The organism is Roseospira marina (assembly GCF_014197855.1).
GTDB lineage: Bacteria > Pseudomonadota > Alphaproteobacteria > Rhodospirillales > Rhodospirillaceae > Rhodospira > Rhodospira marina.
Genome location: NZ_JACIGJ010000003.1, coordinates 341441 through 397248, shown reverse-complemented (window position 1 = coordinate 397248; position 55808 = coordinate 341441). Strand labels below are relative to the sequence as shown.

The following is a 55808-nucleotide window of genomic DNA, read 5'->3' as shown; positions in this document are numbered from 1 at the left end:
CCGGGCGAACACCGCGTGGTCTGGATCGGCTCGTCCACCGACAGGATGATGTCGGAGATGCGGATATCCGCGCCCGCCCGCGACAGCATGTAGCCACCGCCGGGACCGCGCACGCTGCGCACAAGGCCGCCTTTGCGCAGGCGACCGAAGAGCTGTTCCAGGTACGACAGGGATATTTCCTGGCGTTCGGCGATATCGGCCAGCGCAACCGGCTTGTCCTGCGCATGCACCGCGAGGTCCGCCATCGCCATCACCGCGTATCGGCCTTTTGTGCTGAGCCTCAACCCTCTCCCTCCTTCTTGTTCGATGGTCCGGCGATCGGCGGTCCATCGGTGCTGTCGTCTGGTGTCTCGAACCCGTCCGGGGCGCCCCGGGTCTCCGGTGCGGTGCCCGACCGGGCGCTCGTGCCATGGTTCCTCCCGTGCGGCGTGTCGTCAGAACACGCGCCCGGGCGAGGTCTCTATCCGCGTCCCGCGATCCGGCGCGGGCCGTCCTGCATGCCGCCACCCGGCGGCATCTCCCGATCCGGCATTGCTACCAGACCGGGCGCGTCGGCGCGTTCGTATCCCTGAGTCGCCGTGTCGGGTTCCGCGTCGGCGCCGGTGCTCTTAAGCCGGCGCTCCAGATCGGCGACCTGCGCCGCCAGACGCCCGATCTGGTCGGTCAGGCCGGTCAGGGTCCGGGCCATCGGATCGGTGATGCCGTCCGTCGGCGTGCCGTAGGCCTGGAATTCGCAATGGTGGGCCGGGTCCACCTTATCGCGGCGCACCACGCGGGCGGGGATGCCCACCACGGTGGCGCCGGAGGGCACGTCGGACAGCACCACGGCGTTGGCACCCACGCGGGCCTCCGCGCCGATGGTGATCGGCCCCAGGACCTGCCCGCCGGAGCCCACGATCACGCCGTCGCGCAGGGTCGGGTGCCGCTTGCCCTGGTGCAGGGAGGTGCCGCCCAGGGTCACGCCATGATAGAGGGTGACGTCATCGCCCACCTCCGCCGTCTCGCCGATCACGACACCCGTGGCATGGTCGATGAACAACCGCCGGCCCAGCGTGGCTCCGGGGTGGATTTCCACGCCGGTCATGAGCTTGCCGATGTGCGAGATCAGGCGCGGCCAGAAGCGCAGGCCCCGCCGCCACAACGGGTTGGACAGGCGGTGGAACATCACGGCGTGCAGCCCCGGGTAACACAACAGCACCTCCATCCGGGACCGCGCGGCCGGATCCTTCTGGAGGATGGTGTTGATGTCTTCCCTGAGTCGGGCGAATGCCATGGCGCTTGAATTCCTTGCGGTGTCGTGTGCTAAAGTGCGGCCCGGAGTCGACAGGCCGTTCACGCCCGCGCCCGGGCCGAAAACGGCGATCCGCCCCCCGGGGTGGGGTGCCCCAAAACCGTGTCGCGCTGGTTTGGTCCGTCCTTTGTGCTGTCCCGCCGCGTTCGTGTCCGACACTGCGGACCGGTTCCCTGGCAGGCTAATGAACGATCCCATCGACGGCTCCACCGTTGGCCCCAGGTCGGCCCCACGTTCGCCAGAGTTCGGCCCCACGTTGGCGTTGTCAGGCGCGGGGCTGGGGGAGCCGGGGTCTTGCACCAACGCCTCGGGAACCCGGAGACGGGGCGTGGGTGCCCTGGAGGGGCCCGCGTCCGCCGAGGGGTCCGGCTTAGGCTCCGTCCTTGGGACCATGTCCCGCAGCGGATACGGCCGGATGGCCCCTCCGGAAAACCGATCCGGAAACCACCGTAGCGCGGCGACCACATACCGTACCCCGGCCGCCGGGTCGAGCCAGACGATGAAACATCATGAGAAGTTTATGGTATCCGAGGAAATCGGTCAAGAAAGCGGCAGCCTGGACGGCGCCTTTGACAGGGGCCCGCGCCGGCGTCCAAGGCGTCCGGTGACGGGCCGCGCGGTGATCGCGCGTTTGCGTTACGCGGGGCGCGACACGCCGGTCCTCGTGCGCCTCTTGCCACCCTCCTTTCGGTCGGCCCCCTCTCGTCCGGGCCTCTCTCCTCCGGTCCGTTTCGAACGCCGCCCCCGCTCCACCCGCTAGACGGAACCTGATCCACCCCATGCCCGACGTCATCTTTACTGGCCCCGAGGGCCGCCTGGAAGGCCGCTATCACCACAGCAAGGTCGCCCAGGCGCCGATCGCCCTGATCCTGCATCCGCATCCGCAGCAGGGCGGCACCATGAACAACAAGGTCGTCTACACGCTGCACCACGTGTTCTCGAAGCGCGGCTTTTCGGTGATGCGCTTCAACTTCCGTGGGGTTGGCCGGTCCCAGGGCGTGTTCGACAACGGTCAGGGCGAGTTGTCCGACGCCGCCGCCGCGCTCGACTGGCTCCAGGCCGTCAATCCGGACGCGGCGCACTGCTGGGTCGCCGGCTTTTCGTTCGGCGCCTGGATCGGCATGCAGCTTCTGATGCGCCGGCCGGAGATCAGCGGCTTCGTCTCGGTGGCGCCGCCCGCGAACCGGCAGGACTTCACGTTCCTGGCGCCGTGCCCATCGTCCGGCCTGATCGTGCATGGCAACCAGGATGAAATCGTCCCCGAAGCGGCGGTGGCCAAACTGGCGGCCAAGCTGTCGGCGCAGAAGACGATCACGGTGGATCACGCCGTCATCGACGGGGCGACCCACTTCTTCACCGAGCACATGGACGAACTCGGCCAGACGGTGGACCGCTACCTCGGCGCCAATCCGGACCGCGTTCGGGGCGGCTGAGGCTGTCCGGCTGAGGGCGGATCCGGCGGGTCAGAACAGCGCCAGCTGATCGCCCGGGCGGGGCGGTGGTGCGAACTGGCGGGTGTCCAAGGCGTAGCCGCGCCGCGTCAGGCCCAGGCGGGTCGCGGCGACTGTGAAGCGTTGCCCGAGAAGCGCGGCCTCCGGTCCGGAGCCCCGCATGCGGTCGTGGAACCGCGCCGAAGACGCCGCGCCGTCGCGCATCGCGGCGATTCGGCTCATCACGCGCCGGGCACGGTCGGGGACGTGCGCCTCCAGCCATTCACGGACCAGCCCCTCGACCTCCCGGGGCAGGCGCACCAGGATGTAGTCGGCCTGGACGGCGCCAGCGTCGGCGGCGGCGTCCAGGATGCGTTCGAGTTCATGGTCATTGAGACCCGGAATCATCGGCGCGGCCATGACGGAGACCGGCACGCCGGCGGCCCGCAGGGTCCGGATCGCCCGCAGCCGCGCCTCCGGCGGGCTCGCGCGCGGCTCCAGCCGGCGGGCCACGTCGCGGTCGAGCGTGGTGATCGACAGGCCCACGGCCGCCAGCCGCCGCGCCGCCAGGTCGGCCAGGATATCCGTATCGCGTTCCACCATGGCGGATTTGGTCGTGATCGTGACCGGGTGGTGGAAGGCCGACAGAACCTCCAGCACCTGCCGCATGAGGCCGAACCGGCGCTCCACCGGCTGATAGGGATCGGTGTTGGTGCCGATGGCGATGGGCGCGGGCCGGTACCCGGGCTTGCGCAGCGTGGCGTCGAGCAGGGCGGCGGCGTCCGGCTTCATGAACAGGCGGGTTTCGAAGTCCAGCCCGGGCGATAGCCCTAAATACGCATGCGTCGGCCGCGCGTAGCAATAGACGCACCCGTGTTCGCAGCCACGATAGAGGTTGATGGAGCGATCGAAGGGGATGTCCGGCGAGTCGTTGCGCGCCAAAATAGAGCGGCTCGTGTCCACCTCCACTCGCGTGGCGGGCGAGGGCGGCGGTCCCCAGCCGTCGCGGTCCGCGTCGTCGGAGGCGATAGGCTCCAGCGTGCCCCAGCCGTCGTCCTCGGCCTCATGGCGCACCGGTTCGAAGCGGCCGTCCGGGTTGGACAGCGCGCCACGGTGGGACCGGGGTGGGGGCGCGTGTGACGATCGGGTCATGCCTTCATGATGCCAGAAAATGGGAACAGATCAAGAACATAAAGGCACGCGGCATCATCGCCGCACGCCGGTGGAAACTCGACATACGGAGTCGTATATTCGACCTACATCACTCCATTGGTCCTTGCTTGAATGGTTCACACATGCCCCTGTCGAAGCCCGCGCCCCGCACACACATCCACACCCGCCGCATCGAATGCCATGGCTTTCAGCGGGAGGACGGCCTGTGGGATATCGAGGGGCGGATCGTCGATACCAAGGCCTACACCTTCACCAATCATGACCGTGGCCACATCGCCGCCGGCGAGGCCCTGCACGACATGGTGCTGCGGGTGACGGTGGATGACGATCTCGTCATCCAGGCGGTCGAGGCCGTGACCGACAGCGCGCCGTTCCACATCTGCGCCGAGGTGACGCCGAACTTCCAGCGCCTTGTCGGGCTGACCATCGGCGCCGGGTTCACCGGGCAGGTGCGCCAGCGCTTGGGCCGGGGCGAGGGGTGCACGCACCTGGTGGATCTGCTGAAGCCCCTGGCCGCGACGGCCTACCAGACGCTTCACTTCCGGCGGGAGGAAAAGCGCAGGGCCGCCAACACGGGGGAGCGGCCGCGCATCCTCGACACCTGCTATGCCTTGCGCTCCGACGGCCCGATCGTGGCGCGCGAATGGCCGGAGTTCCATACCAAGCCCGAGTGATCGTCCCCGTTCACGGTTGTCAGTGCGCGCGCGCCGCTGCGATGGTGGGGGGCACGGGACACGATGGGAGCGCGGGGGACGATGACGGCAGAGAGCGGGCGGGCGACCGGCCGGAGGGAGACGATCCGGGGCGCGGTGGCGGCGGGCCATCCGGAGACGGCGGCGGCGGCGGCCGAAGTGCTGGCGGACGGGGGCAATGCCTTTGATGCCGTGGTGGCGGGTCTGGCGGCCTCGGTCGTGGTGGAGCCGGCGCTCAGCTCCCTCGGCGGCGGCGGGTTCCTGGTGGCGCATCCGGTGAACGGGCGGCCGCTGGTGCTGGACTTCTTCGCCCAGACCCCCGCGCGGGCCGCGCCGTACGATCAGAGACCGCTCGATTTCCGGCCCGTGCTGGCCGACTTCGGCACCACCACGCAGGAGTTCCATGTCGGCCGCGCCGCCGCTGCCGTGCCCGGCATGATCCCCGGGATGTGCGCGATCCAGCGCGATCTGGGCCGGCTGCCGTTGGCCCGTCTGTTGGAGCCCGGCATCCGGTTGGCGCGGGACGGCGTGCCTTTGGCGGCGCTTCAGGCGCACATTCACACCGTCATCGCGCCCATCCTGCTGCACACGGCGGAGGCCCGGGCGGTGTTCGGCGATCCGGCGGACCCGGCGCGAACGCAGCCGGCCGGGCATCGGCTGCGCCTGCCGGCCCTGGCGGACACGCTCGACCTGCTGGGGCGGGAGGGGGAGCGCATCGCCCGTGACGGGCCCGTGGCCGAGGCCATCGCGGCCCTCTGCGCCGACGGTGGGCTGCTGACTGGCGCCGATTGCCAGCGGTATCGGGTCCTGCGGCACGCGCCGTTGGACCGAGGGTTCCGGGGGGCGCGCGTGCTGACCAACCCGCCGCCGTCGTCGGGCGGGGCGCTGATCGCCTTTGGGTTGGCGCTCGTGGAGGATGAACCGGCCGGAGAGAGCGGGCCGCCGCCCGATCCCGCGACCCTGGCCCGCATCATGCGCGCGACGGGGCTGGCGCGTGACGAGTCGGGCCTGACCTGGGGCGCCGACGATGCCCGGGTGGAGGCCCTGCTGGCGGAGCCGATGCTGGCGCGCGGACGGGCGGCGCTGGCCGGACGGGCGCATAAGGCTGGTGGCACCACCCATCTGTCCGTGCTGGACGCGGAGGGCAACGCCGCCGCCTGCACCGTGTCCAACGGGGAAGGCTGCGGCCACATGGTGCCCGGCTGTGGCTTCATGCTGAACAACATGCTGGGCGAGGAGGACCTGAACCCCGCCGGCTTCTTCCGTTGGGCGCCCGATACGCGGGTGTCGTCGATGATGGCACCGACGCTGGCGGAGCGGCCGGACGGCACCGTTATGGCGCTCGGCTCGGGCGGGTCGAACCGCATCCGGACGGCGCTGCTTCAGGTGCTGTGCCGCGTGCTGGCCGCCGATGAGCCCCTGGTGGACGCGATCGCCGCGCCGCGCCTGCATGTGGAGCGTGACCACCTGGACCTGGAGCCCGGATTCGCGGCCGCCGACGTGCGCGCCTGCGCCGAGGCGTTCCCCGATCACCGGGTCTGGCCGGAGCCGTCCATGTTCTACGGCGGCGTTCATGCCGTCGCGCGTCAGGCCGACGGCACGTTCGAGGCCGCCGGGGACCCGCGCCGGGGTGGTGCCGCGCGCCTCGCGGAGCCGTCCTGACCTTAAACCACCGGCTGTTCGCGCGGTGGGGGCGACCGCAGCAGGTCGGCGATGATGTCGAGGCCGGTCGCCACCCGCTCCGGCGCGCGTTCGTGGGTCAGGCACAGGCGGACGGCGGCCGGCACGGCGGTGGGATCGACGGCGAACACGCTGGCCGACACCACCGCGACGCCGCGCGCCTGCGCCTCCAGGCGGAACACGTCCGGGTGCCAGCCGGGCGGCAGCGTCAGCCAGACATGAAACCCATGCGGATCCGACCGGCACAGATCGGCCGGCAGGCGGGCCCGCGCCAGCGCCTGCCGGGCTGCCGTGTCCGCGCGGCGGGTGGCGTTGAGACGGTCCGCCGTGCCGTCCTGGACCCAGCGGCGGGCGATCTCGGCCATCAGCGGCGGCACCATCCAGCCGGACAGCGTGGCGGCCGCGCGCACCGCGGTGATGCGATCCGCCGGGCCGTGGACGTAACCGATCCGCAGTCCGGGCCCGAGGCTCTTGGAGGTGCTGGCGAGCACCAGCGTGCGCTCCGGCGCATGGGTCGCGAGCGGCCGGGGGCGCTCCGGCGGCAGGGCGCCGAACACGTCGTCCTCGATCAGGGTCAGATCATGGCGGCGGGCGATGGCCGCGATGGCAGCGCGCCGTTCGTCGCTCCACGTTGCGGTGGTCGGTGTGTGCAGCGTCGGCATGCAGAACAGCGCGCGGGCCGAGACCCGGCGGCAGGCGGCGTCCAGGGCGTCCGGATCCAAGCATCCATCCGGCACGGCGGCCACGGGCACGAGCCGCAGGCCCAGATGCTCCGCCATGGCGCGGATCGGGGCGTAGGTCAGCGCGTCGGTCAGCAGAACGCCACCGGGCCGCGTCGTCGCCATCAGCGCCGACAGAAGGCCGTGCTGGGCACCGCAGGTCAGAACGATGCGTTCGGGTGCCGCGTCCAGGCCCAGGCGTGCCATCCACTGCGCCCCGGCCTCGGCCGCGCCGGTTGGCTCGGTTGCGCCGGTCTGGTCGTCCAGAAGCCCGGCGAGGGCGTTCGTGCCCGCCAACGCGGTCAGGGTGCGCGCCAGATCCGCGTCGGCGTGGCCAGGGGTGGGCAGGCCCCGGGCGAGATCGATCGGACCGGCGGTGGGGCGCGCCAGATCGGCCGGGGGCGGTGGCGCCGGGGCCGGCACCGGCCCGCGCACATAGGTGCCACGCCCGACCTCCCCCCGCGCAAAGCCGCGCGTGATCGCCTCGGCATAGGCCCGGCTGACCGTCTGCAGGGAGACCCCGAGATCGAACGCGAGATCCCGTTGCGGCGGCAGGCGGGTCCCGGGTGGCAGCTCGCCGGCCATGACCGCGTCGGCCAGGGCCTCGGCGATGCGCTGGAACAGGGGGCCGCGCCGGTCGGACAGGGTGGGGCGCCAAAGTGTCATGAGAACAATGTTATGATTGATATGGGTGCGTGGTCAAGGGAAGGGTGCGTTATTGCCATGATTGCTATGGAGATGTGCCATGAATCGCGCTGGAGCCGGCATTGGGATCGCGCTGGCGTTCGTCTGTCTGTTCATCCTGGGCGTCATGCCGGTCATCGTCGACAGCCGGCCGACCGGGGTCGATGCCCTGAGCTTCGCGCTGTTCCTGTCGCTCTGGCAGCTTTTGGCGGCCTGTCCGTTTCCGATGGCGGAGCGTCTCGGTGGCCGCCCGGGCCTGTTCGGGCCGACGGTCCCGCGCGCCGTACGGCGGCGCACGCTCGCGATTCTGCTGCTCACCGGCGGGATCTTCGGGATCTCCACATACCTCTACGTGCTGGCGGTGGAGACGGCGGGGCCGGTGGGGACGGCCATCGCCATCCAGGCCTATCCCCTGTTCGCGATTGTGTGGGAGTCGGTGGCGCTGAAGCGGCGCAAGACCGGCCTGGAGCTGCTGTTCACGGCCCTGTTGCTGGCGGCGTTGTACGTGTTGGTGACGGATGGCACGGGCCGCATCGGCGGTTTGTCGCCCTGGTTCCTCGTGGCGCTGAGCGTGCCGTTCCTGTGGAGCATCGCCCATGTCATTCTGCGCGAGGTGATGACCCGCACGCCGATCACCCCGGCCCAGGTGACCCTGGCCCGCGTGCTGGTGTCCGTGGTCGTGTTGGGCGTCGTGGCGCTGGTCGGCGTCGGGCCGGCGACCCTCGCGGCCGGGCTGGCGCGGCCGGACGTCCAGGCCGTCGCGGCCCTGATGGGCGCGGTCTATTACCTGGAGCTGATCGTCTGGTTCCACGCCGTGCGCATCATCGACGTCTCCCTCGCCAGTTCGATCGCCGTGCCCTGGCCGGCGGTCACCATGGCGCTGACGGTCGTGGTGCTGGGGGAGCCGGTGGCGCCCTATCAGATCGCGATCCTGGGGGTGGTCGTGCTCAGCCTCTACGGTCTGCTCTACGCTGGCGCGCGGGCACGCCGCGCGCCGGTCGGGGCCGGGTAACGCCCCGGCCCGGTGTCAGGAGCCCCCGCCGCCGAACGTGTTGTCGCGCGGGAAGCCGCGCGGCGGCAGCTTGCCCACGGCCGCGCGGTTGCCCAGCCAGGGCGTCAGATCGCTTTCGGTTCGGGTGCGCTCCCCGCTCGGCCAGCTCAGGCCGTCCGCCTTGCGGATCACGATCACGTCGGACAGCGCGGCGTCCTTCAGCCGCATCAGGGTCACGCCCCGCCCCTTGGTCAGGGTGGCGACCTGATCGAGCGGGAAGATCAGCAGTTTGCGGTGAGTGCCGACGCAGGCGACGTGGTCGCCCTCCACCCCGTTGGGATCGAGCGGCCGGCTGATCATCGCCACCGCGCCCTTGGCGGGGGTGAGCACCTGCTTGCCGTTCTTGGTCTGGCCGACGCATTCGGCCTCCTCCACGACGAAGCCGCGCCCGTCGGAGGCCGCCAGCAGCCGCTTCGCCCCCGGACGGTGCACATGCAGGTCCACCAGGGCGGCGTCGTTGGGGACGTCGACCATCAGCCGCACCGGCTCACCGAAGCCCCGGCCGCGCGGGATGCGGTCGCCGGCGATGGTGTAGTAGCGCCCGTTGGAGGCGAACAGCAGCAGCTTGTCCGTCGTTTGGGCGCGGATCACCGTTTGCAGGCTGTCGCCATCCTTGAAGCGGGGATCCCCGATCTCCTCCGGGTGGCCCTTCAGCGCGCGGATCCAGCCCATGCGCGACAGGATCACGGTGATCGGTTCGCGCTCCACCATGGCCTCGATCGGGACCTCGGTCACCACCGGGGCCTCGCCGAGCGTGGTGCGGCGCTTGCCCAGGTCGGTGTGCTGGCCGAAGTCCTGCTTGATCTGCGCCACCTGCTCGCCGATGCGGGTCCAGCGGCGGCCGGAATCCGCCAGCAGGTCCTGCAAGTCGGCCTGCTCCGCCGAGAGCCCGTCGTGCTCCTTGCGGATCTCCATCTCCTCCAGCTTGCGCAAGGAGCGCAGCCGCATGTTCAGGATGGCCTCGGCCTGCACGTCGGTCAGGTCGAAGGTGTCGATCAGTACGGCCTTGGGGTGGTCCTCTTCGCGGATGATCCGGATCACCTCGTCGAGGTTGAGGTAGGCGATCAGATAGCCGCCCAGCACCTCCAGCCGGTGGGCGATCTTGTCCAGGCGGTGGCGGGTGCGGCGCACCAGCACCGCGTGGCGGTGGTCCAGGAACGCCAGCAGCACCTCGCGCAGGTCCATGACGCGGGGCACGCCGTCGGCGTCCAGCACGTTCATGTTGAGGCTGGCGCGGGTCTCCAGCTCGGTCTGGCGGAAAAGCTGCTCCATCAGCGTTTTGGGATCGACGGAGCGGCTGCGCGGCTCCAGCACGATGCGCACGTCTTCCGCCGATTCGTCGCGCACGTCGGCCAGCAGGGGCAGCTTGCGGTTGGTCAGCAGGTCGGCGATGCGCTCGATCAGCTTCGCCTTCTGCACCTGATAGGGGATCTCGGTCACGACGATCTGGAACAGGCCGTGGCTGAGCTTCTCCTCGGTCCACCGCGCCCGCAGCCGGAAGGCGCCCCGGCCGGTGGCGTAGGACTCGCGGATCGACGCGGCGGATTCCACGAGCACACCGCCGGTGGGGAAGTCCGGCCCCGGCAGCTTGGCGACAAGATCGGAGATCGGCGTCTCGCGGTTGTCGATCAACACGGCGAGGGCGTCGCAGATTTCGCCCACATTGTGCGGCGGAATGCTGGTCGCCATGCCGACCGCAATGCCCTGGGCGCCGTTGGCGAGCAGGTTGGGGAAGGCCGCCGGCATGACCCGGGGTTCATCTTCCTCGCCGTCATAGGTGGGGCCGAAGTCGACGGCGTCCTCGTCCAGGCCCTCCATCATGGCCTGGGCCACGGCGGTCAGGCGCGCCTCGGTGTAACGCATCGCGGCCGCGTTATCGCCGTCGATGTTGCCGAAGTTGCCCTGGCCCTCGACCAGCGGCCAACGGACCGCGAAGGACTGGGCGAGGCGCACCATGGCGTCGTACACCGCCGTGTCGCCGTGCGGGTGGTACTTACCGATGACGTCGCCGACGACGCGGGCGCATTTCTTGAAGCCGCCGGTCGGGTCGAGCTTCAACTGCCGCATGGCGAACAGCAGGCGGCGGTGCACGGGTTTGAGGCCGTCGCGCACGTCGGGCAGCGAGCGCGCGACGATGGTCGACAGCGCATAGGCCAGATACCGCTCGCCGAGGGCGTCGGCGAGCGGGGTGTCGCGAATCTCCTCACCGCCCGAGGGCGGCGGCGGGGGTGTCTTGGTCGTGGTGGTCATGGCCGGGACAATGCGCCGGGACGGGCGCGGGGATCAAGAGGATGTGCACGGGGCGGGGCCGGGCACCGCCCCGTGTGGCGCGTGCGCTACCCGGCCACCAACCCCACCACGGCACCGGTCATCAGGGTGGCCAGGGTACCGGACAGGATGGTGCGGCCGCCCAGGCTCACGATATCGGCGCGGCGCTCCGGCGCCATGGCGGTCAGGCCCCCCAGCATGATCCCCAATGAGCCGAAGTTGGCGAAGCCGCACAGCGCGTAGGCCATGATCAACTCGCTCTTGGGCGAGAGCGCATCGGCCGGCAGATTGGCCATGTCGAGGTAGGCCAGCATCTCGTTCAGGATGGTCTTGGTGCCCATTAGGGCCCCGGCCGCCGTGGCCTCGCTCCAGGGAATGCCGATCAGCCAGACCACCGGGGCCATGATCCAGCCGAGGATATGTTGCAGCGTCAGGGGTTCGCCGCCCACGTCCGGCAGCAGCCCGAGCGCCTGATTCACCAGACTGACCAGCGCCACCATCACCAGAAGCATGGCCGTGACGTTGATGACCAGGGTGATGCCGTCGCGCGTGCCGAGAAGCACCGCCTCCATGGTCGAATGCGCCTCGGGCGGGGGCAGCTTGAACTTGGCCTCCGTCGGGGCTTCCTCCGGATCACCCGGCACCAGCATGAGCGCGATCGCCAGCGCGGCGGGCGCGCTGATGATGGAGGCGATCAGGATATGCGCCAGCGGCGCGTCGAGCAGCCCCCCCAGGATGCTGGCGTAGATCACCATCATGGTGCCGGCGATGGTGGCCATGCCGACGGTCATCATCATGAACAGCTCGCCCCGGCCCATTTTTTCGATATACGGCCGGATGAACAGCGGCGATTCGACCATGCCCACGAAGATGTTGGCGGCGGCGGACAGCCCGACCGCGCCGCCCACGCCCATGGTCCGGCGCAGCCCCCAGGCGATCCCCTGCACGATCACGGGTAGGATGCGCCAGTAGAACAGCACCGAGGTGAGGGCGCTGACCACCAGGATCAACGGCAGGGCCCGGAACGCCAGCACATAGGCGGCACCGGGATAGGGCTCCTCGAACGGGAGCGGCGCGCCGCCGACGAAGCCGAACACGAAGGCCGTCCCGGCCTCGGTGGCCTCCTGGAGGGCCAGGACGGCCCCATTGAGCCAGAGGAACACGGTCGCGGCCCCGGGGGTCTTCAGCAGGATCAGGGCCAGAATCGGCTGCAACGCCAGCCCGATCAGCACCGGGCGCCACGGAATGGCGCGCCGCTGCTCACTCAGCAGCCAGCACAGCGCCACCGTCGCGACGACCCCCAGAAGACCCTGCACCGCCGCCATGATCCCATCCCCCTTGTTCCGGCGTGGATTTTGCGGGCGCGGAGTATAGGCCGCACCCGGTCCGGAACAAGCAATCCGATATCAGGCCGGCCCGGCGGCTGGACGGTCGCGGACCGTCAGCATCAGCAGCAGGCCCGGCACCAGGAACACCAGGATCGAGGCCATGCCCAGGCGCTGGCTGTCGGTCACGGCCACCACCCAGCCCAGCACCAGCGGCCCCAGAAAGGCCGTGATGCGCCCGGATAGGGCGAACAGGCCGAACATCTCCGCCCGGGTCTCCGGCGGGGCGAGGCGGGCCATCAGCGTGCGGCTGGGCGCCTGCACGGGGCCGAAGAACACGCTCATGGACAGGCCGAGGATCCAGAACCACGTCACGTCCTCGACCAGCAGGATCCCGATGCCGAACCCGGTCAGGCCGATCAGGCCGAGGATCACCGTGGTTCGCGAGCCGATCCCATCATCGACCCAGGCGAACGCGGCGGCCCCCAGGCCGGCGGCGACGTTCATGGCGATGCCGAACAGCACGATCTGGTCGAACCCCATGCCGAACGTGCCGGCGGCGTAGATGCCGCCGAAGGCGAACAGCGTGTTCAGCCCGTCGGTGTAGAGCATGCGCGCGATCAGGAACCGCAGCAGGTTCGGGTCGCTGTTCGGTAGAGCCTTCAGGGTGATCCAGAGCGTCGCCAAGCCCTGCCGCGCGGCGGCCAGGGCCGGTAGGCGAACAGCCGGACCGGATTCATCCGGCGCGCGGTCGGGCACCCAGACGAACAGCGGCCAGGCAAAGGCGGCGTACCACACCGCCACCAACAGGCAGGTCGCGCGGATCGGCTCCAGCGCGCCCGGACCGGGATCGAGCCCGAAGGGCGGCGGATCGGCCTGCACGAACAGGAACAGTGCGATCACCAAGCCGGCCAGACCGCCCGCGTAGCCCAGCCCCCAACCCCAGCCGGAGATCCGGCCGAGCCAGCGTTCCGGCGCGACCGCGGGCAGAAGCGCATTGTAGAACACGATCCCGACCTCGAAGCCGGTGTTCGCGATGACCACCAGCGCGAGGCCCAGCAGCGCGAACGCCGGGTCGGGTGCGACGAAATACAGCAGGCCGGATGCCACGATGGTGAGGATGGAGAACCCAGCCAGCCAGGGCTTGCGTTGCCGGCCCCGGTCGGCGATGGCGCCGAGGGTCGGGCTCAGCACCGCGATCAACAGGCCCGACAGGGCGGTGGCCCAGGCCCACAGGGTTGTGCCCTGCTCCGGGGTCTCCGCGACGGCCTTGGTGAAGTAGGCCGAAAAGACGAACGTCGCGATGACGGTGGGAAAGGCCGAGTTGGCCCAGTCATACAGGCACCACGCGACGGCGGGCGCGACCCGAGGCGGCGGCTCTCTGTCCGGCGGTGGGCCGGCGATCACTCGATATCCTCGCCGGGATAGACCCCCCATAGGGCGGAGCGAGCCAGCCAGCCCTGGAAGCTTCCGGCCTCGATCCGGCAGTGTTGGCCATCGGGCGGGCATTGCAGCAGGGTGACCACCACGCCCGGCTCGACCTCGGCAACCGCGTCGGCGTCCGGCGTCGGCCGCCGCATGAGCAGCTGGCGCCCCTCGCCAGTCACCATCGCCGTGCGCGTGCCGGAGGTCAGCATGACCGTGTGAATCCAGCCCTCCACGCCCGACGGGTCGCGGACATTCCGCCAGTCCTCGCTCTCGCGCACGATCTCCAGCGGCAGGCCCTTGCGTTCGTACACCCAGGCAACGGGGAAGCGGATGCCCGGGCCGATCCGCATGTTGACCCGGTCGCTCTTCAGCGCCACGAAGCGGGGAAGGGGAAGGCCGCTGGGGCCGAGGACCGGACCGGACGGGGCGGTCTCCTCCTCGCTCACGTCGTCTTCGACCGTCTCACTGTCCGCCGGACCCTCCTCGACCGCCTCGTCCGCGTCATCGGCGTCGAGGGTCGGGGGCGGGGCGGGAGGGGCGGCGGTGGCCTGTCCCAGGGCGGGCGCCGTCTCGGCCAGGCCCATAACGCCCACCAGCAGCACCACGACCGGCAGCAGCGTCCGTGCCGTGATCGGCACCCCTCCCGCCAGGGCGCCACGCTGTTTCGGGGAAGGCGGGCCGGTCATTGTTGGGCTTGAGACTCCTCGGGGCCGGAAAAATCAGGGCTTCGCCAAATGGATAGTGCGACCCGACGGGAGCCCGGTCAAGCCCAGGCGGTCCTCGGGGGCAGGGGCGGCACGGTGGACCGGACGGTCCGGCTCCCACCGTCAGGAGGGGCCGCGGGCTTCCGCTTCGCAGAACATTTCGACCTGCCACGCCATCTCGGCGGTGCTCAGCGCATAGTCGCCGGTTGCGGGGTCCGGGGCCAGAACGTCCTCGGGGGGAATGCCGGCCAGCCAGTGTTGCAGGCGGGCGCCGATGTCCGCCGACAGTCCGGCCTTCCATGCCATGGCCGCCAAGCCCTTCGGGCTTGCCACCTTGACTGCCGCCGCGACCGCGGCCGGGCTGACGCCGGCCATCCCGGCGAGCACGGCGATACACTCGGTACGTTTGCCCGCGGTCATGGCCATGAGCAGCCGGGCCTCAAGGGGGATGCCCTGGGCGCTCTCCTCCGCCACACGGGCGTGCCGGAGCCGCAGCGTCTCGTACCAGCCGGGGCTGAAGTTCAGGACGTCTCCGTCTCCGTCGCCGCCGGCGCGGGCGAGACGCTCGCGGACGTTGTTGGCAACCGCCATGCCCTCCCCGGGGGACAGGTCCCGGCGCAGCATGAGCGCCTGCACGAGGGTGTCCGACACGAACATGGCCAGCCGCTGGGCGGCGCCAAGGGGCAGCCGAGGGCGCCGGACCAGCGGCTCGTGCCAATCCGGGAGGGTTCCGGCGCGGTCAATCAGTCGATCCAGCGTCTCCTCGCGAATCTGGGCGCCCTGATTGGCCAGCATGTCGGCGATGGCGGTGATGTCGTCGCTGGCGGCCAGGGCGTCCGTGACGGACTCGCGCAGGCCGGCCGGACGGCGGGCGATGGCCGACAGTGCGCCACTGCCCGGCTGGCGCCGGATGATGTCCAGCAGGTCGTCGTCGGTGAGGACCGGGCTGAAGGTCAGCACCGGCGCGGCCACCGCAAGTTCGGCGTCGCGCGCCAGCCGGTTGATGACGTCCGGCAGCACGCTCGGACAGTCCTTCAAATGTTCGGATAATAGGGCGCGAACGCGGGGGATTTCGTCGCGGGCCAGCCGGGCCAGGACCGTGTGCGCGTCCCGGCGGACTTGGTCTCGTTCGTCGGCGGTCAAGCCGGGGGCGAGGCGGGCGATGCGCTCCACAAGGGTCAGGCGCACCTCCGTGTCGCCGTCCTCCGTCAGGACAATGGAGGCCTTCAGCGGCGTGTTGGCGTTACCGGCGATGATGCGCCGGACGTCGGTGTCCGGGTCCCGGGCCAGGAAGTACAGAACCTCGGGGGGCAGATCCGGTCGGCCTGCCAGGATCCGCCGCACGCTCACGTCGTCCTGTGCCGCCAGCGCCCGGGCTTCCTCGTATGATAGCGCGCCGCCGGCCTCCCCCAGGAGCAGGTGCCGAAGCAGGTCGCTCATCCTTCCGAGCTTCCCGCGATGCCGTGGTGGGTCGGTTCGGATGCGCTCCCTCCGGTCGGGGGGGCGTCGGGCGGGCCGCCCGGCGGGGTGTCGGGCGGGGTGTCGGGCGGGGGTGCGGCCAGGAAATGGCGGCTCTTGCCGGTCTGTTTGGCCCGATACATGGCCGCATCGGCGCGGTCACACAGGGATTCGACCGTTTCCGGCCGCGCGCCGGAGGTGACCGCGATTCCGATCGACATCGACAGAGGGGCTGCCGTGTCCGCGCTGAGGGTCCGCAGGAGCGCGCTGCCCGACAACAGGTTGTCGGCCTTGAGGCGGGAGCCTTCGGCATCCGCGTCTTCCAGCCAGACGGCGAACTCGTCCCCGCCCAGCCGGGCGATCAGGTCGGTTGGGCGCGTGCGTGTCGACAGGATTTCGGCCATCAGGATCAGCACCTGATCGCCGCGCGCGTGGCCGTAGCGGTCGTTGACCGGCTTGAAATTGTCCAGATCGATGTAGAGCAGCGCGGCCGGACGCTCGGAGTGGGCCAGACGTCGCAACCGTCGCTCCACGTCCAGCATGAAGCCGCGCCGGTTGAGCAGGCCCGTCAGGGGGTCGGTCCGGGATTGGTCGCGGACGGTTTCGTAGCGGGCAATCTGCTCGTTCGCGATGCCGACCTGCCCCGCAACATCCAGGATGAGCAAGCGGTCGTCGGCCGTCCAGGCGCCCCGCTCGGCGGGCCGCCACAGGACGACCGCGCCGTTCGGAGCCTGGCGGTGACTGGTGCCGATCGCGAGGATGGCGTGCGTCTCGGTCCGGGTTTCCCAGAACTGGAAGCGCATGGTCTCGTCCCCGCCATGCATGGCTCGGGCGAGGGCCGCGGGCGGCGGGGGGCCGAGGTCGGGGCCGTATCGCCCTCCCAGAACCAACTCCGGCGTGCCCGCGGGATCCTGCGGCGGCAGAATGGCCGTGCTTTCGGTGGAGCGCCGCAGGATCTGGCAGGTGGTCGCCCCCACGCCGTGGGCCAGGGCCCCGGCCGCCACGGTCAGCATGGTCTCCACGTCGACCTGATCGCGGAACGTGCGGACCACATGACTGCGGACGCGGTCGCGTTCCTGTGCGCGCCGCAGGGCGACGTCCTTGACGTGCTGCTCCGTTATATCGCGGCAGATGCCGCGTGTGCCGAGCCATGTGTTGTCGGCGGCGAGAATAGGTGTCGCGGAGGCCAACAGGCGGACCCGGCGGCCCCGGTTGTCGCGCGCCCACAGCTCGACGTCGCGCCGCCGCTGGCGGGTCGCGAACAGGGTCCCGGCGTCCGTGCGTCCGCCGGGGTCGATCAAGTCGAGCGGGTTGGTTCCGACCAAGTCGCGGGCGCTACGGCCCAAGGCGCCGCCCGGCGAGACAAACACCAAGCGCCCGTCGAGTCCGGTTTCCCAGGCGAAGTCGCTCGACAGGTCGACGAAGTCCTTGAACCGCGCCCGGCTCTCCGCGAGGGCGCTGCGCAGCGAGGTGTCGAGCGAGGTGTCGCGCGCCAGCACCAGAACGACCCGGTGGTCCGCTGAGGGCAGAAGCGTCAGATCGAAGCTGCTTACGCCGGAGTCATCCAGGCCCCGCGCCGACCGCATGATCGGCATCGCCGTGTCCAGGGCGCTTTGCAGGGCGGCGCGGAGGGACACAGCGTCCGGATGCGCCATCAACTCGACCAGACTGTGCGCGTGGTGATTCTGCGCCAGGACATGGCCCGCGCCATCGAACAGCGCGGCTGGCCCCGCGTACGCCAGGAGCGAGGACAACGCAATGGAGTCCGGCGCACCGCCATTCTGTCGCGCGCCCGTCGCCGTTGTCTCCAGCCTTTGCCCGGACTCCCGTCTCACCATCGACCCGACCGTCTGTCTCCTGCGTCCCGGTACGGTGTGCCGGGCCGTCCTTCCGACCCGCCGACGCCGGGCGGGCCAGCACCACGCTGTGCGCGACGGCGCGCGCCCGACCCTATGCTCCGGCCCGGACCCGGTCGGCCCAGGGGGCGCCGTGTCCGGTTGTGCCGCCGGTCAGCGGCGCGTTGATGGACCCAGGCGCCGGTGTCCTGCCGCTCGCCACGGCACCCTGACCGGATCGTTGTGTATCTCACGAAACAGTCGGTCCCGAAAGCGTGGTGTCGCCGGTGCGGCGGACATCAGGCGTCGGTGCCGGGGCCCTCGGGATCCCAGGGGGCGGCGGAGGGCGCCCGGTCCTGCTGTGGGGCGGCGGTCAGATCGACCTCCAGAAGGGCCCTGAGATAGTTGTGGTCGCGGGTCCATCGCGTGAGAACCTTGCGGCAGGCCTCGACGGTCATGCGTTCGTACAGGCCCATGACCGCGTGGTGTTCGTCGCGCAGGACGGCGGGCGGCACCGGGCGTGCCTTGCGCGAGAACAGGAAAATCACCGAGAAATCCTCGCGGGCGAAGTTCATCGCCTTGCAGGCGATGGCCAGCCCTTCGCCGCCGGGTTCGAACAGCATGCGCCGGACCAGGATCTCGCGCATCCCGGAGGCGTGGGCGAACAGGGTGACGAACAGCGACACCTCGCCGTTCTGCAAGGCAGAGATCATCAGGTCGGCGTCGTTGCGCCCCGCCGCGCTGAGCTCTTCGGCCAGGCGCTCCGCGGCGGTGCGCCGGGCGGCGGTGGTGCCGTGGACGGTGTCCTCCCCGACTTCGCGGGCGGCTTCCTCCATGAGGGTGTCGACCTCGTTCGGATCCAGGGCGAAGCGGTCCACGATGGCCTTGCGCAGGGCCGCCGACACCCAGAAAATCATGCGCTTGGCGAGGTCCGCCGGCAACTCGTCGCGCGACAGGATCGGTTCGCGGTAACCGTCGATCCGCTGGGACTGCTCGACCAGATAGCCCAAGGTGGCGCGGGAAATACGGGCGTCGGGATTTTTCAGAAGCTCGGTGATGACGGTTTCGTTTCCGGTGCCGACCAGTTCGTCGGACACCGTCTCGCTGACCTCGAAGCGCACTGCCACGGCAAGCTGGTGCTCCAGGGTGCGGTTGCGGATGACCTCGACCAGATCGGCATCCCGCAGCACCGGGCTTTGGCTGAGCACCGGGTAGGCCACATCGATTTCATCGTTGGCCAGGAAGGTCAGAAGATCGCGGGGCACGTCCGGGCGACTGGCGAATTCGGCCGCAATGCGCCGACGCACGCCGATCTCGATTTCCTTCAGCACCCGGCGCAGGATGTCCGCCATCAGGGCGAATTCGCGATCGTTCAGGCTGTCGGCGTCCTGCGCGAACAACGCCGCGATGGTTTCCGCAAGCGCTGTTCGTGACGCAACCGTTTTTTGGCGGGCCAATGCGAGCAGGTACGGGGCATCTATCGGCCCGGCGTGTGGTGTCTCGTCGGACGGCACCATGGCTCCACATCGATCATGATGACAGCGCGCTCTGTCCGCATCGCGGCTATACGCAGCCAACAGGAGTACGCTTTACATTCGATGGGATTATGCCGAAAGACATACCGTATTGTATACTAAATTCTTAACGCGCTCACTCATCGCCCTCAAAACAATGTTCTTTAAGATATTTGTGATTGAGCTGCTGTCCGCGCGTAAGAGGCGGAATGTCTTGACCCTTCCTGCGGTGGCCGTTAAACGATCCGCCATCGTGGTGATTTGGCGACCAGCTTGCGGCCACGGAAAACAAACGGCTAAGCGGTTGGTGCCTTCGGACAAGGCCCCGGCCCGAAACGGTCGGGGCTTTTTGTTTGCCGAACACCGCCGCCGGACACAGGAGACAGAATCCCATGGGTTCCCCCGAAACCCCCACCCCGACCCCCACTCCGTCCGCCGACTGGCACCCGCGCACGACCATGGTGCGCGGCGGTCTGGCGCGCAGCGAAAACATGGAGACGGCGGAAGCCCTCTATCTCAGCTCCGGGTTCGTCTACCCGGACGCGGACGCGGCGCGGCGCGCCTTCGACGGCACCGACACGCGGTTCGTCTATTCCCGCTTCCGCAACCCGACCAACAGCGTGTTCGAGGAGCGCTTGGCCCAGTTGGAAGGGGCCGCGGTGTGCCGGGCGACGACCAGCGGCATGGCCGCCATGACCGCCGCGCTGGTGTGCCGCGTGGGCGTGGGCGACCGCGTGGTGGCGTCGCGCTCGCTGTTCGTGTCGTGCCACTGGGTGCTGACCGAACTGCTGCCGCGCTTTGGCGTGACCGTTGAACTGGTCCCCGGCACCGACCTGGATGCGTGGCGCGCGGCGCTGTCGCGCCCGGCGACCTGCGTGTTCCTGGAAAGCCCGTCCAATCCCGGGCTGGAGATCATCGACATTCCGGCGGTCAGCGCCCTGGCGCACGCGGCCGGCGCGGTGGTGATCGTGGACAACGCCTTTGCGACCCCCGTCCTGCAACAGCCGCTGCGGCTGGGGGCCGATGTCGTCATCCATTCGGCCACCAAGTACATCGATGGGCAGGGCCGCTGCCTGGGCGGCGCCATCCTGACCAACGATGCGGCCTATGACGAAGAGTACCTGTTGCCGTACCTGCGCAACACGGGCCCGTGTCTGAGTCCGTTCAACGCATGGGTCATGGCCAAGGGGCTGGAGACGCTCGATCTGCGGGTGCGGGCGCATGGGGAGTCCGCGCTGGCCCTGGCGCGGGCCCTGGAGGGACGCACGGGCGTGCGGTCGATCCGCTACCCCGGGCTGGAAAGCCATCCGCAGCACGCCCTCGCCATGACGCAGATGAACGGCGGCGGCGGGGCCATGCTCGCCCTTGAGGTGGAGGGGGGCCAGGAGGGCGCGTTCCGCTTCCTGGATGCGCTGCGGCTGATCGACATCTCCAACAACCTCGGCGACGCCAAGTCCCTGGCCTGCCACCCGGCCACCACGACGCATCAGCGCCTTTCGGATGAGGAATGCGCCATTCAGGGCATCCAGCCGGGCCTTGTGCGGGTGTCGGTCGGCCTGGAGGACACCCGGGACCTGATCGCCGACGTCGAGCAGGCGCTGGCGGCGGTGTAGAGCGTCGCGCGGCCCGCCCCGTTCCGCTCTTAGTTTAGGCTCATGGCGTCGCGGACGAGCGCCACGAACCGGGCGCGGTGGCCGTTGGGGTCGTCGCCCAGCGCGCCGCTCGCCAGCTCGGCCACGTCGCCCAGGCCATAGTCGCCGATGGCGGTGTTGTCCTGGAGGATCTGGGCGAAGCCGGCGACGGCCACCGCGAATCGCGCGTCGTCCGATTGCTGCGCCAGAGGGGCGCGGTCGTCGTCCGTCACCGGCCGCTCCATGAGGCGGGAGGCTGTCTCGCCCGGCGCCTTCCAGCGGATGCGGAGGTGGGCGATCTCCGCGTCGCGCCCGCCGGCCGGGGCCACCGCCGCGTCGTTGCCGTAGCGTCGCTCCGGCAGGCGCAGCCCGGCGGACCCGGGGGCGGCGATCTCGTAGATCGCGGTGACGGTATGGCCGTCGCCGATCTCGCCCGCGTCCACGGCGTCGTTGGCGAAGTCTTCTTCCCGAAGAATGCGGGTCTCGTAGCCGACCAGGCGGTGTTCCGCCACGCGGGCCGGATTGAACTCGACCTGGACCTTCACGTCGTCGGCAATGGGCTGAAGCTGCGCGGCCAACTTCTCCACCAGCACGCGGCGGCCTTCCTCCAGGGAATCCAGATAAGCGGCCATGCCGTTGCCGGCCTGCGCCAGCCGCTGCATGGTCTGGTCGTTGTAGTTGCCGCGCCCGACACCCAGGATGCTGAGATAGATACCGGTCTCGCGCTTGCGGGCGACGTAGTCCTCAAGGCGGCCGTCCTCGACCACGCCCAGATTGAAATCCCCGTCCGTGGCCAGGATGATGCGGTTGATCGCGCCGCGCCGGAAGTTCTGCTCCGCCCGGTCGTAGGCGGTGGCGATGCCCTTCGACCCCGCCGTGCCGCCGCCGGAGGTCAGCCGGCCGAGCGCCGTGCAGATCGTGTCCTTGTCACTCGCCGGGGTCGGTTCCAGCACCACCTGATCCGCGCCGGCGTAGGTCACCAGCGTGATAAAGTCGTCGCCGTCGAGCTGATCGACCAGCAGCGCCATGGACTGCTTCACCAGACCCAGCCGGTTCGGGCCGTGCATGGAGCCGGAGACGTCCGCCAGCAGGACGATGTTCGCGGGCCGGGGCACGCTGCGCTCCGGCGACCAACCCCGGATGCCGATCACCATCACCTCGCGGCCGGCGCCCCAGGGCGACGGCATGACGCTGACCGACGGCGCGAACGGCTCGGCCGCCGTGGCGGGGCGGGGATAGGCGTAGTCGAAGTAATTCACCATCTCCTCGACCCGCACGGCGTTCGACGGCGGAAGATCGCCGTCCCGGATGAAGCGGCGCACGACGCCCATGGAGGCGGTGTCGACGTCGGCCGCGAAGGTCGAGACGGGCTGATCCGCCACCCGCGTGACGCCGTGCAGCGGGACCTCTTGGAACCGGTCGTGCTCGACGTCCGGCCCAGTGGGACTCTGGGTGGGAGCCAGGGCGCGGGAGGGGGCGGGCACGGGTGCGATGGACGGGGCGGCTTCGGACTGCGGCGCGCGCTTCAGGGCCATGTCGAAGGCCTGGCCGGCGGATGTCCCGGGGCGCAGGTTTTGGGTGGCGCCGCCGAGCCCGCGCACGCCGACGGTCTCGTCCGCCGTTGCGCGGTCCAGGCGCTCCACGATCGCCAGACAGGTTTCCCCCGTCGCGGCCGCGTGGGCCGGCGATCCCAGCATGGTCATGCCAGCCATCAAAGTCCCCATCAGGCCCAGCGCCGCACCGGTGGCGTGGCGGATCCCGTCACCCTGTCGCATGCTGTGTTCTCCCCATGTCGCCCGGTCGGGCGGCGTCCCCGGCGTCGTGCCAGGGGCGCCACCGCTCCACCCCGATTGCACGGGACAAAGGTGCCCATAAGATGGCGGCACGGGTGTGCGGGCCGGCGCGCGCGGCGACGGTTTCGCGGTGGCGCGGAATGGTCTAATCAGACCGGACTCCGACGTCGCGCAGGGAGCCCTCGGATCATGTACAGCGCCATCACCCATGGGATTCGGGTCACGGTCGAGCCGATCTTTCTGGAGGACCAGTCCGAACCGGACGCGGCTCATTTCGTCTGGGCCTACCAAGTGACGATCCACAACGAAAGCGACGAGGCGGTGCAATTGATGCGGCGCCACTGGATCATCACCGACGCGAACGGGGCGGTGCAGGAGGTTGAGGGGCCGGGCGTGATCGGCGTGCAGCCGGTGCTGGAGCCGGGTGAGGTGTTCGAATACACCAGCGGCTGCCCGCTCAGCACCGCGTCGGGGTTCATGCACGGGACCTATGCCATGCGGCGGTCGGAGTCCGGCGACATGGTCGATGTGCGTGTGCCGGCGTTTTCCCTCGACAGCCCGCACGGTGGGCACAGCATCCACTGAGCGACCATCACGGAGAACTGGGCGCCGCGCTCAGGCCCGCGCCAGATACTCCGGGCGATAGCGCAGGGAACGGCGGACCGTCCGTCCCTCCGTGTCCAGCAGGTCCATTTCCACCGCCGGATCGGCCCGCATGGCGTCGCGCGAGGCCAGATGGAGCACGCCCACCGGCCGGTGCGGGATTTCGGCCTCGACGAAGCCCCCGGTCTCGGCGCTGACGCGCGGCACGTCCAGGTAATTGCAGGCGTGCGGCATGATCGCGACCGGTAGGCCGTCCAGGTGGACCGCCATCACGATGGCCATCTGATTGGACCCGAAGATCCGGCCCTTGCGGACCAACCGGCTCATGTTGGCCTGGATCACCGGCCAGTGCGGCGCGTCCCCGGCCAGGGCGAACACCCCGTTGTTGAACGGGCGCACGGTCGCCAGCCGGCGGAGGGTGTCGGCGGGCAGGCCGGCGCGGCGGGCGTGCTTCATGCAGTAGGTGCGGCCGAGCGCCCAGCCGCCCACGAATGTGCGCACGTCGAGCCCGATGGAGGACGTCGGCGTGTCGTCGTAGCCCACCGCCAGCCCGGACCGCGCCACCCCGGTCAGCAACCAGTCGATGGCGGCCGGATCGCACACCCAGGCGTCGGCGTCGATCCAGATATAGACGTCGTAGCCGGGGAAATAGTCGCGCGTATAGAGCTTGTTGACCCGGGCCATGAGCCAGTGCCGGTCCCCCGCGCGGCGGCCGGCGGCGTCGATGTTCCAGGCGCCATCGGCGACGTTCTGGGCCATCGGGCGCAGCCGCTCCAGCACGGCCGGGCTCATGCCGGTGGAGATCAGCGACAGGTCGATACCGTCCAGCGCCCGATGCGCCCGTACCGAGGCGAACAGGTCCTCCACCAACGGGGCATAGCCGTCGTCGGCGCCGGTGACGATCGTAACGCGGGGAGAGGCGGGCATGGAATGAGGGTCCGGTTTGGGTGGGGCGGTCGCGGCACCGTAGTCGCCCGACCGCCGCCCGCCAAGGGGCTCCTTGGGCGTCCGCTGCCCCGGTGCCCGCTTCCCCGGTGCCCGTCAGCCGAACGCCACGCCCGGCTTCACGCCCATCGCCTTGAGGATCAGCGCCAGCGGGCAGAACCCGGTGAACGCGGCTTGCAGCATGTTGGCGCCGACGAAGGCCGTGATCCACAGCACCCAGGTCTGGGCGGTGAACAGGGCGATCAGCACGGTCGCGAGAACGACGGTGCCGGCGAACGCGAGAACAAAGCGGTCGATGGACATGGGGTGTCTCCTCAGTCGGGGGGGCGGGCCGGGGCCGGCGCGGTGGGTTCGGGGGATGGGTCCGGCCTGGGAGGTGCGCTGGCCGGGCAGTACAGGTGCGCCAGGGTTTCGATGATGGCCAGGACCTCCGGGCTGGCGATCCGGTAGTGGATGTGCTGCCCCACCCGGCGGGTCGCGACCAGACCGTCGCGCCGCAACCGGGCGAGGTGCTGCGACAGGGCGGACTGGCTCAGGCCGGCCTTGGCCCCCAGGTCGCCGACGGTGCGTTCGCCCGCCACCAGCGCGCACAGCAACATCAGCCGCCGATCGTTGCCGAGCGCCTTGAGCAGCGCGGCGGCGCGCGCGCTGTGGTCGTGCAGGTCTGTCATATTCATGTTGAATAAATTAGCAACATCTAATATGTAGTCAACGGTTTTCGGACTCCACGCCCACGTCCTGCTCCGGAAGGTGATCCGCCCCATGCCGAGACTCGTGTTTCCCTTCAGATGCGCCGGTCGCCTCGCGTGGCTGGTCTTGCTGGTCCTCGGCGGGCCGCTTGCCGCCGCCCAGGCCGAGCCGTTCACGGTTCAACTCCGAACCCTCGACGACCGCAAGGCCGTGTTCGCGACCGTGGAAAGCGTGGATGTGCTGGCCGCGCGGGCGCGACTCGGCGGCACGGTGCGCCATCTTGTGGTGGACGAGGGCGACGCGGTGACCGCCGGCGCGCGGCTGGCGCTGGTGGTCGACGACAAGCTGGCGCCCCGAATCCAGGCGCTGGAGTCGCAGCTCGACGGGCAGCAGGCGACGGTCGATCAGGCCCGCACGGACCTGCGCCGGGCGGAGCAACTCAGGGCCCAGGGCGCCGCGCCGCAAAGCCGCCTGGACGCGGCCCGCACGGCCCTGGAGGTGGCGGAACGCCAGCGCGACTCCCTGCGCTCGGACCTGGACGTGCTGCGCCAGCAGGTGACGGAGGGCGAGGTTCTGGCCCCGGTCTCCGGCCGCGTGCTGGAGGTGACGGTGTCCGAGGGCAGCGTGGTGTTGCCGGGCGAGGCCATCGCCCGCGTCGCCACGGAACACTACGTCTTGCGGCTGCGCTTGCCGGAGCGGCACGCGCGCTTCATCCAGACCGGCGACACCGTCCGGGTCGGGCCGCGCGGGCTGGACCCGGAGAGCGGGGACACGGGCGCGCGCTGGCGCGATGGCACCATCGTGAAGGTCTATCCCGAGTTGGAGGCCGGGCGCGTCCTTGCCGACGTGGCGGTGGAGGGCCTCGGCGGTTATTTCGTCGGGGAGCGCGCGCTGGTGGACATCGTGACCGGCCACCGGTCGGCCTTCGTGGTGCCGCCGCGCTATGTGCGCTCCCACCACGGCGTCACCATGGCCCGGCTGGACGGCGGCGCCTGGGTCGTGGTGCAGGTGGGCGCGCCGGTCCCGGGCGGAGTCGAGGTGCTGTCCGGTTTGCGTCCGGGTGACACGCTGGTTCCGCCCGACGATGGTCCCGGTAAGGCGGAGGCGCGTCCATGAGACTCGGCCTGTCCGGTTCGCTGACCAAGGCGTTCATCGGCTCGCCGCTCACGCCGCTGCTGTTGCTGGCCGCCCTGGTGGTGGGCCTGCTGGCGCTGGTGGCGGTCCCGCGCGAGGAGGAGCCGCAAATCTCCGTCCCCATGGTGGACATCATGGTGCAGGCCAACGGCCTGAAGGCCGTGGACGCCGCCGAACTGGTGACCAAGCCGCTGGAGGACATCGTCAAGGGCATCGACGACGTCGAGCATGTCTACAGCCAGACCGTGGACGATGGGGTCACCGTGACCGCGCGCTTCGTGGTCGGCACCGACGAGGACGTCGCCATGCTGCGCGTCCACGAGACCATCCGCGCCAATCTGAACCGCATTCCGCTGGGGATTCCGGAACCGTTGATCGTCGGGCGCGGCATCAACGACGTGCCCATCGTGGTCCTGACCCTGTCGCCCGAGCCCGAGGTCGCGGAGCGCTGGACCGACGCCGGCCTGCACGCCGTCGCCGAGGAGCTTCTGATGGAGCTCATCAAGGTGGACGACGTCGGGCTGACCTTCCTGGTCGGTGGGCGCGCGGACCAGATCCGCGTCGAGCCCGATCCGGAGCGGCTGTCCCTGTACGGGATTCCCCTGAACCGGCTGGTCGAGAAGCTGGAGAACGCCAACCGCTCCATTCGGTTGGGGCGGCTGCGCGACGCCGGCACCGGTCTGCCCGTGGTGGCGGGGCAGACGTTGCAGGGGGTGGCGGACATCGGCGACCTGCTGCTGACCACGCACGACGGCCGTCCGGTCTATGTGAAGGACGTGGCCCATGTGGTCGTCGGCACCGCGCCGGAGGAACACCGCGTCTGGCGGGTCGAACCGGCGGCGGAGGACAGCCGTGACAGCATTGCCATGGCCCCGGCCGTCTCCATCGCCCTGGCCAAGCGCAAGGGCGCCAACGCCGTGGTGGTCGCGGACACGATCCTCGACCGACTGGAGGGCCTGAAGGGCCGCGTGATTCCCGACGGCGTGCGGGTGGAGGTGACGCGGAACTACGGCGAGACGGCGCTGGAGAAGTCCAACGAACTGCTGTTCCATCTGGGGCTCGCCACCCTGTCCATCGTGGCCCTCATCACCCTGGCCATCGGCTGGCGGGAGGGGCTGGTGGTGGCCATGGTGGTGCCCACGACCATCCTTCTCACGCTCTTCGCGGCCTGGATGATGGGCTACACCATCAACCGGGTGAGCCTGTTCGCGCTCATCTTCTCCATCGGCATCCTGGTCGACGACGCCATCGTGGTGGTGGAGAACATCGCGCGCCATTGGGCCATGAAGGACGACCGCTCCGTGGTGCAAAAGGCGATCGAGGGCGTGGCCGAGGTCGGCAACCCCACCATCATCGCCACCTTGACCATCGTGGCGGCGCTGCTGCCGATGATGTTCGTGTCCGGGTTGATGGGGCCCTACATGAGCCCGATCCCGGCCAACGCTTCGGCGGCGATGATCTTCTCGTTCTTCGTGGCGGTGGTCCTGACGCCCTGGCTGCTGCTGAAGGTCGCCGGCCGGCGGGCCGAACGGATGGCGGGGGAGGGTGGGCACGAGGACGAGGGGCGCCTGGGCCGCCTCTACCGCCGCATCGCCGGCCCGGTGCTGAAGACGCGGGCGCGGGCGTGGCTGTTCCTGATCGGGGTGGGGGTGGCGACCGTCGTGGCCTGCCTGCCGTTCTACACCCAGGACGTCACCGTCAAGCTGCTGCCGTTCGACAACAAGAGCGAGCTTCAGGTGGTGCTGACCCTGCCCGAGGACGCCACGCTTGAGCAGACCGAGCGCACCCTGATGGACGCGGCCCGGCGGCTGGCCGATGTGCCGGAGCTGACCTCGATGCAGCTTCACGCTGGCACGGCGGCGCCGTTCAACTTCAACGGGCTGGTGCGGCATGCCTATCTGCGGGATGCGCCCTACATGGGCGATCTGCAACTGAACCTGACGCCGAAGCATGACCGGGACCGGCCCAGCCATGCCATCGCGCTGGAGGTGCGCGCCCGGCTGGCGGACATGGATGTGCCCGAGGGGACGGCCCTGTCGGTGGTGGAGGTGCCGCCCGGTCCGCCCGTGTTGGCGACCCTGCTGGCGGAGATCTATGGACCGGACGCGGAGACCCGGCGCGCGGTGGCCGAGGAGGTCAAGCGCATCTTCCGCGCCGTCGATTTTATCGTCGACGTGGACGACTCCTGGGGCGATCCGGCGGAGCGCATCCGCTTCGCGCTCGACCAGCAGGCGCTGGAATACCACGGTGTGGAGGAAGAGGCCGTGCACGACACCCTGGCGGCGTTGCTGGGAGGGGTGAGCGTCGGCTACTCCCATCGCGGCCATGGGGTCGATCCGGTCGAGATCGCCGTGCGCCTGCCCAAGTCCCGCCTGAGCCCCGGCGAATACCTGCTGTCCACGCCTGTGCCCGGCGCGCAGGGCTATGTGGAACTGGGCGACGTGGTCCGGGTGACGCGGGAGCCGGCCTCCCACACCCTGTTCCGCCGCGACGGTCATTTCGCCGAGATGGTGCAGGCGGACCTTGCCGGCCGGTTCGAGGCCCCGATCTACGGCATGCTGGCGGTTCAGGACCGCATCGCGGCCACGGACTGGGACGCGCTCGGCCTGCCCAAACCCGCCATCCGTCTGCACGGCCAGCCGGAGGACGAAAGCGGCCCCACGCTGCTGTGGGACGGCGAGTGGGAGATCACCTACGTCACCTTCCGCGACATGGGCGCGGCCTTCGGCGTGGCGATCCTGGGCATCTATCTGCTGGTCGTGGCGCAGTTCGGCTCGTTCAAGGCGCCGCTGGTGATCCTGACCCCGGTGCCCCTGACGCTGATCGGCATCGTGTTCGGCCACTGGCTGTTCGGCGCGCCGTTCACCGCCACCTCGATGATCGGGTTCATCGCCCTGGCCGGGATCATCGTGCGCAACTCCATCCTTCTGGTGGACTTCATCAAGCACAGTCAGCCCTCGTCGCCCGGCCTGCGCGACGCCCTGCTGACGGCCGGGGCGATCCGGTTCAAGCCGATCCTGCTGACCGCGTTGGCGGCCATGATCGGCGGTGCCTTCATCCTGGCGGATCCGATCTTCCAGGGGCTGGCGCTGTCGCTGGTGTTCGGGCTGGCGTCCTCGACGGCGCTGACCCTGCTGGTGATTCCGGCGATCTACATCGCGCTGCGCGACGACGGCGTGCCCGCGACGTAGGCGGTCTGGGGGCGGCGGCCCGGCGGCGGGTCGCGGGTTGCGTTTGCGTCCGGACGCGGAACCCGGAACCCTTGGGTGTCTCATTCCGTGCCTTGGAGAGACACCCGCATGAGCCGCGATCGCCGCACCCGTCATGTGCCCCGCCCCCTGGCGGAGCGCCGCACCGAGCCCTTTGAGTCCGCCGAGGCCGCGTGGTTCTGGTTCCAGCGCGCCCGCCTGACCCGGGCGGAGGGCGCGCGCCTCCCCGCCGATCCGCTGGCCGCCGCGCGCCCGTGCGATCCCGACGACATCGGCCGCGCGGTGCGGGCGTTGGCGCTGGCCGGCGTGCTGCGGTCGGACCATCTGCGGGTGCTCAACCGGCATGGCCGCCGCCTGATGCCGCCGGACGGTCGGGTGCCGGAGGAGGCGGGCGATGCGGCGCTGTGGGCCGAGGCGCTGGACCGTCTCGCCACGCCGCTGCGGCGGAAGGGCATCGTACGACGAGGGTATGGGGCGTGATCCGGCCGGGGGAGGGCGCGGAGCCGCCGCCCGGCCCCGCCCTGGTCGTGTTCACGGACGGCGGAGCAATCTGGTGGCTTCGGTTGCTGCGGCCGGGGTTCCGGCATGTGTTCATCGCGGTGCGGCGGCCGGGACACTGGGTGATCGTGGACCCTCTCGCCCACCGGATGCGCGTGGATCTGGTGCCGACGGCGGACGCGGCCGATCTGGCCGCGTGGTATCGCGCCCAGGGGCTGACGGTGGTGGCGACCGAAACCCGGGCGCCGCCCCGGAAAGAAGCCCCCTGGGCACCGCTGACCTGCGTCGAGGTGGTGAAGCGCCTGCTGGGCCTGCACGCGCGTTGGGTCTGGACGCCCTATGCGTTGTACCGGGCGCTTGGGGGGGAAAGCGGGGGCACCCGGTAGACCAGAACCACGCCGCCGAACCCGTCGCCGATGGGAACACGGGCCTCCGGGGTCCAGTCGCCAAGCCCGAAGCTGTTGGAGACCACCACGGCGCCCGGCGGAGCCTCCCGCCGCATGCGGATGGCGAGTCGGGTCATGGCCTCCCGGTGCAGGTAGCACACGATGAGACCGGCGCGCGCGACGTCCACCTGGTGCAGGTCGGCGCGCCGGACCGTGAGGTTTTTCCGTCGGCTCGCCCAGGCCCGCAGGCGGGCGACCGCCCAGGGGATCGGCGACAGCTCAACGCCCACCACCGGCCGGTCCGGATAGCGGGCCGCCAGGGCAAGCGCCAAACCGCCCCAGCCGCACCCCAGTTCCAGGATCGCGCCCTCCACCTGCGCCGGAAGGGCGGCCATCACGGCGTGGCGCGCGCGGGGGGAGGACGGCCAGGGCGGGGCGCCCAGGCGCAGGGTGTACAGAACGACGAGGCTGGCCCCGGCTGCCACGACCGCCGCCGCCAGCAACGCCAGGGTGCCCGGTTCCGGCGACGGTGCCACGGAAGCTTATCCCGGGGCCGTGCCGGCCCAGCGGTCGAGTTCCGCCAGGATGTCGGCGTCCAGCGCCATGGCGTCGACGTGCAGGGCGTCCTCCATCGACACGGCGCGTCCCTCCACAACCAGGTCGGTCGCGAACGGCGTCGCGAGCAGCGCCATGAGTTCGTCGATATCCTCGGCGGCGCTGGCCGGTAGCAGCGCGGCGAACGTCTCGTCCCCGAACCAGGTCAGAGTGCTGCCAACGGGCAAGGCACCGGCGATGCGCCCGGTGGCCTCGGCGAACAGGGCCTCGCCGCCCTGGACTCCGAGATGCTCTGCGATGCCCGCCAGTCCATCGAGCCGGACGAGCGCGAGCAGGGGCACCTCGCCTTGGGCCAGGGCTGCGCGGGCCGCTTCGACCAAGGCCGGGGCCGGCGTCAGATGCGCGAGCGCAGCGACCGGATCCGTGCCGAATGGACCGGGCGCGTCCGGTGTGGTCGGTCGGATGTCGGGCTCGGCAAAGGTCTCGGGGTCGGCGAAGGTCTTGCGTTCAGAAACGGTTTTGGGTTCACCCAGCGTGTCGGGTTCGACGAAGGCTTCAGGGTCCGCGAACGTTTCCGGTTCCACGAAGACCGCGGCCGGCTGGGTGGGCTCAGCCGGGGCTTCGGGCTCGGCCACAGGCTCCGCGTCGGGCGCCCCAGACGCCGGTGCCGACGGGGGGGGCGATGCCGGTTCGGACGGCGGCGCGGCCTCGGTCCGCGTCTCAGGGGCCGGCGCGGGCTCCGGTTCAGGCGCCGAGGGTGCCGCGGCTTGGGGCTCCTTGGACACAGCGTCGCGCGGCGCCGGCTGGCTGACCGCGACCAGGGCAGCCGGAGCCAGGGCGACGGCCACCAGGGACACCACCATGGCCGGCGCCGTCGTCCAGGTGACCAGCACCGCGGCGATCAGCCCGATCAGGCGGACCGCCTGCGTCAGCGTCTCCGATCCCCGGCCATCCCGGCTCAGGGTCAGCAGCACCGCTTGCCCGGCGATGACGCCCAGCGCCAGCGGGTTCCAGGCCACCAGCGGCAGCGCCAGCGCGAGCAGCAGCGCCAACGCGCCGAGTCGGGGCGCGCCGACCCGGACCGCGCCGTACTGCCCCAGCGCCACCGCCAGCGTCAGCGCGCCGATCCCGGCCAGCCCCGGGGGCGTCCAGAGCGCGATGGGCGGGGGCGACACCACGCGGTCTAGCGGAGCCGGCAGTAGGGCCAGAAGGCCGCCGGCATGTGCGCCCGTCAGCACGGCGATGGCCGTGCCCAACAGGTCCATCAGCACCAGCCCCGCCAGCAGAACGACGAGCGGCAGCATGGCACGCGAGATGGCGCGCTCGATCTTGAGCGCCCTGTTCATGCTCCGGGTCGGCATACGGCGCCCCTCCCCGCACGGGTGGAAAGCTCTGGTGCCGACATGGCAAACACCCCCATACTCTCGGTCGTGATCGGATCCCATTGTCCGGAAGGCGCGCGCAGGTATTGGGCCGCGCCAGCCTTCACCCCCGGGTCATACCGCATCGCCCGGTTTGGGGGGAGCCCCCCAAGCGGTGGGGGCGATGCCGCCGCTCCGATCGGGAGGCGCGCCCGTGCCGTCCACACACAGACTGGCCACACACAGACTCGCCACATACAGACTGGCCCGTTTTGTCCTTGGCGCGCAGGCGGAGGATCGCCTTCCCGACCGCGTCCGGGCTTCCGTCGATGCCCAGCAGCGGCAAAGCGAGCTTCTGGTCGGCTGGGTCCAGCTCAGCGTGGTCGTCCTGTTCGGCACGCTCTATCTGGTCGCGCCCAAGACGTCGGGCGGCACGGACTTCATGCCGGTGCCCTATGCGTTGGGCGGGTACTTGGCGTTCACGCTGCTGCGCCTTTGGCTGGCGCACCGGGGTCGGCTGGGGCCGGTGCTTCTGTTCGTCTCCGTCATCGTGGACATGGGTTTGTTGATGGGCCTGATTTGGTCCTTCCATGTCCAATACGAGCAGTCGGCGCCGTTTTACCTGAAGGCGCCGACGCTGCTGTACGTGTTCATCTTCATCGCGCTGCGCGCCCTGCGGTTCCAGGCCCTGTACGTGGTCGCGGCGGGTCTCGCTGCGGCAGCCGGCTGGGCGGCCCTGCTGGCCTACGCGGTGGTGACCGAGCTGAACATGGGCATGCCCATGATCACCCGGGACTACGTGGCGTACATGACCTCGAACACCATCCTGGTCGGGGCGGAGGTGGACAAGATCGTCTCCATCCTGACCGTCACGGCGATTCTGGCGATCGCGCTGGTGCGCGGTCGGCGGCTGCTGGAGCGGGCGGTGTCCGACAGCCTGACCGCCACCGAGATGTCCCGGTTCGTGGCGCCGGAGGTGGCGCGGCGCATCAGCCAATCCGGCGAGGTTCTGCGTGCCGGCGATGGTGAGGTGCATGAGGGCACGGTGCTGTTCACCGACATTGAGGGCTTCACGACGCTGAGCGAGCAGGTCGATCCCCGCACCTTGATGACCATCCTCAGCGACTACTTCGGCGCGGTGAATGCGGTCGCGGAGGCCAACGGCGGCGTCATCGTCCAGTTCAACGGCGATGCCCTGCTGATCCACTTCGGCGGCGGAGACGGCTCGGACCACGCCCGCCGCGCCGTGGCCACCGCGCGCGCCATCGTGGACGATCTGAGCGACCGGCCCTTCGGCCCGCTGGGGCACCGCTTGCGCACCCGCTGCGGCCTGAACACGGGACCCGTCATCCTGGGCGCGGTCGGGGCCGCCAACCGGCTGATCTTCACCGCGCACGGCGACGCGGTGAATCTGGCCGCCCGGCTGGAACAGCTCAACAAGGAGTACGGCACGGCGATCCTGATGAGCGAGGCCACCGCGATGGCGGCCGGTGTCTGTCGTGAGGTCGCGCCGGCCGGCGACATCGTGGTGCGCGGCCGCCAGACCCCGACGCGGGTGTTCGCGCTGCCGGCGCAGGAGGGCTGACGGCGCGGGCGAGGACCGCTCGCGTTGCGGATTGTCATCGCGCGGTCGCAACCGGGTTCGGTACGGATCCGGTCGAAGCATCCACGCTCTTGGGAGGTTGTCTCATGCGTTCCCCGCGTTCTTCACGTTCCCTCGCGGCCTGGACGGTCGCGGCCCTGGTCCTTCTGGTCGCTCTCACCGTCGGGCCGGGCGCCGCGCGCGCTGCCGAGGACGGTCTGGTCCGCCTCAAAAGTCCGTATTCGGTCGACGAGACCATCGCGCGCTTGAAAACGGCCGTGGAGGCCAAGGGCGTCACGGTCTTCGCCGACATTCCCCACACGGCCAACGCGGCGGCGCTGGATCTGGAGATGCCGCCGTCGCACCTGCTGATCTTCGGCAGCCCCCGGATCGGCGCGCCCCTCATGACGGCGGCGCCGCCAATTGGGATCGATCTGCCGATCAAGGCGCTGGCCTGGCAGGACGCGGACGGGCAGGTCTGGCTGGGCTACAACGATCCGGCCTACCTGGCCGATCGCCACGGCCTCGATCCGTCTCTGCCGCCGTTCCAGGGCATGGCCAAGGCCCTGATCGGCTTCACGGCGCACGCCGTCGCGACAGAATAACGGGCGCCGAGTCGGCGACCAAGGGATGGGCACCGGGCGCGCGGTGCTCAAAAAACTCTCCGTTATTGCCAGGGCGCGGGTCTCGGGGCTATGACTTGGGCAGGAAGGAGCGGTGGTGCTCCCTCCGGCTCGAGAACGTGCCGCCCGGGGGGGCTCACCGTGTCATCTGTGTCCATCGCTAAAACCTCGCGGGAGTCGGTTCCCGCGAATGTCGGCGGCGATGCCGTGCTGGCGGTCGAGGACATCCACAAACGCTTCGGAGAGACCGAGGTCCTGCGCGGGATCTCCTTGACCGCGCAAACCGGGGACGTGATCGCCATTCTGGGGTCGAGTGGCTCCGGCAAAAGCACGTTCCTGCGCTGTCTGAACTTTCTGGAATCACCCTCCGCCGGCCGCATTCACCTGCACGGCGAGGAAATCCGCACTCGGCCGGACCGCGAGGGATCGTTGCGGCCCGCCAGTCATGGTCAGTTGACGCGGCTGCGGGCGCGGGTCGGCATGGTGTTCCAGCAGTTCAACCTGTGGCCCCATATGACCGTGCTGGCGAACCTGATCGAGGCGCCCCGCCGCGTGCACGGCATGGGCAAGGCCGAGGCCACGGAGAAGGCCGAAGCCCTGCTGGAGAAGGTGGGGCTTGCGGATCGGCGCGACTACTACCCGGCCCACCTGTCCGGTGGTCAGCAGCAGCGCGCGGCCATCGCCCGCACCCTCGCCATGGATCCCGAGGTCATTCTGTTCGACGAGCCGACCTCGGCGCTGGATCCGGAACTGGTGGGCGAGGTGCTGGGGGTCATGGCGTCCCTGGCCGAGGAAGGCCGGACGATGCTGATCGTCACCCACGAGATGGGCTTCGCCCGCGACGTCTCAACCCGGACCCTGTTTCTGCATGAAGGCCGCGTGGAGGAGGAGGGCGCGCCGGAGGCGCTGTTCTCCAATCCCCAGTCGGACCGCCTGCGGAAGTTCCTGTCCCGGCATCTGACCTGATGCCCGCCCGTTCGTCTTCATCGAACGAACCCGCTGAACGAGAGGACACCCCATGACTGGACTGCGTTCCACAACCCTCGCTCTGGCCGTCGCCGCGGCCACCGCCCTGTCCGCCGGTGCCGCCTGGGCGCAGGACACCCTGCGCATCGGCACGGAGGGCGCCTACCCTCCGTTCAATATGGTCGACGAGAACGGAAACCTGCACGGCTTCGACATCGATATCGCCAATGCACTGTGCGCGCAGATGGAGCGGGAGTGCACCTTCGTCATCCAGGACTGGGACGGCATCATCCCGGGCCTTCTGGCCGGCAAGTACGACGCCGTCATCGCCTCGATGTCGGTGACGGAAGAGCGCAAGCAGGCGGTCGATTTCACCGATAAGTACTGGACGAACAAGCTGCAGTTCATCGCGCCGAAGAGCGTCGACTTGGATCTGACGCCCGAGGGCATGGCCGGCACGTCCGTGGGCGCCCAGCGCGCCACCATCTCCGCCCAGTGGGTCGAGGAGAATATGCCGGACGTCGACGTCAAGCTGTACGATACGCAGGAGAATGCGTACCTCGATCTGGGAACCGGCCGGATCGACGCGGTGATCGCCGACAAGCTCGTGAACTACGAGTGGCTGGAGAGCGACGCCGGCGCCGATTTTGAGTTCAAGGGGGAGCCGGTGTACGAGAACGACCTGATCGCCATCGCCCTGCGTAAGGGCAACGAGGATCTGCTCGCCGACTTCAATGCGGCCCTCACGGCGATCCGCGAGAACGGGACGTACGCCGAGATCAACGCCAAGTACTTCCCGTTCGACATTTATTAAGTCCGGCGATGGGGCGCGTCCGGGGCCGGCTCGTCGGGGCCCCGGGCGCGCCCGTCCTGGTCATCCGAGGCGTGGAGGCCCCCCCCACTCGTGCCCGATCTGAGCGGTTTTGAACACCAGTTGCTGCTGGGCTTGTGGATGACCATCCGGCTGGCCCTGACGGCGCTGGCCATCGGTCTTGTGTTGGGGCTGGCCGGTGCCGCCGCCATGGCCGCGCCGGTGGCGCCGTTGCGCTGGTTGGCGCGCGCCTACACCACCATCATCCGGGGTATTCCGGAGCTTCTGGTGGTTTTGCTGATCTATTTCGGCTCGTCCGTCCTGCTGATGAGGCTGGCGAGGCCGCTCGGCTACACCGGGTACATCGAACTCAGCCCCTTCGTCGCCGGGGCCGTCGCGCTGGCGCTGACTTTCGGCGGGTATGCGTCGGAGGTGTTCCGGGGCGCCTTCCAGGCCGTGCCGGTGGGGCAGGCGGAGGCCGCCCAGGCGCTCGGCATGGGCCGGATCGCCATCTTTTTCCGTATCGTGCTGCCGCAGGCGTGGCGTATCGCCCTGCCCGGTCTGGGCAACCTGTTCCTCGTGCTGATGAAGGACACGGCCCTGGTCTCGGTCATCGGCCTCGAGGAAATCATGCGCAAGGCCCAGTTCGCCACCGGGGCCACCAAGGAGCCGTTCACCTTCTACCTCGCGGCGGCGGTGCTGTATCTCGGGCTGACCATCGTGTCGATGAGCCTGCTGGCCTGGATGGAGCGGCGTGCCAACCGCGGCATGCCAAGGGCGCGCGCGTCATGAACATCGATGTGATGATCGCCGCCCTGCCCAAGCTGCTGGAGGGGGCCTGGCTGAGCCTGCAGCTTCTGTTCATCTCCGGCTTTTTCGGGTTGATGATTGCGGTGCCGCTGTCCATCGCCCGGTCGTCGCCCCGCTTGGCCGTGAAAGCGCTGCCTTACGCCTACATCTTCTTCTTCCGGGGCACGCCGCTGCTGGTGCAGCTTTTCCTGGTGTACTATGGCCTGTCGCAGTTCGCCTTCGTGCGCGAAAGCCCGATCCTGTGGCCGGTGCTGAAGGAACCGTACTGGTGCGCCATCATCACCTTCAGTCTGCACACCGGCGGCTATATCGCCGAAATCCTGCGCGGCGCCATCCAGGCGGTTCCGGTGGGCGAAGTGGAAGCGGCGCGGGCGCTGGGCATGCGACGCTCGACCACACTGGCGCGGATCGTGCTGCCGCGCGCCGCGCGGATCGCTTTGCCGGCCTACGGCAACGAGCTGATTCTGATGCTGAAGGGCAGCGCGCTCGCCAGCACGGTCACGCTGCTGGACTTGACCGGCATGGCACGCACCATCATCGCCCGCAACTACATGCCGGTGGAAACCTTCCTGATGGCCGGTGTGATCTACATGACCATCACATTCGTGCTCGTGCGCGGCCTGCGCTTCATCGAGCACCGAACGAGTGCCCACATGCGCGGCCGGCCGACCGGACCGGACACGGCGCCGCCCGAGTCCATCGCCTGACGGCGGGCCGGACGGCGCCTGGGGCGGGGCGCGTCAGGCAGCCCGCCCGCCGAAGTCGAAGCCGGCGTCGTCCACCGCGCCCGCGATCACGGAATCCTCGACGGCGCCAGTCACCGTGACGGTGTTCTTGTCCAGGTCCACGCTCACGCTTTCGACCGACGGCGCGGCCTGGCGGATGGCGGTCTCGACCGAGCGGGCGCAGCCCCCGCAGGTCATGCCGGTGACGGTGTAGGTGGCGGTCATTCTCAGTCTCCCTTGCAGAACCGGACCGCGGAGCGGTCGCTCGCGGGCGCCGGGGCGGACTATCCATCTCTCCGCACATAGGACGGGCCGGGGTGTTTGCGCAACCGTCCCCTGTCCGCTAGGCTAATCCCGACCCGTGGACGGGGTGCTGCCCAGCACCATCGGCGTCCATGTGCGCAGCACCATCGGCGTCCATGTGCGCAGCACCATCGGCGTCCATGTGCGGACAGCCGATGTCCCAACTTACGCGCCACCGGAACAGGGACACTCTCGACATGACCAAGCTGATTGCGGGGGCCGCCGCCCTGGCGGTGTCCTCGTTGGCCGTTCTGGCCGCCGCCGTGCCCGCCCACGCCGAGGATTGCGGCCGCGTGACCATCGCCGAGATGAGCTGGAACTCGGCAGCCACCTTGGCTCACATGGAAAAGATCGTCCTGAGTGAGGGCTACGGCTGCGACGCCGAGCTGGTGCCGGGCGACACCCTGCCGACGATCACGTCCATGACCGAGAAGCGCGAGCCGGACATCGCACCGGAAATCTGGCCCAACGCCCACAAGGCCGTGATCGGCAAGGCGGTCGAGGACGGCGACATCGTGATCGCCACCAAGACCTTGCAGGACGGCGGCCAGGAGGGGTGGTTCGTGCCCTCCTATATGGTCGAGGCGCATCCGGAGTTGGCGACCATCGATGGTCTCCGCGCGCACGCCGACCTGTTTCCGGACCAGGAGGAGCCCGGCAAGGGCCGGTTCTACACCTGTCCGGCCGGCTGGCAGTGCCAGATCGTCAACGCCAACCTGATGACGGCCTACGGTCTGGACGACGCCTTCACGCAGTTCGATCCGGGTTCGGGGCCGGGCCTGGCGGGCGCCATCGCCAAGGCCTATGAGCGGCGCGAGCCGGTGTTCGCGTACTACTTCGGCCCCACGGCCATCCTGGGCAAGTACGACCTCGTCAGGGTCGGCGGTATGGAGCATGACCCCGACACCTGGACGTGCGTCACGAGCCGCGATTGCGCCGATCCGCAGCCGAACATGTATCCGCCCTCCGATGTGCTGACCCTGGCCGTGGCGGCGTTCGCCGACCGCGCGCCCGAGGCCTACGGTTTCGTCTCCAGCGTCTCGATCCCCAATGACGTCCTGAACGCGGTGCTGGCCTGGCAGGAGGACCATCAGGCCACCGGCGAGGGCGCGGCCATGCACTTCCTGAAGACCTATCCCGAGATCTGGACGCCGTGGGTGCCGGCCGAGGTCGCCGACAAGGTCAAGGCGGCGCTGTAGAGCGGCGGCGGGATCCGGCCCACGGGTTTTCTACGGGAGCGTCCGGGATATGGCGGACTTCAACTGGCTGGTCGATGTTCCGGCCATTGATGATGCGCGGCTGCGGGCGCTCAACCGGGCCATCGATGACGCCTATCTGAGCTTCACGCGCAGCTACGGCGCGGCGATCGAGGACGCGTTCCTGCCGCTGCTGCGCCTGATGGTGTGGTTCGAGCAGGTGTTGCTCGGCGCGCCCTGGTGGCTGGTGGTGGCGATCATCGCCGGCCTCGCCTGGGCCGCCAGCCGCAGCCGGGTGCTGGTCGGGCTGGTGGTGGGGTCCTTTGTGTTCATCGCGGTGATGGGCATGTGGGAGGACACCATGCGCACCATGGCGATGATCTCGGTCTGCACCCTGATCGCCGTCGTGTTGGGCATTCCCATCGGCATCCTGATGTCCCGCTCCGACCGGTTGAAGGCCGCCATCGTGCCGGTGCTGGACGTCATGCAGACCATGCCCAGCTTCGTTTACCTGATCCCGGTGGTGATGCTGCTGGGGCTGGGGAAGGTGCCGGGGCTGCTGGCGGTTGTGATCTACGCCATTCCGCCGGTCATCCGCCTGACCGACCTGGGGATCCGGCTGGTGGACGCCGAGGTGCTGGAGGCCACCGATGCCTTCGGCGCCAGCCCGTGGCAACGGCTGTGGGGCGTTCAGGTGCCGCTGGCGCTGCCGAACATCATGGCCGGCATCAATCAGACCATCATGATGGCGCTGTCCATGGTCGTCGTCGCCTCCATGATCGGGGTCAAGGGTCTGGGCCAGCCGGTGCTGCGCGCGGTCACCAATCAATATTTCGCCATGGGGGTGCTGAACGGGCTGGCCGTGGTGCTGCTGGCCATCATCTTCGACCGCCTGACCCAGTCCTACGGCCGCCGCCTGCAAAGGTACCGCGATGAATCCCGTTGAGGCGCCGGAGGGCGCGGGCGATCCAGACTCGAAGCCCGCCAAGATCGTGATCCGCGATCTGTTCAAGATTTTCGGGCCGGATCCGGCCGGGGTGCTGCCGCTGGTGCGGGACCAGGGCGTGGGCAAAACGGACCTGCTGGAGACGCACGGCCATGTGCTGGGCCTCGACCGCATTTCTACCACCGTCCGCGAGGGCGATGTGCATGTGGTGATGGGGCTGTCCGGCTCGGGCAAATCCACCCTGATCCGGCACCTCAACCGCCTGATCGAGCCCACCGCCGGTACCATCACGGTGGATGGCGAGGACATTATGGGCCTGTCCGCCCGCACGCTGCGTCGCTTCCGCCGCCATCGGGCCAGCATGGTGTTCCAGCGCTTCGCCCTGCATCCGCACCGCACGGTGCTGGGCAACGTCGCCTATGGGCTGCGTGTGCAGGGGCACGGACGGGCCGCGGCGGAGAAGCGCGCCCGGGGCTGGATCGAGCGCGTGGGTCTGAGCGGCTTCGATGGCCGCTTTCCCAGCGCGCTGTCCGGCGGCATGCAGCAGCGCGTGGGGCTGGCGCGCGCGCTGGCCACGGATTCCGACATCCTGCTGATGGACGAGGCGTTCTCGGCCCTCGATCCGCTCATCCGCACCGACATGCAAGGGGTTCTGCTCGGATTGCAGGCGGAATTGCGCAAGACCATCGTGTTTATCACCCACGATCTGGACGAGGCCCTGCGGCTGGGCGACCGCATCACCATCCTGCGCGACGGCGCGGTGGTGCAGGAGGGCACGACGCCCGAGATCGTCATGCACCCTGCCGACGCCTACATCGCGGACTTCGTCAAGGACATCAACCGGGCGCGCGTGCTGCGGGTCCGCGCCGTGATGGCACGCGATCCGGCCGGCGCGCAGGGCCCCGCGCTGGACGCCGGGACCACTCTGGAGGACGCCCTGACCCTCTTCCAGGACGATCCGTCGGCGTGCCGCCCGGTGGCGGAGGCGGACGGGCGCGTGGTTGGCGCGATCGCCCTGCCGGCGATCCTGCGCGCCATCGAACGGCCCCGCGTCGGGCCGTCGGACGCGCGCGCCACCACGGGCACGGGGTCCGCCCGCGCCGCATCGGGCGCGGCCTGATGGCCACACGAGCCGGCGCCATCCGTTTTCCGTGCCGTCAAGGCCGTTGACGGTGGCCCCGCGCCTGGGTTTTCTGTGGCGCTCGTGTGCCCGCCGGTCTCATCGTGCGGCGAGCGAAGAGCGTGGTGTGCAGTCAGGGTGGGCGCGTGAGTCGACCGTTCAGAGGCGTCATTCACATTCTGTCGTCCATCATGGTCATGATGGCGGTGGTGATGTGCGTACCGGCGGCCGCCGACGCGGTGACGCACAAGCTGGAGTGGGAGTGGTTCCTTGCGACCGGTTTCGCGACCGGCACCGTGGGCGTGACCGGGATGCTCGCGACCCGCACCGCGGAGCCCATCCGCCTGTCGTTGCGCGAGGGGTTTCTGCTGACCTGCCTGGGTTGGCTGGTGGTTGCGTTCGTGGGCGCGCTGCCATTCCTCGCGCTGGGGATTTCGCTGACGGACGCGGTCTTTGAGTCTCTGTCCGCGCTGACCACGACGGGCTCCACGGTGCTGACCGGCCTGGACAACCTGCCGCCGGGGACGCTGCTGTGGCGGGCGTTGCTGCAATGGGTCGGCGGCATCGGCATCCTGGCCGTGGCTATTCTGCTTCTGCCGCTGCTGCGCGTCGGCGGCATGCAGGTGTTCCGGATTGAAAGCTCCGACACGTCGGATTTGCGCCTGCCCAACTTCGCCAAGACCATCACGGGGCTGATGAGCCTCTATGTGCTCCTCACCGTGCTGTGCGCCCTCCTGTACGAGGCGCTGGGCATGACCATTTTCGACGCCATCACGCACGCCATGACCACGGTGTCGTCGGGGGGATTCTCCACCCACGATGCGTCGTTCGGCTACTTCGAGAACCCGGCGCTGCACTGGGTCGCCATCGTGTTCATGATCGTCGGCGCCCTGCCGTTCCTGCTCATGCTGCGGGCGGTGTACGGCAGCCCCCGGGACCTGACGCGGGACCAGCAGGTGCGCGGGTTTCTGGGGTTTCTGGCCGTGACCAGTGTCGTGATGGCGTTCGGCCTGATGCACGAGTCCGGCCTGCCGTTCTTCGAGGCGCTGACCCTGACCACGTTCAACATCACCTCCATCGTGACGACGACGGGCTACGCCTCGGCCGACTACACCACCTGGGGCTTCGGCTTCATCGGCGTGTTCCTGGTGCTGATGTTCGTGGGCGGCTGCTCCGGATCGACCGCCGGCGGGGTGAAGATCTACCGCTTCCAGCTTCTGGTCGTGGTGGTGCGGGCGCATATCCGCCAACTCGTCAGCCCGAACCGGCTCATTCCGCTGCGCTACAACGGCCGTGCCCTGGCACCCGACGTGCCGGTGTCGGTGTTGGCGTTCCTGGCCGTGTTCGTCGCGACGATCGCGAGCATCACGGCGATTCTGATGATGCTGGGGCTGGATCTGGTAACGGCCTATTCCGCCACCGTCACCGCGATCAGCAACGTGGGGCCGGGCCTGGGGCCGGTGGTGGGGCCGGCCGGCAATTTCCAGCCGCTGCCCGACGAGGCCAAGTGGCTGTTGGCCTTCGCCATGCTGGCCGGGCGGCTGGAGGTGCTGGCGCTGCTGGTCGTGCTCGACCCGGATTTCTGGCGGAATTAGAGCGCATCGCCCCCAACTAACAGGGAGACGATGCGCTCTATCCCTGCGTCAGGGTGTGCCACATGCCCTTGCGCTCGTCCGGTTCGAAGGGCAGGGGGCGGCAGATCTCGATCGCCCGGCCGCCCAGGCGCAGGGCCCGCAGGCCCGAGACCGAGCCCTCGGCGAAGCGGGACGAGATCTTCTCCGCCAGCCCGCCGCCGAGCGTGGTGGCGAACAGGTCCCCGGCCGGGTCGGCGGCCACGGCGATGGCGGCGCTGACGACCACCTCCTTGGTCAGCTTCAGGGTGGTCAAGGGGCTGGGCCGCAAGCCGTAGATCTCCGCGACCCGACGCACCATGACCGCACTGCGCCACAGCACGATGACCACGTCGAGCGCCGGATGGGGCGCCACGGCCGTCGCGCCCATGACGGCGAGCGCGTTGGCGCGCACGGAGCGTCGGGCTTCCTGGTCCAGGGGGGCGAGCACGCCGGAGCGGTACTGTTTCAAGATCGTGTCGGGCTCGTGCAGGCCCTTGGTGCGCTTCTGGAAGGCCTTGACCAGTTCCGGACGCCGTACCCGGGCGAGGCTCAGCACCGGCTCCAGCGCGGACCGGACGCGGCGGTCGGAGCCGTCCTCCAGCGCCCGGGTCAGGTTGGCGCGGAACCGGTCCACCTCGCCCAGGCGCCGCAGGGCGCGGACCTCGGCCAGCGTGGCGGCGCCAAGGGCCACGACGAACGCCAGCGCCAGGGTGGACAGGACGGCACCGCCCACCCAGTCGTCGGACCACACGTTCACCAGCGCCCGGCCCGTGTCGTACAGCAGGAACGTGCCGACCAGCGTCAGGAACAGCCAGAACACGCGGCCCCAGCGCGCCGGGCGCTCGGGTCGCGGTCCGGCGGCCTCGTCGCGTAGCGCGGCACCCTCGGAATCGACCCGGGATTGCGGGGCCGGGGGCGCGTAGGCCGGCGGCGTGGCGTAGGTCGGTTTCGGCTTGGGCTTCAACGCAGGCTTGAGCATCGGTGTGGGCTCCGGCAGCGGCTCCGATGGCGGGGCCTGGGGTGGTGCGGGCGGCGGCGGGGGCGCCGGTTCAGGGTCCGGTTCGGGTTCGGGGGCCGGCTCGGGGTCTGGGACCGGAGGCGGCTCTGGGGTTGGCTCGGGTTCGGGCACAGGCTCCGGCTCGGATCCGGGCGCCGGTTCCGGCTCGGTGATCGGCTCCGGAATGGGTTCGGGGATCGGCTCGGGCTCGGGCTCCCGGATCGGTTCCGAGACGGGCTCGGGGATCGGATCGGGCTCGGGCTCCGTAATGGGTTCCGGCATGGGCTCGGGGATCGGCCCAGGTCCTGGTTCGGGACCCGGCTCCGGTTCCGGAGTTGGCGTCGGTTCCGGCGCGGGAATGGGCGTGGGTCCCGGGTCCGCGATCGGCTCGGGTTGGGCGACCACGCGGGGCGGACGGGCCGGGGGCCGATCGGGCACGGCCTCCGCCGGCACCACACCCGGCGTCGGGGCGGGACCGGCCTCCCCGGCGTTCGGGGGCGGGATGTCCGACTCCGGCGGATACACCAGCGACGGATCGATCACGCCCGGGGCGGGGCCGGGGTCGCGCGCGGCGGCCTCCCGCCGACGTTCGGCGGTATCGGGGTCCGGCGCGTACACCAGGGACGGGTCGACCACGCCGGGGCGGCGGGGCGGATCCTCCCGGGGCGGGCGCCGGCCGGTCATTTCAGGTCCTCTCCGATCAGGAAGTTCAGCACCTCCGGCATGCGCAGGGTCGGAAAGCCGGAATGCTGCCATGACGGTGCCGGATCGGGCTGGAAGTCCCAGAAGCGGTAGTCCAGCGCCGCCCAGTCGGGCGGAAAGTCCAGCGGAATGGCGCCCGGCTCCAGCGGAAACTCGTGCGGGTCGTCGGGTCGGCGGCCGATCAGGATTTCGCGGCCGTTGTCGGCGCGCCGGGTGTCCTTGGTGGCGCGGATGGCGGCGATGGCCTGAACATGGGTGTCGGCCGAGGTCTTGATGGTGTTGTTCTCATCCAGCACATGGAGCATGCGCCGCGTCAGGTTCTCCAGGTGCAGGCGGTCGCCCCGGATGACATGGTCCGCCTTGGTCGCGGCGAACAGGACCTTGGAGATGCGCCGGCCCATCAGCCAGCCGAGCAGGCTGTACTTGCCGTGGCGGAAGCTTTGCAGGATGGCGGCGAGGGCCTCGCTCTGGTCCTCGAACGCTTCTTGGCCGTCGTTCAGGGCGCTCAGCGCGTCGACCAGCACGACCTGCCGGTCGAGGCCAGCGAAATGCTTTCTGTAGAACGCCCGCACGACCTTTTCCTGATAGTCGTGGAATTTGGCGCGGAAGGTGGCGTGCAACGACCCGGGTTCGCCCCGGCCGGTCAGGTCGGGCAGCGGGCAGAACCGCAGCACGGAGGCGCCGCGCAGGTCCGCCGGGTGCAGGAAACGCCCGGGCTGAAGGTTGCGCAGGTGCCTCTCCGAACAGGCACGCAGGTACTCGGCGTACAGGGCCGACGCCTGCTCCGCCCACTCCTCGTCATGGGGCGCGCCGGGGGGCCGCTGGCGCACGAACGCCAGCCAGTCGCGCGACAGCTCGGCGCGGATGCCACGCTCCGCCTGGGCCAGCATGGCGGCGGACCAGTCCTCGAACTCCATCCCCAGCATGGGCAAGTCGACCAGCCACTCGCCGGGGTAGTCCACGATTTCAAGCTGAAGCGTGCCGGTGGTCAGGCCGAGCCGCGTCGCCGCCTGCCCGGTGAGGCCCCCGTCGGAGCGGCGGAATCGCAGGTCGATGCGGATGCGCGAAATACCGCGCGTCGGCTCCGGCCACTGCGGCGACTCGCCCGTGATCGCCTGCAGCGCCTTGCGGTACGGGAACTCCGGCACCGTGGCGTTGGCGTCGTGGCGCAGCGAACCGCCGATCAGGCGATCCTCGTCGAACACGTCCAAGCCGCGCAGGGGGCATTCCTCGGCGCGGGTGTCCGCGCGCAGAAGATTGTGAATCAACGACGTCACAAACACGGTCTTGCCAGCCCGCGACAGCCCGGTCACGCCGAGATAAATCCGTCGCGCCAGCAGATCGTCGAGAGCTTTCATCGGTCCGGCCTCCGGGCTTCCCCTCCCAAGATTCCGGCCGGTTCGGGCCCCGCGGCGGGGACCCGAGCCCACGCGGAATGGCAGAGTCTAGGGCGTGTGCCGTCAAACACTCAAGGAAAATGGACGATTGTGACTCCAGCGAGCGCCGTTACGATCCGGTCCACTCCACGATGTAGTCGGACGGCTCCGGGCGCTTTTTCGGAGGGCTGGCCGACGCCCCTGGGCCGCGTGTGCCGACGTGGACGAACCCGATGATGTGGTCGGTCGGCGCGAGTCCCAGGGCGGTCTTGACCCGTTCGCTATAACTGGGCTGGCCGGTGACCCAAACGGCGCCATAGCCCATGTCGTGAAAGCAGGACTGGATGACGAACGCGGACAGGCCGCCGGCCACCACCTGCTCGATCTCCGGCACCTTCGGGTGGGCGCGCGGCGAGACCGCGACGACGATCAGCAGGGGGGAGCGCAAGGGGCCGTCGCGGCGCTTGGCGATCTCCGTCTCGCTGGCCTCGGGATCGACCGCCAGCAGGTCGTCGACGAACACCTCGCTCAGGCGGCGCTGGCCGGCCTCGCGCACCATGAGGAAGCGCCACGGGCGGATGGCGCCATGCTCCGGCACCGCGACGGCGGCGCGCATGACCTCGGCCAACTCGTCGTCGGTGGGGCCGGGGGTGGTGAGGTTCTTGGCGGAGGTGGACTCGCGGACTTGCAGGCGCTGAACTAGACTCGTCACGTGGGTGCTCCCGGTCAGGCGAAGTGCGGTGGAGCCCGGTTCCGGACACGGTGCTCCTCCGCCTGCCATATAGGGCGTTTCGCCGGCCGCTGCATCCCGGGACACCGTCTCGTGTCCCGCTGTATGGTCCCCGTATGACCCGTGTGTTTCCACCACTGACCCTGGCCGTGTTTCTGGTGCCCGTGCTGGCGGGGCTGGCGGGAACGCTGTTGCCGGCGTTCGGCGTCCTGCCCGGGGTCGGAGGCACGCCGAGCTTGGAGCCCTGGCGGGACCTGGGCGCCGCCGCCGGCTTGGGGCGGTCCGTTGCGCTGTCGTTGGGCATCGGCGTGGGCGCGGCGGTGCTGTCGCTGGCGTTGGCGTTGGGGATTGCGGCGGGCGCGCAGGGGACGCGCGTGATGACGGCGTGCCGCCGCGCGTTGGCGCCGCTGCTGGCGGTGCCGCATGTCGCCGTGGCGTTGGGGCTGGCGTTCCTGCTGGCGCCCTCGGGCTGGTTGGCGCGACTCGCTTCGCCCTGGGCCACGGGGTGGACGCTGCCGCCGGACCTCCCGACCGTCCCTGATCCGTTTGGGTTGGCCGCCGTGCTGGCGCTGACCCTGAAGGAAACGCCGTACCTTCTGTTGATGCTGCTGGCCGCGCTGGGGGCGGTGCAAGCGGACCGCTCGGTGGCGGTGGCGCGCGCCCTGGGCTATGGGCCGGTCGCGGCCTGGGTGCGGGTCGTGCTGCCGCGCGTGTATCCCCTGATCCGGCTGCCTGTGTACGCCGTGCTGGCCTATTCGCTGTCGGTGGTCGATGTGGCGCTTGTCCTGGCGCCCGGTACGCCGGGGCCGCTGGCGGTGGAGGTGGTGCGCTGGTTGGGCGATCCGGATCCGGCGCTGCGGATGCAGGGCGCGGCTGGTGCGGTGCTTCAGACCGGGCTGGTGGCGGGCGTCCTGCTGGTCTGGCGGCTGGGCGAAGCCGGCGTGGCGCGCCTGTCCCGGTCCTGGGTGACGGCGGGGCCGCCGACTCCGACGGCCACGCCGACTCTGGGCCGCCGGGCCGGGCCGGGGATGGTGCTGGCCGTCGCCGGTCCTTTGGTCGCGCTGGTCGCCTTGGCGCTCGTCGGCATGGCGCTCTGGTCGGTGGCCACGGCATGGTTCTGGCCCGCGCCGTGGCCGGCGGGCCTGACGCTGGACACTTGGCGCCGCCACCTCGCCGCGTCGCCGGGGCCCCTGTGGACCACGGTCACGGTGGGCGTCGCGGCGACCGGGCTGGCGGTGGCGCTGGCGCTGGGCAGCCTGGAGCACGAGCCGGCGCGCGGGCGCCCCTCCGGCCGAGGGAGCCTGTGGCTGCTCTACACGCCGCTGCTGCTGCCGCAGGTGGGGTTCCTGTTCGGGGTGCAGATCCTGGCCGTCTTCGCGGGGCTGGACGGGACCTGGGGCGCCGTGGTCTGGGCGCATCTGCTGTTTGTGCTGCCGTACGTGTTCCTGGCGCTGGCGGATCCGCACCGCCGGCTGGATCCGCGCTGGCGGCGCACGGCCCGGAGTCTGGGGGCGGGACCGGGTCGGACCTTTGTGCGGGTCGTGGTGCCGCTGCTGTTGCGCCCGATTCTGTTCGCAGCCGCCATCGGGTTCGCCGTCAGCGTGGCGCAATACCTGCCGACGCTGTTCCTGGGCGCGGGCCGTCATCCGACGCTGACCACGGAGGCGGTCGCGCTGGCGGCCGGGGGCGACCGGCGTTTGATCGGGGTGCGGGTCTTCCTTCAGGCCGCGCTGCCGCTGCTGGTGTTCGGTCTGGCGCTGGCTCTGCCCCGCGTGCTGTTCCGGTCGCGTAGCGCCATGGCGGCAGGGGAGGGGACGGTATGACCCTGGCGCTGGAGGCCGTGACGCTGCACCTGGGCACGCGCCGCCTCCTGGGGCCGTTGTCGCTGGCGGTCGCGCCGGGGGAGACGGTCACGGTCATGGGGCCGAGCGGGTCCGGCAAGTCCACCCTGCTGGACGCCGTGGCGGGGACGCTGTCCCCTGCGTTCCGGCTGTCGGGGCGGGTAACGCTGGACGGGCGCAATCTGGGCGGCCTGCCGCCGGAACGCCGGCGGCTCGGGTTGCTGTTTCAGGACCCGATGCTGTTCCCGCATCTGTCCGTGGGCGGCAATCTGGCGTTCGGCATTCCGCGCGGCGTGGGCCGGCGGGCGCGTCGGGCGCGGGTGGCGGCGGCCCTGGCGGAGGCGGACCTGGACGGCCTTGAGGACCGCGACCCGGCGACGCTGTCCGGCGGGCAGGCGGCTCGGGTGGCGCTGCTGCGGGTGCTGCTGGCGGAGCCGCGCGCGCTGCTGCTCGACGAGCCGTTCTCGCGCCTGGACGCGGACCTGCGGGCGCGGGTGCGGGCGTTCGTGTTCGACCATGCGGCGGCGCGCGGGCTGCCCACGGTGCTCGTGACCCACGACCCGGACGATGCACGCGGCCGGATCCTGACGGTGGCTGAGGCGGGCGCGTGACCCTGGACTCCGCGGGGCGGTCCGCCCCGATCGGCACCCCAAGTCATGCGTGTTTGGCATGCCAGGTTCCCTTGCACCGCGGCACGAAGAGGCACGTATTGGCTGTTTGTCCTGCTGCGCTGCCAGAAGATGCCATCCGGTGTGCAGGGGGTGGTTCGACATCTTTTTGAAAACAAATCGAAAAAATAGGCCCTGAGGCGCGATCTCGTGCGCACTCGTTCATGTTGCGGTGCGAAGGAAAGTTTCGTGAAGAACCCGACCCGGGTGTGCTGTCTTGCGCACGAGGGCCCTGGCACCGGTGTGGGATTCCATGCTTATCGGGTTGTATGACGGACCGCGCTATAAGCGCCAAGCGGAGGGAACGCCGGATGTACCAAGACCGCATCAAACCACGCAGCCTGTGGGCCAAGGTGGTGACGCCGGAAGAAGCCGCCCTGCACATCAAGGACGGCATGACGGTCGGCATGTCCGGATTTACCCGTGCGGGCGAAGCCAAGGCGGTGCCGATGGCGCTGGCCGAGCGGGGCCGGCGCGAGAACTTCAAGATTTCGCTGCTGACCGGCGCCAGCCTTGGCAACGACCTCGACAAGACGCTGGCCGAGGCGAACGTTCTGGCCCGCCGCATGCCGTTCCAGGCCGACCCGGCCCTGCGCAAGCGGATCAACGCCGGCGAGGTCATGTTCGTCGACCAGCACCTGTCCGAGACGGTGGAGATGATCCGCTCGCGTCAGCTCGGCCCGATCGACGTCGCCATCATCGAGGCGGTGATGATCAAGGAGGACGGCTCGATCGTGCCGACCACCTCGGTCGGGAACTCGGCCACCTTCGCCATGCTGGCCGAAAAGGTCATTGTCGAGATCAACATGACGCTGTCACCGGACCTGGAGGGGATGCACGACATCTATATTCCCACCCGCCGGCCGTTCCGGGGCCCGATTCCCATCACCAACCCGCGCGATCGCGCGGGCATGCCGTCGATTCCGCTGGATCCGTCGCGCATCGCGGCCGTGGTGATCTCGGCCAAGCAGGACAGTTGCTCCAACATCGCGCCGCCGGACGACGAAACCAAGGCCATCGCGCGCCATCTGTCGGACTTCCTGGGGAACGAAGTCGCGAAGGCCCGCCTCAGTACCTCGCTGGCGCCGTTGCAGGCCGGCATCGGGTCGATCGCCAATGCCGTGATGCACGGCTTCATCGACACCGATTTCCACGACCTGACCATGTATTCCGAGGTGCTTCAGGACAGCACCTTCGACCTGTTCGACGCCGGCAAGCTGACGTTCGCCTCGGGCAGTTCGCTGACCCTGTCGCAGGAGCGCAACGCGCAGGTGTTCGCCGACTTCTCCCGTTACAAGAACCGGCTGGTGCTGCGTCCGCAGGAGATCTCCAACCATCCCGAGGTCATCCGCCGCCTCGGCCTGATCGCCATCAACACGGCGTTGGAGGCCGACATCTACGGCAACGTCAACTCGACCCACGTCATGGGCTCGCAGATGATGAACGGTATCGGCGGGTCCGGCGACTTCGCCCGCAACGCCTATTTGTCGGTGTTCGTGACCAAGTCCACGGCGAAGGACGGCCGCATCTCCTCCATCGTGCCGTTCGTCAGCCACGTGGATCACTGCGAGCACGACGTGGACCTGATCATCACCGAGCAGGGCCTGGCCGACCTGCGCGGTCTGGCGCCGCGTGAGCGCGCCAAGACCGTGCTGGCGAACTGCATCCACCCGGACTACCGCGACATCATCGGCGATTACATGCGCGATGCCGAGCGGACCGTGGGCGGTCAGACCCCGCATATCCTGGAACGTGCCTTCGAGATGCACATGGCGTACCGGGATCATGGCGACATGCGGCAGGTGGGTCTCGACCGGGCCGCCGCAGCGGAGTAAGTGTCGGGATAGATCACCGGCACCGGCCACGAACGTCAACGGCCCTCGTCAGCGGTCGTTGGCGCGTGGCCGGCGGCGGACGATCGGTCCCGTCTGCCCTTCGTGAACCGGCGCGCCCAGACCCGGTTCACGAAGGACGCCTCTCTATGCTTTCCATGCTTGCCCTGCTGTTGGTGTTTCAGTTGGCCGGGGAGGCCCTGTGCCATGCCCTGGCGCTGCCCGTGCCAGGGCCCGTGGTGGGGATGGTGGCCCTGGTGCTCGTGCTGATCGCGCGCGGCATTTGGGTGGGCCCCGACGCCGCCGTGCCACCGGATCTGGAGCGCGTGACCTCGACCCTGCTGGGGCACCTGTCCCTGCTGTTCGTGCCGGCGGGCGTGGGGGTGACCACGCACCTTGCCCTGCTGGCCAGCGAGGCCGTGCCGATCACGGTCGCCCTGGTGGGCAGCACGGTGGCCGCCATCGCGGTGGCCGGGGTGCTGATGGCCCGTCTGGAGAGACGGCCATGATGCACGGACTGACGGACATCTGGGTCTATCTGGCCCGCGATCCCCTGTTCGGGCTGACCCTGACGGTGTTGGCCTATCTTGCGGCGGACGTGGTTTACCGGCGCCTTAAGATGCATCCCCTGGCCAATCCGGTGCTGTGGTCCGTGGTGGTTCTGGGGCTGGTGCTGGCGGGGACCGGCATTTCCTACGACCGCTATTTCCAGGGCGCGCAGTTCATTCATGTGCTGCTGGGGCCGGCGACCGTGGCGCTTGCGGTGCCGCTGTACCGGGCCTTGAACATGCTCCGAAGCGGGTGGCCGGGCGTGGCGGTGGCGCTGTTGGCCTCCGTCCTGGTGGCCTCATTGGGCGCCATCGGCCTGGGGATCGCCTTCGGGGCCGGCGACACCACTGTGGCGTCCCTCGCGCCCAAATCCGTGACAACCCCCATTGCCATGGGCATCAGCGAGCGTATCGGCGGGCTGCCGTCCCTCACGGCCGTGCTGGTGATCCTGACCGGGATCCTGGGCGCGGTGCTGGGGCCGTCCGTGCTGAACGCGCTGGGCGTGCGGAACCCGCGCGCGCGTGGGATCGCGCTGGGCGCGGCCGCGCACGGCATCGGCACGGCGCGCGCCTTCAACGAGAGTCCCGAGGCGGGGTACGCGGCCAGCCTGGCCATGGGGGGGGCCGGCGTGCTGACGGCCGTCGTGTTGCCCATCCTGTGGTAAAGGCCGATCCCATCCCCCGCCGACCGTGCCGCTGACCACTGCGGACGAATCCGGGGCGCACCGACCATCGCGATGGAACGCGCCCCGGGCGGGTCGCGTTGCCTCCCTGTCCCCATTTGGACAGAAAGGGAGGCTCGCTATGTATTCCCGCATCATGGTGCCGGTCGACCTGGCCCATCAGGACGCCGTAACCAAGGCGATGGATCAGGCCGCCGACCTGTCGAAGCTGTATGACGCGCCGGTCAGCGTGGTCGGGGTGACGGTGTCACAGCCCACCGCCGTGGCCCGTTCCCCGGATGAGTACGCCGAGAAGCTGAAGGCGTTCGTCGAGGATCACGCGCAGCGGACCGGGGCGCGCCTGGAGGCTCACCCCGTCGTCAGCCACGACCCCGCCGTCGATCTCGACGACCTGCTGCGTGAGCAGGCGGAGAGCATGGGCGCCGATCTGGTCGTGATGGCCTCTCACATTCCGCGGTTCAGCGACATGGTGTTCGGGTCCCACGCGGACTCCTTCGTGCGGCACAGCGACGTGTCGGTGTTCGTGGTGCGTTGACCGCGCGATCCCCACCCTTTCACGGATCACCCCCTAATCTTTTCCCCCAGTCGATCGAGGGAGCAGACGTCTATGAAACGCCTGAAGCAGATCATGTCCACCGGCCTTGCCACCATCACCCCGACCGCCAGTCTGAAGGCGGCGGCCCGCGAGATGGACACCCGCTCCATCGGCATGCTCGTGGTGGACCGCGACGGCACGCTGGTGGGTACCCTGACCGACCGCGACATTGTGGTCCGCGCCGTACGGGAGGGTTGGGACGTCAACAATACCCCGGTGCGCGACGTTATGACGGAGGACGTCCGGACCATCGACGAAGAGGACTCGGTGGTGGACGCCGCCCGGATCATGGCTGAGGCGCAGGTCCGCCGGCTGCTGGTGACCAACGCTCGCAAGGAAATCGTCGGCACCGTGTCGCTGGGCGACCTTGCCATGCGCGGCGAGGATTCCGCCGCCGTCGCCGAGGCGACGCGGGGCGTGTCCGCGTCCTAACCCCGGTGTCGCAGCGTTGTGGGGGCGCCCCCGGCCGGATCAGGCCGGGAGCGTCTCTGTGCCGGGGGCCTGGGCGACGAGATCCCGGGCCCGGCCCACATAGTGGATCAGGGCCAAGGCCTCTGCTGGCGGGCGCCGTTCCACGCGCCGGTACTCCCGGCCGTCGCGGGTGCGGGTCATCAGGCCCGAGTCGCAGAGTTCGCGGCGCAGCAGGGCATGGTCCCCGAACCCGTGCCACAGGTTCAGGCGGTCGTTGACGGCCCGCTCGGTGAGCGCCGTCCGGCTCGGGAACCGCGCCCACAGCACCCACAGACACAACGCGCGTTCGCTGGCCTTCGGCGGCCAGCGCGTCATGATGCCCCTATGGTTGAACACGCGGATCACCCGGTGCACGCGCACCAAGTCCACGGGCGCCTCGGCGACCGGCTCGGGAGCCGGTTGTTCGAGGCGCGCGCGGGCCACGGCCTGGGCGCGGAAGTGCTGGAAATTGCGGAAGCCGCTGGCCCGCGCCAGCATGTTCAGCAGCTCGACATGACTCGGCGTATTTTGGGCCCCACCCTGGGGAGCGCCTTGGGAGACGTCTCGGGGGCGATCTTGGGGGGTGTCGGCGCGCGCGTCCCACTGGTCGCGCAGGGATCGGGCCAGCGCGGAGATATCGTTCGCGGCGAACGGAAAGGCGGTCCTGGACATCGCTTATCCTCACGATGTGCCGGTTTGGTCCGGGAAAGGACTGTCGGGGGTCGCCGGCTTCCGACACGGCACGGGATAAGGTGTCGGTCGAGGAGGACGGATGCGGGCAGGTTTAGCTCCCCTGACGGGGCGGCGACGCCTCGGTGAACTGCCGACCGGTCGGGTACCTTACATGCGCCGGTCGGGCGGGGCAAGTCGGTTGAGCGGGTGTGACCGGCCGGACCGGCGCGGCGCTAAACCTATCATGGCGGGTCTGTGCGCGGGGGCGGCCCTTTTTTCGCTGTTGACCCTATCCCACCCCGGGCCTATCAACGGCGCGGGCCACGACCTCCCAACGGGTCGAGACCCTTCTGCCAAGGAAGGGAGACTTCATGACGGCTGTACAGCAACCGGCCACCCGGCCGGCAAACCCGAACTTTTCCTCCGGCCCCTGCGCCAAGCGCCCCGGCTGGTCCCCCGCCGCCCTCGCCGACGCCCTGGTCGGCCGCTCCCACCGCTCCAAGCCGGGCAAGGCCCGCATCAACGCGGTGATGGACAAGAACCGCGCCCTCCTCGGCCTGCCCGAGGATTACCGCATCGGCATCGTTCCCGCCTCCGACACCGGCGCGGTCGAGATGGCGCTGTGGTCCCTGCTGGGCGAACGCGGCGTGGAGATGCTGGCGTGGGAAAGCTTCGGCAGCGGCTGGGTTACCGACGTGGTCAAGCAGCTCAAGCTGACCGACGTGCGCACCCTGAAGGCCGAGTACGGCGCGCTCCCCGATCTCACCCAGGTCGATTTCGACTGTGACGTGGTGTTCACCTGGAACGGCACGACCTCGGGCGTGTGTGTGCCGAACGGCGACTGGATTCCGGCCGACCGCGAGGGGCTGACCATCTGCGACGCCACCTCCGCCGCGTTCGCCATGGACCTGCCGTGGGACAAGCTCGATGTGGTTACGTACTCCTGGCAGAAGGTGCTGGGCGGCGAGGCGCAGCACGGCGTCCTGATCCTGTCGCCGCGCGCCGTGGAGCGCCTGGAGAGCTACACCCCGGCGTGGCCGATGCCCAAGCTGTTCCGCATGACCAAGGCCGGGAAGCTGTCCGAGGGCATCTTCAAGGGCGAAACCATCAACACGCCGTCGATGCTGGTGGTCGAGGACGCCATGGACGCCCTGACCTGGGCCGAGACCATCGGCGGCCGGGAGGGGCTTCTGGCCCGCACCCGCGCCAACCTGAAGGCCGTCGAGGATTGGGTCGCCCGCACCGACTGGGTCGACTTCCTGGCGACCGATCCGGCGACCCGCTCCTCCACCTCCATTTGCCTGAAGGTGGTGGCGGACTGGTTCACGGCCCTGCCCGCCGACGCCCAGGGCAAGGCCGCCAAGCGCATGGTCGCCCTGCTGGACGAGGCCGGGGTGGCCTACGACATCGGCGCCTACCGCGACGCGCCCGCCGGTCTGCGGATCTGGGGCGGCGCGACCGTCGAGACCGCCGATATAGAGGCGCTGCTGCCCTGGCTCGACTGGGCGGCCGCGACCGTTCAGGCCGAACTCGCCACCGCCTAAGCCCGGCGAACCCGCCGGCCGTTGTGCGTGTCCCCCTTCCTCCGGAGGGGGCGCGCACCGCCGGCCCGTTCTCCTGCCTATGTTTCGGCGCGTCCCGGCCCCTCGCGCGGCCCCGGCGCGCCCGACGCCTTCCGAACATGAAAGGACGCCACCATGCCCAAGGTGCTGGTGAGTGACAGCCTCAGCCCGCGTGCGGTCGAGATCTTCAAGGCCCGCGGCGTCGAGGTCGACGTTAAGACCGGTCTGAAGCCGGACGAACTCGCGGCCATCATCGGCGAGTACGATGGTCTCGCCATCCGGTCGGCCACCAAGGTGACCAAGGAAATCCTGGACGTCGCGACCAACCTGAAGGTCGTCGGGCGCGCCGGCATCGGTGTCGATAACGTGGATGTGCCCTACGCCAGCCAGAAGGGCGTGG

Annotated in this window: 51 protein-coding genes and 1 riboswitch (2 of these 52 running past the window's edge); of the genes, 29 read left to right on the top strand and 22 right to left on the bottom strand. The window is 69.8% G+C overall.

Annotation, left to right across the window (positions count from 1 at the left end):
- Both GGD82_RS06205 and cysE read right to left on the bottom strand, forming a co-directional pair.
- Window positions 1-284 carry the 5' portion of an Rrf2 family transcriptional regulator gene (locus GGD82_RS06205; protein WP_150062272.1) on the bottom strand. 178 nt of this gene lie to the left of the window's left edge, so only the first 284 of its 462 coding nucleotides appear in the window; the start codon lies at window positions 282-284; its stop codon lies off the left edge, out of view.
- A gap of 176 nt (window positions 285-460) precedes the next feature.
- Window positions 461-1273 (bottom strand): serine O-acetyltransferase, encoded by an 813-nt coding sequence (gene cysE / locus GGD82_RS06200; RefSeq protein ID WP_150062273.1) that lies wholly within the window; start codon window positions 1271-1273, stop codon window positions 461-463.
- Between the two features lie 797 nt (window positions 1274-2070).
- Between cysE and GGD82_RS06195 the strand changes: the two genes are divergently transcribed.
- On the top strand, window positions 2071-2724 hold the full coding sequence (locus GGD82_RS06195) for an alpha/beta hydrolase (protein WP_150062274.1): 654 nt from the start codon (window positions 2071-2073) through the stop codon (window positions 2722-2724).
- Window positions 2725-2754: 30 nt separating this feature from the next.
- On the opposite strand, the gene GGD82_RS06190 is transcribed toward GGD82_RS06195, so the two are convergent.
- On the bottom strand, window positions 2755-3873 hold the full coding sequence (locus GGD82_RS06190; RefSeq protein ID WP_150062275.1) for a PA0069 family radical SAM protein: 1119 nt from the start codon (window positions 3871-3873) through the stop codon (window positions 2755-2757).
- A 143-nt stretch (window positions 3874-4016) separates the two neighbouring features.
- Between GGD82_RS06190 and GGD82_RS06185 the strand changes: the two genes are divergently transcribed.
- Window positions 4017-4568: a DUF2889 domain-containing protein gene (locus tag GGD82_RS06185; protein ID WP_150062276.1), complete on the top strand. Its 552-nt coding sequence runs from the start codon at window positions 4017-4019 to the stop codon at window positions 4566-4568.
- Between the two features lie 81 nt (window positions 4569-4649).
- Complete coding sequence (locus tag GGD82_RS06180) at window positions 4650-6248, top strand: gamma-glutamyltransferase family protein (RefSeq protein ID WP_150062277.1); 1599 nt, start codon at window positions 4650-4652, stop codon at window positions 6246-6248.
- Between the two features lie 2 nt (window positions 6249-6250).
- On the opposite strand, the gene GGD82_RS06175 is transcribed toward GGD82_RS06180, so the two are convergent.
- Entirely contained in the window at window positions 6251-7651 is a 1401-nt protein-coding gene (locus GGD82_RS06175; RefSeq protein ID WP_150062278.1) for an aminotransferase-like domain-containing protein, read from the bottom strand.
- A gap of 79 nt (window positions 7652-7730) precedes the next feature.
- On the opposite strand from GGD82_RS06175, the gene GGD82_RS06170 reads away from it, so the two are divergent.
- Window positions 7731-8681 (top strand): EamA family transporter, encoded by a 951-nt coding sequence (locus GGD82_RS06170; protein ID WP_150062279.1) that lies wholly within the window; start codon window positions 7731-7733, stop codon window positions 8679-8681.
- Window positions 8682-8696: 15 nt separating this feature from the next.
- Here GGD82_RS06170 and parC read toward each other — a convergent pair whose 3' ends face one another.
- The 7 genes from parC to GGD82_RS06135 form a co-directional block, all read right to left on the bottom strand.
- On the bottom strand, window positions 8697-10970 hold the full coding sequence (gene parC / locus GGD82_RS06165; protein WP_150062280.1) for a DNA topoisomerase IV subunit A: 2274 nt from the start codon (window positions 10968-10970) through the stop codon (window positions 8697-8699).
- Between the two features lie 86 nt (window positions 10971-11056).
- On the bottom strand, window positions 11057-12313 hold the full coding sequence (locus tag GGD82_RS06160) for a NupC/NupG family nucleoside CNT transporter (RefSeq protein ID WP_150062281.1): 1257 nt from the start codon (window positions 12311-12313) through the stop codon (window positions 11057-11059).
- Window positions 12314-12394: 81 nt separating this feature from the next.
- A complete protein-coding gene (locus tag GGD82_RS06155; protein ID WP_246163860.1) occupies window positions 12395-13720 on the bottom strand; it encodes an MFS transporter in 1326 nt (441 codons plus the stop codon).
- Entirely contained in the window at window positions 13717-14427 is a 711-nt protein-coding gene (locus GGD82_RS20800; protein ID WP_246163862.1) for an SH3 domain-containing protein, read from the bottom strand. Before GGD82_RS20800 ends, GGD82_RS06155 begins: the two co-directional genes overlap by 4 nt.
- A 141-nt stretch (window positions 14428-14568) precedes the next feature.
- Window positions 14569-15885 (bottom strand): DUF2336 domain-containing protein, encoded by a 1317-nt coding sequence (locus GGD82_RS06145; RefSeq protein ID WP_150062283.1) that lies wholly within the window; start codon window positions 15883-15885, stop codon window positions 14569-14571.
- Window positions 15882-17657, bottom strand: a complete 1776-nt coding sequence (locus GGD82_RS06140) for a sensor domain-containing diguanylate cyclase (RefSeq protein ID WP_170284271.1) — start codon at window positions 17655-17657, stop codon at window positions 15882-15884. The genes GGD82_RS06145 and GGD82_RS06140 overlap by 4 nt, the downstream gene beginning before the upstream one ends.
- A 380-nt stretch (window positions 17658-18037) precedes the next feature.
- Window positions 18038-19138: a DUF2336 domain-containing protein gene (locus tag GGD82_RS06135; protein ID WP_260178307.1), complete on the bottom strand. Its 1101-nt coding sequence runs from the start codon at window positions 19136-19138 to the stop codon at window positions 18038-18040.
- Between the two features lie 357 nt (window positions 19139-19495).
- Window positions 19496-19572, top strand: a riboswitch (SAM riboswitch).
- Window positions 19573-19644: 72 nt separating this feature from the next.
- Between GGD82_RS06135 and metZ the strand changes: the two genes are divergently transcribed.
- Window positions 19645-20865 carry an O-succinylhomoserine sulfhydrylase gene (gene metZ / locus GGD82_RS06130; protein ID WP_150062286.1) on the top strand — a complete coding sequence of 407 codons (1221 nt, stop codon included), beginning with the start codon at window positions 19645-19647 and terminating at the stop codon, window positions 20863-20865.
- 29 nt (window positions 20866-20894) lie between these two features.
- On the opposite strand, the gene GGD82_RS06125 is transcribed toward metZ, so the two are convergent.
- Window positions 20895-22658: a vWA domain-containing protein gene (locus tag GGD82_RS06125; RefSeq protein WP_150062287.1), complete on the bottom strand. Its 1764-nt coding sequence runs from the start codon at window positions 22656-22658 to the stop codon at window positions 20895-20897.
- A gap of 207 nt (window positions 22659-22865) precedes the next feature.
- Here GGD82_RS06125 and apaG point away from each other — a divergent pair, with 207 nt between their 5' ends.
- Window positions 22866-23261, top strand: coding sequence for a Co2+/Mg2+ efflux facilitator ApaG/CorD (gene apaG, locus GGD82_RS06120; RefSeq protein WP_150062288.1), 396 nt, complete (start codon window positions 22866-22868; stop codon window positions 23259-23261).
- A gap of 30 nt (window positions 23262-23291) precedes the next feature.
- Here the strand turns inward: apaG and GGD82_RS06115 are convergent, their stop codons facing one another.
- The 3 genes from GGD82_RS06115 to GGD82_RS06105 form a co-directional block, all read right to left on the bottom strand.
- A complete protein-coding gene (locus tag GGD82_RS06115; protein ID WP_150062289.1) occupies window positions 23292-24206 on the bottom strand; it encodes a glycosyltransferase family protein in 915 nt (304 codons plus the stop codon).
- 114 nt (window positions 24207-24320) lie between these two features.
- On the bottom strand, window positions 24321-24527 hold the full coding sequence (locus GGD82_RS06110; protein ID WP_150062290.1) for a YgaP family membrane protein: 207 nt from the start codon (window positions 24525-24527) through the stop codon (window positions 24321-24323).
- 11 nt (window positions 24528-24538) lie between these two features.
- On the bottom strand, window positions 24539-24901 hold the full coding sequence (locus GGD82_RS06105) for an ArsR/SmtB family transcription factor (protein ID WP_184013235.1): 363 nt from the start codon (window positions 24899-24901) through the stop codon (window positions 24539-24541).
- A gap of 85 nt (window positions 24902-24986) precedes the next feature.
- On the opposite strand from GGD82_RS06105, the gene GGD82_RS06100 reads away from it, so the two are divergent.
- The 4 genes from GGD82_RS06100 (at window position 24987) to GGD82_RS06085 (ending at window position 30141) form a co-directional block, all read left to right on the top strand.
- Window positions 24987-26030 (top strand): efflux RND transporter periplasmic adaptor subunit, encoded by a 1044-nt coding sequence (locus tag GGD82_RS06100; RefSeq protein WP_150062292.1) that lies wholly within the window; start codon window positions 24987-24989, stop codon window positions 26028-26030.
- The gene (locus tag GGD82_RS06095; RefSeq protein WP_150062293.1) at window positions 26027-29239 is read left to right on the top strand and encodes an efflux RND transporter permease subunit; all 3213 of its coding nucleotides are present in this window, start codon (window positions 26027-26029) and stop codon (window positions 29237-29239) included. Before GGD82_RS06100 ends, GGD82_RS06095 begins: the two co-directional genes overlap by 4 nt.
- A 108-nt stretch (window positions 29240-29347) precedes the next feature.
- The gene (locus GGD82_RS06090) at window positions 29348-29737 is read left to right on the top strand and encodes a hypothetical protein (RefSeq protein ID WP_150062294.1); all 390 of its coding nucleotides are present in this window, start codon (window positions 29348-29350) and stop codon (window positions 29735-29737) included.
- On the top strand, window positions 29734-30141 hold the full coding sequence (locus GGD82_RS06085; protein ID WP_246163864.1) for a hypothetical protein: 408 nt from the start codon (window positions 29734-29736) through the stop codon (window positions 30139-30141). The genes GGD82_RS06090 and GGD82_RS06085 overlap by 4 nt, the downstream gene beginning before the upstream one ends.
- On the opposite strand, the gene GGD82_RS06080 is transcribed toward GGD82_RS06085, so the two are convergent.
- Window positions 30093-30677, bottom strand: a complete 585-nt coding sequence (locus tag GGD82_RS06080) for a class I SAM-dependent methyltransferase (RefSeq protein WP_150062295.1) — start codon at window positions 30675-30677, stop codon at window positions 30093-30095. The two genes, GGD82_RS06085 and GGD82_RS06080, sit on opposite strands and share 49 nt — an antisense overlap.
- Window positions 30678-30683: 6 nt before the next feature.
- The gene (locus GGD82_RS06075) at window positions 30684-32057 is read right to left on the bottom strand and encodes a nucleotidyl cyclase domain-containing protein (protein WP_150062296.1); all 1374 of its coding nucleotides are present in this window, start codon (window positions 32055-32057) and stop codon (window positions 30684-30686) included.
- Between the two features lie 214 nt (window positions 32058-32271).
- Between GGD82_RS06075 and GGD82_RS06070 the strand changes: the two genes are divergently transcribed.
- The 6 genes from GGD82_RS06070 to GGD82_RS06045 all read left to right on the top strand — a co-directional run bounded on the left by GGD82_RS06070 (window position 32272) and on the right by GGD82_RS06045 (window position 37556).
- Window positions 32272-33642, top strand: a complete 1371-nt coding sequence (locus GGD82_RS06070) for an adenylate/guanylate cyclase domain-containing protein (RefSeq protein WP_246163865.1) — start codon at window positions 32272-32274, stop codon at window positions 33640-33642.
- Window positions 33643-33746: 104 nt separating this feature from the next.
- Window positions 33747-34244 carry a DUF302 domain-containing protein gene (locus GGD82_RS06065; RefSeq protein WP_150062298.1) on the top strand — a complete coding sequence of 166 codons (498 nt, stop codon included), beginning with the start codon at window positions 33747-33749 and terminating at the stop codon, window positions 34242-34244.
- Window positions 34245-34412: 168 nt separating this feature from the next.
- Entirely contained in the window at window positions 34413-35228 is an 816-nt protein-coding gene (locus GGD82_RS06060; RefSeq protein WP_375782117.1) for an ABC transporter ATP-binding protein, read from the top strand.
- A 52-nt stretch (window positions 35229-35280) separates the two neighbouring features.
- Window positions 35281-36042 (top strand): ABC transporter substrate-binding protein, encoded by a 762-nt coding sequence (locus GGD82_RS06055; protein ID WP_150062299.1) that lies wholly within the window; start codon window positions 35281-35283, stop codon window positions 36040-36042.
- 90 nt (window positions 36043-36132) lie between these two features.
- A complete protein-coding gene (locus GGD82_RS06050; RefSeq protein ID WP_246163867.1) occupies window positions 36133-36831 on the top strand; it encodes an ABC transporter permease in 699 nt (232 codons plus the stop codon).
- Window positions 36828-37556 carry an ABC transporter permease gene (locus tag GGD82_RS06045; protein ID WP_150062300.1) on the top strand — a complete coding sequence of 243 codons (729 nt, stop codon included), beginning with the start codon at window positions 36828-36830 and terminating at the stop codon, window positions 37554-37556. The genes GGD82_RS06050 and GGD82_RS06045 overlap by 4 nt, the downstream gene beginning before the upstream one ends.
- Window positions 37557-37589: 33 nt before the next feature.
- Here GGD82_RS06045 and GGD82_RS06040 read toward each other — a convergent pair whose 3' ends face one another.
- Complete coding sequence (locus GGD82_RS06040) at window positions 37590-37799, bottom strand: heavy-metal-associated domain-containing protein (RefSeq protein ID WP_150062301.1); 210 nt, start codon at window positions 37797-37799, stop codon at window positions 37590-37592.
- Window positions 37800-38074: 275 nt separating this feature from the next.
- Between GGD82_RS06040 and GGD82_RS06035 the strand changes: the two genes are divergently transcribed.
- The 4 genes from GGD82_RS06035 to GGD82_RS06020 all read left to right on the top strand — a co-directional run bounded on the left by GGD82_RS06035 (window position 38075) and on the right by GGD82_RS06020 (window position 42734).
- Window positions 38075-39076 (top strand): ABC transporter substrate-binding protein, encoded by a 1002-nt coding sequence (locus tag GGD82_RS06035; RefSeq protein WP_150062302.1) that lies wholly within the window; start codon window positions 38075-38077, stop codon window positions 39074-39076.
- 49 nt (window positions 39077-39125) lie between these two features.
- Window positions 39126-40019: an ABC transporter permease gene (locus GGD82_RS06030; RefSeq protein ID WP_150062303.1), complete on the top strand. Its 894-nt coding sequence runs from the start codon at window positions 39126-39128 to the stop codon at window positions 40017-40019.
- A complete protein-coding gene (locus tag GGD82_RS06025) occupies window positions 40006-41139 on the top strand; it encodes a quaternary amine ABC transporter ATP-binding protein (RefSeq protein WP_150062304.1) in 1134 nt (377 codons plus the stop codon). The genes GGD82_RS06030 and GGD82_RS06025 overlap by 14 nt, the downstream gene beginning before the upstream one ends.
- 146 nt (window positions 41140-41285) lie before the next feature.
- Complete coding sequence (locus tag GGD82_RS06020; RefSeq protein ID WP_211364760.1) at window positions 41286-42734, top strand: TrkH family potassium uptake protein; 1449 nt, start codon at window positions 41286-41288, stop codon at window positions 42732-42734.
- 37 nt (window positions 42735-42771) lie between these two features.
- Here GGD82_RS06020 and GGD82_RS06015 read toward each other — a convergent pair whose 3' ends face one another.
- From GGD82_RS06015 to GGD82_RS06005, 3 genes are all read right to left on the bottom strand, one after another.
- Window positions 42772-44433, bottom strand: a complete 1662-nt coding sequence (locus tag GGD82_RS06015; protein WP_150062305.1) for a TIGR01620 family protein — start codon at window positions 44431-44433, stop codon at window positions 42772-42774.
- On the bottom strand, window positions 44430-45809 hold the full coding sequence (locus GGD82_RS06010; protein WP_150062306.1) for a YcjX family GTP-binding protein: 1380 nt from the start codon (window positions 45807-45809) through the stop codon (window positions 44430-44432). Before GGD82_RS06010 ends, GGD82_RS06015 begins: the two co-directional genes overlap by 4 nt.
- 148 nt (window positions 45810-45957) lie before the next feature.
- Window positions 45958-46539: a nitroreductase family protein gene (locus tag GGD82_RS06005; protein WP_170284273.1), complete on the bottom strand. Its 582-nt coding sequence runs from the start codon at window positions 46537-46539 to the stop codon at window positions 45958-45960.
- A 134-nt stretch (window positions 46540-46673) separates the two neighbouring features.
- Here GGD82_RS06005 and GGD82_RS06000 point away from each other — a divergent pair, with 134 nt between their 5' ends.
- From GGD82_RS06000 to GGD82_RS05970, 7 genes are all read left to right on the top strand, one after another.
- On the top strand, window positions 46674-48380 hold the full coding sequence (locus GGD82_RS06000; RefSeq protein ID WP_150062308.1) for an ABC transporter permease: 1707 nt from the start codon (window positions 46674-46676) through the stop codon (window positions 48378-48380).
- Window positions 48377-49009, top strand: a complete 633-nt coding sequence (locus GGD82_RS05995; protein ID WP_150062309.1) for an ATP-binding cassette domain-containing protein — start codon at window positions 48377-48379, stop codon at window positions 49007-49009. The genes GGD82_RS06000 and GGD82_RS05995 overlap by 4 nt, the downstream gene beginning before the upstream one ends.
- A gap of 368 nt (window positions 49010-49377) precedes the next feature.
- Window positions 49378-50901: a succinyl-CoA:acetate CoA-transferase ScpC gene (gene scpC / locus GGD82_RS05990; RefSeq protein ID WP_150062310.1), complete on the top strand. Its 1524-nt coding sequence runs from the start codon at window positions 49378-49380 to the stop codon at window positions 50899-50901.
- A gap of 146 nt (window positions 50902-51047) precedes the next feature.
- Complete coding sequence (locus tag GGD82_RS05985) at window positions 51048-51407, top strand: CidA/LrgA family protein (RefSeq protein ID WP_150062311.1); 360 nt, start codon at window positions 51048-51050, stop codon at window positions 51405-51407.
- Window positions 51404-52111 carry an LrgB family protein gene (locus tag GGD82_RS05980; protein ID WP_150062312.1) on the top strand — a complete coding sequence of 236 codons (708 nt, stop codon included), beginning with the start codon at window positions 51404-51406 and terminating at the stop codon, window positions 52109-52111. The genes GGD82_RS05985 and GGD82_RS05980 overlap by 4 nt, the downstream gene beginning before the upstream one ends.
- Window positions 52112-52250: 139 nt before the next feature.
- Complete coding sequence (locus tag GGD82_RS05975; RefSeq protein WP_150062313.1) at window positions 52251-52664, top strand: universal stress protein; 414 nt, start codon at window positions 52251-52253, stop codon at window positions 52662-52664.
- Window positions 52665-52736: 72 nt separating this feature from the next.
- Window positions 52737-53156 carry a CBS domain-containing protein gene (locus GGD82_RS05970; RefSeq protein WP_150062314.1) on the top strand — a complete coding sequence of 140 codons (420 nt, stop codon included), beginning with the start codon at window positions 52737-52739 and terminating at the stop codon, window positions 53154-53156.
- 39 nt (window positions 53157-53195) lie between these two features.
- On the opposite strand, the gene GGD82_RS05965 is transcribed toward GGD82_RS05970, so the two are convergent.
- Window positions 53196-53846 carry a DUF2087 domain-containing protein gene (locus tag GGD82_RS05965; protein ID WP_150062315.1) on the bottom strand — a complete coding sequence of 217 codons (651 nt, stop codon included), beginning with the start codon at window positions 53844-53846 and terminating at the stop codon, window positions 53196-53198.
- 371 nt (window positions 53847-54217) lie between these two features.
- On the opposite strand from GGD82_RS05965, the gene GGD82_RS05960 reads away from it, so the two are divergent.
- Complete coding sequence (locus GGD82_RS05960; RefSeq protein WP_150062316.1) at window positions 54218-55390, top strand: phosphoserine transaminase; 1173 nt, start codon at window positions 54218-54220, stop codon at window positions 55388-55390.
- Between the two features lie 153 nt (window positions 55391-55543).
- Window positions 55544-55808, top strand: the 5' end (the start) of a protein-coding gene (gene serA, locus GGD82_RS05955; RefSeq protein ID WP_150062317.1) for a phosphoglycerate dehydrogenase. 1313 nt of this gene lie beyond the right edge of the window; only the first 265 of its 1578 coding nucleotides appear in the window; it begins with the start codon at window positions 55544-55546; its stop codon lies off the right edge, out of view.

Excerpts from the sequence above, each read along its gene's own strand:
- cysE (WP_150062273.1), bottom strand. The coding sequence starts at position 1,273 with ATGGCATTCGCCCGACTCAGGGAAGACATCAACACCATCCTCCAGAAG.
- GGD82_RS06195 (WP_150062274.1), top strand. The coding sequence starts at position 2,071 with ATGCCCGACGTCATCTTTACTGGCCCCGAGGGCCGCCTGGAAGGCCGC.
- GGD82_RS06190 (WP_150062275.1), bottom strand. The coding sequence starts at position 3,873 with ATGACCCGATCGTCACACGCGCCCCCACCCCGGTCCCACCGTGGCGCG.
- GGD82_RS06185 (WP_150062276.1), top strand. The coding sequence starts at position 4,017 with ATGCCCCTGTCGAAGCCCGCGCCCCGCACACACATCCACACCCGCCGC.
- GGD82_RS06180 (WP_150062277.1), top strand. The coding sequence starts at position 4,650 with ATGACGGCAGAGAGCGGGCGGGCGACCGGCCGGAGGGAGACGATCCGG.
- GGD82_RS06175 (WP_150062278.1), bottom strand. The coding sequence starts at position 7,651 with ATGACACTTTGGCGCCCCACCCTGTCCGACCGGCGCGGCCCCCTGTTC.
- GGD82_RS06170 (WP_150062279.1), top strand. The coding sequence starts at position 7,731 with ATGAATCGCGCTGGAGCCGGCATTGGGATCGCGCTGGCGTTCGTCTGT.
- parC (WP_150062280.1), bottom strand. The coding sequence starts at position 10,970 with ATGACCACCACGACCAAGACACCCCCGCCGCCGCCCTCGGGCGGTGAG.
- GGD82_RS06160 (WP_150062281.1), bottom strand. The coding sequence starts at position 12,313 with ATGGCGGCGGTGCAGGGTCTTCTGGGGGTCGTCGCGACGGTGGCGCTG.
- GGD82_RS20800 (WP_246163862.1), bottom strand. The coding sequence starts at position 14,427 with ATGACCGGCCCGCCTTCCCCGAAACAGCGTGGCGCCCTGGCGGGAGGG.
- GGD82_RS06145 (WP_150062283.1), bottom strand. The coding sequence starts at position 15,885 with ATGAGCGACCTGCTTCGGCACCTGCTCCTGGGGGAGGCCGGCGGCGCG.
- metZ (WP_150062286.1), top strand. The coding sequence starts at position 19,645 with ATGGGTTCCCCCGAAACCCCCACCCCGACCCCCACTCCGTCCGCCGAC.
- GGD82_RS06125 (WP_150062287.1), bottom strand. The coding sequence starts at position 22,658 with ATGCGACAGGGTGACGGGATCCGCCACGCCACCGGTGCGGCGCTGGGC.
- apaG (WP_150062288.1), top strand. The coding sequence starts at position 22,866 with ATGTACAGCGCCATCACCCATGGGATTCGGGTCACGGTCGAGCCGATC.
- GGD82_RS06115 (WP_150062289.1), bottom strand. The coding sequence starts at position 24,206 with ATGCCCGCCTCTCCCCGCGTTACGATCGTCACCGGCGCCGACGACGGC.
- GGD82_RS06110 (WP_150062290.1), bottom strand. The coding sequence starts at position 24,527 with ATGTCCATCGACCGCTTTGTTCTCGCGTTCGCCGGCACCGTCGTTCTC.
- GGD82_RS06105 (WP_184013235.1), bottom strand. The coding sequence starts at position 24,901 with ATGAATATGACAGACCTGCACGACCACAGCGCGCGCGCCGCCGCGCTG.
- GGD82_RS06100 (WP_150062292.1), top strand. The coding sequence starts at position 24,987 with ATGCCGAGACTCGTGTTTCCCTTCAGATGCGCCGGTCGCCTCGCGTGG.
- GGD82_RS06095 (WP_150062293.1), top strand. The coding sequence starts at position 26,027 with ATGAGACTCGGCCTGTCCGGTTCGCTGACCAAGGCGTTCATCGGCTCG.
- GGD82_RS06090 (WP_150062294.1), top strand. The coding sequence starts at position 29,348 with ATGAGCCGCGATCGCCGCACCCGTCATGTGCCCCGCCCCCTGGCGGAG.
- GGD82_RS06075 (WP_150062296.1), bottom strand. The coding sequence starts at position 32,057 with ATGCCGACCCGGAGCATGAACAGGGCGCTCAAGATCGAGCGCGCCATC.
- GGD82_RS06065 (WP_150062298.1), top strand. The coding sequence starts at position 33,747 with ATGCGTTCCCCGCGTTCTTCACGTTCCCTCGCGGCCTGGACGGTCGCG.
- GGD82_RS06055 (WP_150062299.1), top strand. The coding sequence starts at position 35,281 with ATGACTGGACTGCGTTCCACAACCCTCGCTCTGGCCGTCGCCGCGGCC.
- GGD82_RS06045 (WP_150062300.1), top strand. The coding sequence starts at position 36,828 with ATGAACATCGATGTGATGATCGCCGCCCTGCCCAAGCTGCTGGAGGGG.
- GGD82_RS06040 (WP_150062301.1), bottom strand. The coding sequence starts at position 37,799 with ATGACCGCCACCTACACCGTCACCGGCATGACCTGCGGGGGCTGCGCC.
- GGD82_RS06035 (WP_150062302.1), top strand. The coding sequence starts at position 38,075 with ATGACCAAGCTGATTGCGGGGGCCGCCGCCCTGGCGGTGTCCTCGTTG.
- GGD82_RS06030 (WP_150062303.1), top strand. The coding sequence starts at position 39,126 with ATGGCGGACTTCAACTGGCTGGTCGATGTTCCGGCCATTGATGATGCG.
- GGD82_RS06025 (WP_150062304.1), top strand. The coding sequence starts at position 40,006 with ATGAATCCCGTTGAGGCGCCGGAGGGCGCGGGCGATCCAGACTCGAAG.
- GGD82_RS06015 (WP_150062305.1), bottom strand. The coding sequence starts at position 44,433 with ATGACCGGCCGGCGCCCGCCCCGGGAGGATCCGCCCCGCCGCCCCGGC.
- GGD82_RS06010 (WP_150062306.1), bottom strand. The coding sequence starts at position 45,809 with ATGAAAGCTCTCGACGATCTGCTGGCGCGACGGATTTATCTCGGCGTG.
- GGD82_RS06000 (WP_150062308.1), top strand. The coding sequence starts at position 46,674 with ATGACCCGTGTGTTTCCACCACTGACCCTGGCCGTGTTTCTGGTGCCC.
- GGD82_RS05995 (WP_150062309.1), top strand. The coding sequence starts at position 48,377 with ATGACCCTGGCGCTGGAGGCCGTGACGCTGCACCTGGGCACGCGCCGC.
- scpC (WP_150062310.1), top strand. The coding sequence starts at position 49,378 with ATGTACCAAGACCGCATCAAACCACGCAGCCTGTGGGCCAAGGTGGTG.
- GGD82_RS05985 (WP_150062311.1), top strand. The coding sequence starts at position 51,048 with ATGCTTTCCATGCTTGCCCTGCTGTTGGTGTTTCAGTTGGCCGGGGAG.
- GGD82_RS05980 (WP_150062312.1), top strand. The coding sequence starts at position 51,404 with ATGATGCACGGACTGACGGACATCTGGGTCTATCTGGCCCGCGATCCC.
- GGD82_RS05975 (WP_150062313.1), top strand. The coding sequence starts at position 52,251 with ATGTATTCCCGCATCATGGTGCCGGTCGACCTGGCCCATCAGGACGCC.
- GGD82_RS05970 (WP_150062314.1), top strand. The coding sequence starts at position 52,737 with ATGAAACGCCTGAAGCAGATCATGTCCACCGGCCTTGCCACCATCACC.
- GGD82_RS05965 (WP_150062315.1), bottom strand. The coding sequence starts at position 53,846 with ATGTCCAGGACCGCCTTTCCGTTCGCCGCGAACGATATCTCCGCGCTG.
- GGD82_RS05960 (WP_150062316.1), top strand. The coding sequence starts at position 54,218 with ATGACGGCTGTACAGCAACCGGCCACCCGGCCGGCAAACCCGAACTTT.